At 73.7% G+C, this 56,877-nt stretch carries 56 protein-coding genes and 1 rRNA gene (1 of these 57 only partly in view); 30 read left to right on the plus strand and 27 right to left on the minus strand.

What is annotated here, in order from left to right; all coding sequences use genetic code 11:
• From BLP29_RS17750 to BLP29_RS17760, 3 genes are all read right to left on the minus strand, one after another.
• Window positions 1-244 (minus strand): 16S ribosomal RNA (locus BLP29_RS17750); the annotation flags it as partial.
• Window positions 245-630: 386 nt separating this feature from the next.
• Window positions 631-1,260 (minus strand): alpha-ketoglutarate-dependent dioxygenase AlkB, encoded by a 630-nt coding sequence (locus tag BLP29_RS17755; protein WP_092807055.1) that lies wholly within the window; start codon window positions 1,258-1,260, stop codon window positions 631-633.
• A gap of 97 nt (window positions 1,261-1,357) precedes the next feature.
• Window positions 1,358-3,637: a RecQ family ATP-dependent DNA helicase gene (locus BLP29_RS17760; protein ID WP_092807057.1), complete on the minus strand. Its 2,280-nt coding sequence runs from the start codon at window positions 3,635-3,637 to the stop codon at window positions 1,358-1,360.
• A 79-nt stretch (window positions 3,638-3,716) separates the two neighbouring features.
• Between BLP29_RS17760 and BLP29_RS17765 the strand changes: the two genes are divergently transcribed.
• The 3 genes from BLP29_RS17765 to bar are packed head-to-tail and all read left to right on the plus strand — an operon-like array spanning window position 3,717 to window position 6,654.
• Window positions 3,717-4,538, plus strand: coding sequence for a PHP domain-containing protein (locus BLP29_RS17765; RefSeq protein WP_092807059.1), 822 nt, complete (start codon window positions 3,717-3,719; stop codon window positions 4,536-4,538).
• Window positions 4,539-4,582: 44 nt separating this feature from the next.
• On the plus strand, window positions 4,583-5,551 hold the full coding sequence (locus tag BLP29_RS17770) for a carbamate kinase (protein WP_092807061.1): 969 nt from the start codon (window positions 4,583-4,585) through the stop codon (window positions 5,549-5,551).
• Window positions 5,551-6,654 carry a barbiturase gene (gene bar, locus BLP29_RS17775; RefSeq protein WP_092807063.1) on the plus strand — a complete coding sequence of 368 codons (1,104 nt, stop codon included), beginning with the start codon at window positions 5,551-5,553 and terminating at the stop codon, window positions 6,652-6,654. The genes BLP29_RS17770 and bar overlap by 1 nt, the downstream gene beginning before the upstream one ends.
• 64 nt (window positions 6,655-6,718) lie before the next feature.
• Here the strand turns inward: bar and BLP29_RS17780 are convergent, their stop codons facing one another.
• Together BLP29_RS17780 and BLP29_RS17785 are read right to left on the minus strand one after the other, a co-directional pair.
• Window positions 6,719-7,144: an organic hydroperoxide resistance protein gene (locus BLP29_RS17780; protein WP_092807065.1), complete on the minus strand. Its 426-nt coding sequence runs from the start codon at window positions 7,142-7,144 to the stop codon at window positions 6,719-6,721.
• Between the two features lie 73 nt (window positions 7,145-7,217).
• Window positions 7,218-7,784 carry a TetR/AcrR family transcriptional regulator gene (locus BLP29_RS17785; RefSeq protein WP_165839434.1) on the minus strand — a complete coding sequence of 189 codons (567 nt, stop codon included), beginning with the start codon at window positions 7,782-7,784 and terminating at the stop codon, window positions 7,218-7,220.
• Window positions 7,785-7,876: 92 nt separating this feature from the next.
• Here BLP29_RS17785 and BLP29_RS17790 point away from each other — a divergent pair, with 92 nt between their 5' ends.
• Window positions 7,877-8,674: a mycofactocin-coupled SDR family oxidoreductase gene (locus BLP29_RS17790; RefSeq protein ID WP_279385466.1), complete on the plus strand. Its 798-nt coding sequence runs from the start codon at window positions 7,877-7,879 to the stop codon at window positions 8,672-8,674.
• A 21-nt stretch (window positions 8,675-8,695) separates the two neighbouring features.
• Here BLP29_RS17790 and BLP29_RS17795 read toward each other — a convergent pair whose 3' ends face one another.
• Window positions 8,696-10,102, minus strand: coding sequence for a YlbE family protein (locus BLP29_RS17795; RefSeq protein ID WP_092807071.1), 1,407 nt, complete (start codon window positions 10,100-10,102; stop codon window positions 8,696-8,698).
• Window positions 10,099-11,559, minus strand: a complete 1,461-nt coding sequence (locus BLP29_RS17800; RefSeq protein ID WP_243470074.1) for an FdrA family protein — start codon at window positions 11,557-11,559, stop codon at window positions 10,099-10,101. The genes BLP29_RS17795 and BLP29_RS17800 overlap by 4 nt, the downstream gene beginning before the upstream one ends.
• A gap of 194 nt (window positions 11,560-11,753) precedes the next feature.
• Between BLP29_RS17800 and BLP29_RS17805 the strand changes: the two genes are divergently transcribed.
• The 10 genes from BLP29_RS17805 (at window position 11,754) to BLP29_RS17850 (ending at window position 22,276) form a co-directional block, all read left to right on the plus strand.
• Window positions 11,754-13,241 (plus strand): uracil-xanthine permease family protein, encoded by a 1,488-nt coding sequence (locus tag BLP29_RS17805; protein WP_092807073.1) that lies wholly within the window; start codon window positions 11,754-11,756, stop codon window positions 13,239-13,241.
• Window positions 13,238-14,107: an FAD binding domain-containing protein gene (locus BLP29_RS17810; RefSeq protein ID WP_092807075.1), complete on the plus strand. Its 870-nt coding sequence runs from the start codon at window positions 13,238-13,240 to the stop codon at window positions 14,105-14,107. Before BLP29_RS17805 ends, BLP29_RS17810 begins: the two co-directional genes overlap by 4 nt.
• Window positions 14,104-14,625 (plus strand): (2Fe-2S)-binding protein, encoded by a 522-nt coding sequence (locus tag BLP29_RS17815; RefSeq protein ID WP_092807077.1) that lies wholly within the window; start codon window positions 14,104-14,106, stop codon window positions 14,623-14,625. The genes BLP29_RS17810 and BLP29_RS17815 overlap by 4 nt, the downstream gene beginning before the upstream one ends.
• On the plus strand, window positions 14,622-17,033 hold the full coding sequence (cutA, locus tag BLP29_RS17820; RefSeq protein WP_092807079.1) for an aerobic carbon-monoxide dehydrogenase large subunit: 2,412 nt from the start codon (window positions 14,622-14,624) through the stop codon (window positions 17,031-17,033). The genes BLP29_RS17815 and cutA overlap by 4 nt, the downstream gene beginning before the upstream one ends.
• Window positions 17,030-17,719, plus strand: a complete 690-nt coding sequence (locus BLP29_RS17825; RefSeq protein ID WP_092807081.1) for an SRPBCC family protein — start codon at window positions 17,030-17,032, stop codon at window positions 17,717-17,719. The genes cutA and BLP29_RS17825 overlap by 4 nt, the downstream gene beginning before the upstream one ends.
• Window positions 17,720-17,817: 98 nt before the next feature.
• Entirely contained in the window at window positions 17,818-18,273 is a 456-nt protein-coding gene (locus BLP29_RS17830) for a DUF1707 SHOCT-like domain-containing protein (RefSeq protein ID WP_092807083.1), read from the plus strand.
• A gap of 84 nt (window positions 18,274-18,357) precedes the next feature.
• Window positions 18,358-19,677, plus strand: a complete 1,320-nt coding sequence (locus BLP29_RS20770) for a mechanosensitive ion channel family protein (RefSeq protein WP_133379265.1) — start codon at window positions 18,358-18,360, stop codon at window positions 19,675-19,677.
• 37 nt (window positions 19,678-19,714) lie between these two features.
• Entirely contained in the window at window positions 19,715-20,536 is an 822-nt protein-coding gene (locus tag BLP29_RS17840) for an SDR family oxidoreductase (RefSeq protein ID WP_092807085.1), read from the plus strand.
• A 379-nt stretch (window positions 20,537-20,915) separates the two neighbouring features.
• Window positions 20,916-21,854, plus strand: a complete 939-nt coding sequence (locus tag BLP29_RS17845; protein WP_092807087.1) for a PRC and DUF2382 domain-containing protein — start codon at window positions 20,916-20,918, stop codon at window positions 21,852-21,854.
• A gap of 62 nt (window positions 21,855-21,916) precedes the next feature.
• Window positions 21,917-22,276, plus strand: coding sequence for a DUF2382 domain-containing protein (locus BLP29_RS17850; RefSeq protein ID WP_165839435.1), 360 nt, complete (start codon window positions 21,917-21,919; stop codon window positions 22,274-22,276).
• A gap of 71 nt (window positions 22,277-22,347) precedes the next feature.
• Here the strand turns inward: BLP29_RS17850 and BLP29_RS17855 are convergent, their stop codons facing one another.
• Window positions 22,348-23,772 (minus strand): FAD-dependent oxidoreductase, encoded by a 1,425-nt coding sequence (locus BLP29_RS17855; protein WP_092807091.1) that lies wholly within the window; start codon window positions 23,770-23,772, stop codon window positions 22,348-22,350.
• Between the two features lie 9 nt (window positions 23,773-23,781).
• The gene (locus tag BLP29_RS17860; protein WP_092807093.1) at window positions 23,782-24,714 is read right to left on the minus strand and encodes an AurF N-oxygenase family protein; all 933 of its coding nucleotides are present in this window, start codon (window positions 24,712-24,714) and stop codon (window positions 23,782-23,784) included.
• Window positions 24,715-24,899: 185 nt separating this feature from the next.
• Here BLP29_RS17860 and BLP29_RS17865 point away from each other — a divergent pair, with 185 nt between their 5' ends.
• The 4 genes from BLP29_RS17865 to BLP29_RS21110 all read left to right on the plus strand — a co-directional run bounded on the left by BLP29_RS17865 (window position 24,900) and on the right by BLP29_RS21110 (window position 29,454).
• Window positions 24,900-26,975 carry a hydantoinase/oxoprolinase family protein gene (locus BLP29_RS17865; RefSeq protein WP_092807095.1) on the plus strand — a complete coding sequence of 692 codons (2,076 nt, stop codon included), beginning with the start codon at window positions 24,900-24,902 and terminating at the stop codon, window positions 26,973-26,975.
• Window positions 26,972-28,840, plus strand: coding sequence for a hydantoinase B/oxoprolinase family protein (locus BLP29_RS17870; RefSeq protein WP_092807097.1), 1,869 nt, complete (start codon window positions 26,972-26,974; stop codon window positions 28,838-28,840). Before BLP29_RS17865 ends, BLP29_RS17870 begins: the two co-directional genes overlap by 4 nt.
• Before the next feature lie 115 nt (window positions 28,841-28,955).
• Window positions 28,956-29,294 (plus strand): hypothetical protein, encoded by a 339-nt coding sequence (locus tag BLP29_RS17875; protein ID WP_092807099.1) that lies wholly within the window; start codon window positions 28,956-28,958, stop codon window positions 29,292-29,294.
• Window positions 29,295-29,304: 10 nt separating this feature from the next.
• Complete coding sequence (locus tag BLP29_RS21110) at window positions 29,305-29,454, plus strand: hypothetical protein (RefSeq protein ID WP_165839436.1); 150 nt, start codon at window positions 29,305-29,307, stop codon at window positions 29,452-29,454.
• Here BLP29_RS21110 and BLP29_RS17880 read toward each other — a convergent pair.
• Window positions 29,451-31,001 carry a Mur ligase family protein gene (locus tag BLP29_RS17880; protein ID WP_243470075.1) on the minus strand — a complete coding sequence of 517 codons (1,551 nt, stop codon included), beginning with the start codon at window positions 30,999-31,001 and terminating at the stop codon, window positions 29,451-29,453. The two genes, BLP29_RS21110 and BLP29_RS17880, sit on opposite strands and share 4 nt — an antisense overlap.
• A 42-nt stretch (window positions 31,002-31,043) precedes the next feature.
• The gene (locus BLP29_RS17885; protein WP_243470076.1) at window positions 31,044-31,643 is read right to left on the minus strand and encodes an SGNH/GDSL hydrolase family protein; all 600 of its coding nucleotides are present in this window, start codon (window positions 31,641-31,643) and stop codon (window positions 31,044-31,046) included.
• Window positions 31,644-31,772: 129 nt separating this feature from the next.
• On the opposite strand from BLP29_RS17885, the gene BLP29_RS17890 reads away from it, so the two are divergent.
• Window positions 31,773-33,110, plus strand: a complete 1,338-nt coding sequence (locus tag BLP29_RS17890) for an ATP-dependent 6-phosphofructokinase (RefSeq protein ID WP_092807103.1) — start codon at window positions 31,773-31,775, stop codon at window positions 33,108-33,110.
• Between the two features lies 1 nt (window position 33,111).
• On the opposite strand, the gene BLP29_RS17895 is transcribed toward BLP29_RS17890, so the two are convergent.
• The 8 genes from BLP29_RS17895 to BLP29_RS17930 all read right to left on the minus strand — a co-directional run bounded on the left by BLP29_RS17895 (window position 33,112) and on the right by BLP29_RS17930 (window position 40,852).
• A complete protein-coding gene (locus BLP29_RS17895) occupies window positions 33,112-33,669 on the minus strand; it encodes a dihydrofolate reductase family protein (RefSeq protein ID WP_092807105.1) in 558 nt (185 codons plus the stop codon).
• Window positions 33,670-33,689: 20 nt separating this feature from the next.
• A complete protein-coding gene (locus BLP29_RS17900) occupies window positions 33,690-34,475 on the minus strand; it encodes a DUF1295 domain-containing protein (protein WP_207798579.1) in 786 nt (261 codons plus the stop codon).
• Window positions 34,476-34,513: 38 nt separating this feature from the next.
• Window positions 34,514-35,284 (minus strand): cyclase family protein, encoded by a 771-nt coding sequence (locus tag BLP29_RS17905; RefSeq protein ID WP_092807107.1) that lies wholly within the window; start codon window positions 35,282-35,284, stop codon window positions 34,514-34,516.
• A gap of 326 nt (window positions 35,285-35,610) precedes the next feature.
• Window positions 35,611-36,585, minus strand: coding sequence for an acetylxylan esterase (locus tag BLP29_RS17910; RefSeq protein WP_092807109.1), 975 nt, complete (start codon window positions 36,583-36,585; stop codon window positions 35,611-35,613).
• 27 nt (window positions 36,586-36,612) lie between these two features.
• Complete coding sequence (locus tag BLP29_RS17915) at window positions 36,613-37,437, minus strand: carbohydrate ABC transporter permease (RefSeq protein WP_243470077.1); 825 nt, start codon at window positions 37,435-37,437, stop codon at window positions 36,613-36,615.
• Window positions 37,434-38,381, minus strand: coding sequence for a carbohydrate ABC transporter permease (locus BLP29_RS17920; RefSeq protein ID WP_207798580.1), 948 nt, complete (start codon window positions 38,379-38,381; stop codon window positions 37,434-37,436). The genes BLP29_RS17915 and BLP29_RS17920 overlap by 4 nt, the downstream gene beginning before the upstream one ends.
• Window positions 38,378-39,727 (minus strand): ABC transporter substrate-binding protein, encoded by a 1,350-nt coding sequence (locus BLP29_RS17925; RefSeq protein WP_207798581.1) that lies wholly within the window; start codon window positions 39,725-39,727, stop codon window positions 38,378-38,380. The genes BLP29_RS17920 and BLP29_RS17925 overlap by 4 nt, the downstream gene beginning before the upstream one ends.
• Window positions 39,728-39,838: 111 nt before the next feature.
• Window positions 39,839-40,852, minus strand: coding sequence for a LacI family DNA-binding transcriptional regulator (locus tag BLP29_RS17930; RefSeq protein ID WP_092807111.1), 1,014 nt, complete (start codon window positions 40,850-40,852; stop codon window positions 39,839-39,841).
• Window positions 40,853-40,906: 54 nt separating this feature from the next.
• On the opposite strand from BLP29_RS17930, the gene BLP29_RS17935 reads away from it, so the two are divergent.
• The 4 genes from BLP29_RS17935 to BLP29_RS17950 all read left to right on the plus strand — a co-directional run bounded on the left by BLP29_RS17935 (window position 40,907) and on the right by BLP29_RS17950 (window position 45,140).
• Window positions 40,907-41,986: a polysaccharide deacetylase family protein gene (locus tag BLP29_RS17935; RefSeq protein ID WP_092807113.1), complete on the plus strand. Its 1,080-nt coding sequence runs from the start codon at window positions 40,907-40,909 to the stop codon at window positions 41,984-41,986.
• 63 nt (window positions 41,987-42,049) lie between these two features.
• Complete coding sequence (locus BLP29_RS17940) at window positions 42,050-43,345, plus strand: extracellular solute-binding protein (RefSeq protein ID WP_165839437.1); 1,296 nt, start codon at window positions 42,050-42,052, stop codon at window positions 43,343-43,345.
• Complete coding sequence (locus BLP29_RS17945; RefSeq protein WP_092807117.1) at window positions 43,342-44,277, plus strand: carbohydrate ABC transporter permease; 936 nt, start codon at window positions 43,342-43,344, stop codon at window positions 44,275-44,277. The genes BLP29_RS17940 and BLP29_RS17945 overlap by 4 nt, the downstream gene beginning before the upstream one ends.
• Window positions 44,274-45,140, plus strand: a complete 867-nt coding sequence (locus BLP29_RS17950; RefSeq protein ID WP_207798582.1) for a carbohydrate ABC transporter permease — start codon at window positions 44,274-44,276, stop codon at window positions 45,138-45,140. Before BLP29_RS17945 ends, BLP29_RS17950 begins: the two co-directional genes overlap by 4 nt.
• Here BLP29_RS17950 and BLP29_RS17955 read toward each other — a convergent pair whose 3' ends face one another.
• From BLP29_RS17955 to BLP29_RS17965, 3 genes are all read right to left on the minus strand, one after another.
• Complete coding sequence (locus tag BLP29_RS17955) at window positions 45,141-46,556, minus strand: YcaO-like family protein (RefSeq protein ID WP_165839438.1); 1,416 nt, start codon at window positions 46,554-46,556, stop codon at window positions 45,141-45,143.
• Window positions 46,557-46,683: 127 nt separating this feature from the next.
• Window positions 46,684-47,460: an aquaporin gene (locus BLP29_RS17960; protein WP_092807121.1), complete on the minus strand. Its 777-nt coding sequence runs from the start codon at window positions 47,458-47,460 to the stop codon at window positions 46,684-46,686.
• Window positions 47,457-47,684 (minus strand): hypothetical protein, encoded by a 228-nt coding sequence (locus BLP29_RS17965; RefSeq protein WP_092807123.1) that lies wholly within the window; start codon window positions 47,682-47,684, stop codon window positions 47,457-47,459. The genes BLP29_RS17960 and BLP29_RS17965 overlap by 4 nt, the downstream gene beginning before the upstream one ends.
• Window positions 47,685-48,025: 341 nt before the next feature.
• Between BLP29_RS17965 and BLP29_RS17970 the strand changes: the two genes are divergently transcribed.
• The gene (locus BLP29_RS17970) at window positions 48,026-48,370 is read left to right on the plus strand and encodes a hypothetical protein (protein ID WP_133379267.1); all 345 of its coding nucleotides are present in this window, start codon (window positions 48,026-48,028) and stop codon (window positions 48,368-48,370) included.
• Window positions 48,371-48,385: 15 nt separating this feature from the next.
• Here the strand turns inward: BLP29_RS17970 and BLP29_RS17975 are convergent, their stop codons facing one another.
• Window positions 48,386-48,844: an Lrp/AsnC family transcriptional regulator gene (locus tag BLP29_RS17975; RefSeq protein ID WP_207798583.1), complete on the minus strand. Its 459-nt coding sequence runs from the start codon at window positions 48,842-48,844 to the stop codon at window positions 48,386-48,388.
• Between the two features lie 94 nt (window positions 48,845-48,938).
• Here BLP29_RS17975 and ald point away from each other — a divergent pair, with 94 nt between their 5' ends.
• Window positions 48,939-50,084 carry an alanine dehydrogenase gene (gene ald, locus BLP29_RS17980; RefSeq protein ID WP_243470078.1) on the plus strand — a complete coding sequence of 382 codons (1,146 nt, stop codon included), beginning with the start codon at window positions 48,939-48,941 and terminating at the stop codon, window positions 50,082-50,084.
• Here ald and BLP29_RS17985 read toward each other — a convergent pair.
• From BLP29_RS17985 to BLP29_RS18000, 4 genes are all read right to left on the minus strand, one after another.
• The gene (locus BLP29_RS17985) at window positions 50,061-50,594 is read right to left on the minus strand and encodes a MarR family winged helix-turn-helix transcriptional regulator (protein ID WP_092807127.1); all 534 of its coding nucleotides are present in this window, start codon (window positions 50,592-50,594) and stop codon (window positions 50,061-50,063) included. The genes ald and BLP29_RS17985 overlap by 24 nt on opposite strands.
• Window positions 50,591-51,409: an SDR family oxidoreductase gene (locus tag BLP29_RS17990; protein ID WP_092807129.1), complete on the minus strand. Its 819-nt coding sequence runs from the start codon at window positions 51,407-51,409 to the stop codon at window positions 50,591-50,593. Before BLP29_RS17990 ends, BLP29_RS17985 begins: the two co-directional genes overlap by 4 nt.
• Window positions 51,410-51,466: 57 nt before the next feature.
• Entirely contained in the window at window positions 51,467-52,408 is a 942-nt protein-coding gene (locus BLP29_RS17995; protein ID WP_092807131.1) for a sensor histidine kinase, read from the minus strand.
• A 109-nt stretch (window positions 52,409-52,517) separates the two neighbouring features.
• Window positions 52,518-53,720: a DUF6986 family protein gene (locus BLP29_RS18000; RefSeq protein WP_092807133.1), complete on the minus strand. Its 1,203-nt coding sequence runs from the start codon at window positions 53,718-53,720 to the stop codon at window positions 52,518-52,520.
• A 21-nt stretch (window positions 53,721-53,741) separates the two neighbouring features.
• Here BLP29_RS18000 and uraD point away from each other — a divergent pair, with 21 nt between their 5' ends.
• The 5 genes from uraD to BLP29_RS18025 all read left to right on the plus strand — a co-directional run.
• Window positions 53,742-54,236 (plus strand): 2-oxo-4-hydroxy-4-carboxy-5-ureidoimidazoline decarboxylase, encoded by a 495-nt coding sequence (gene uraD, locus BLP29_RS18005; RefSeq protein WP_092807135.1) that lies wholly within the window; start codon window positions 53,742-53,744, stop codon window positions 54,234-54,236.
• Window positions 54,233-54,550, plus strand: a complete 318-nt coding sequence (gene uraH, locus BLP29_RS18010) for a hydroxyisourate hydrolase (protein WP_092807137.1) — start codon at window positions 54,233-54,235, stop codon at window positions 54,548-54,550. The genes uraD and uraH overlap by 4 nt, the downstream gene beginning before the upstream one ends.
• Window positions 54,551-54,598: 48 nt before the next feature.
• The gene (pucL, locus tag BLP29_RS18015) at window positions 54,599-55,489 is read left to right on the plus strand and encodes a factor-independent urate hydroxylase (RefSeq protein ID WP_092807139.1); all 891 of its coding nucleotides are present in this window, start codon (window positions 54,599-54,601) and stop codon (window positions 55,487-55,489) included.
• A 299-nt stretch (window positions 55,490-55,788) separates the two neighbouring features.
• Window positions 55,789-56,799 carry a LacI family DNA-binding transcriptional regulator gene (locus BLP29_RS18020; RefSeq protein ID WP_092807141.1) on the plus strand — a complete coding sequence of 337 codons (1,011 nt, stop codon included), beginning with the start codon at window positions 55,789-55,791 and terminating at the stop codon, window positions 56,797-56,799.
• Between the two features lie 39 nt (window positions 56,800-56,838).
• On the plus strand, window positions 56,839-56,877 hold the 5' end (the start) of the coding sequence (locus tag BLP29_RS18025; protein ID WP_092807143.1) for a carbohydrate kinase family protein. The gene runs 816 nt beyond the window's last position; the window shows 39 of its 855 coding nt (coding positions 1-39); it begins with the start codon at window positions 56,839-56,841; its stop codon lies beyond the right edge, outside the window.

A 56,877-nucleotide genomic window follows, 5' to 3' on the forward strand; every position in this document is an offset into this window, starting at 1 on the left:
AAGCTGATAGGCCGCGGGCCCATCCCCAGCCGAAAAACTTTCCACACAACCCCATGCGAGGAAGCGTGAATATCCGGTATTAGCACCAATTTCTTGGAGTTATCCCAGAGCCGGGGGCAGGTTGCCCACGTGTTACTCACCCGTTCGCCACTAATCCACCAGCAAGCTGGCTTCATCGTTCGACTTGCATGTGTTAAGCACGCCGCCAGCGTTCGTCCTGAGCCAGGATCAAACTCTCCGTAGATGAATTTCGATCCAAGGCCGAGAACCAAGAGTTGGCACTCTCGATATCAATCAACCCAACACCCACCCCCCAAAAGGAGGCGGGGATCAAACATATGGCACTGACTTTCGGCACGCTGTTGAGTTCTCAAAGAGCGGACGCGCAGAACCTCCGGCCGTTTCCGGCCTTCGCTTTCTGGCGGCTACTACACGTTACTCCACGATCCGAGTTCGTCAACCCCGGGGGGTTTCGCTCGCGGTGTCGGCCTCGCGGCCTTGCCGGTGTTTCGCGGTGCAGGGAGAACCATACACGGCTCTCAGAGAGTCGTGCAGGGGGGTCCCCGCAGGGGGGTCCAGCTCCCCTGCGTCGAGCCCCGCACAGGCCGTCGAGCAGGCCGTACGCAACCGTCAGGCCACGCCGCGGGGTCGGAACTGCACGCTCACCCGCGGCCCGACGGGCTTGGCCGTCTTCGGGACGCAGTGCTCCCACGTGCGCTGACAACTGCCGCCCATCACGACCAGATCGCCGTGCCCCAGCGAGAACCGCACCGACGCACCGCCGCCGACCGGCCGAAGCATCAAGGCTCGGGGCGAGCCGAAGGAGACGATCGCGACCAAGGTGTCCTGGCTGCGCCCCCGGCCGACGCGGTCGCCGTGCCAGGCGACGGAGTCGCGCCCGTCGCGGTACAGGCACATGCCCGCCGAGACGAACGGCTCGCCCAGCTCGGGCAGGTAGTGGGCGTCGAGCGCCCGCCTGGCCTGGATCAGTGCGGGGTGCGGCAATGCTTCGCCGGCACCGAACCACCGGAGCAGGCGGGGCACGGCGACCTCGCGGTCGTACATCTGGCGCCGGTCGGCCCGCCACCCGATGTCACCGAGGAGCACCTCCAGCACCTCGTCGGACCTCTCGACCCAGCCGGGTAGGTGGTCCACCCAGGCGCCGTGGGCCAAGCGGTGCCGGACGACCCGCCCCGCGAGCGGCGTCGTCGCCGCCGTCGTGCCGATGTCCCACATCGAGGGCTGGTGCGCCACGGTCATCCCCGCAGCCTAGACCGGGTTTCGAACAGGTGTGCGAAAGTCTGTGGACAACTTTCCTGGGTTTCGAACAGGTGTGCGGAACCCTGTGGACGGTGGATCAGGCGGACAGGGCCAGCACGAACGGCAGCACGCCCGGGGCCCCCGCGCGGCGCAGTTCTCGACCGGCCACCGTCATCGTCCAGCGCGAGTCGGCCAGGTCGTCGACGAGCAGCACCGGACCGTCGGCACCGGCGAGCCGTTCGCGCAGCTGCTCCCCCACGGTGATGCGCTGCCACACGCCGGCCAGGCGGAACGCCGAGTTGCCTCCCGGCCCCCCGGTCGGGCCGCCGTGCTGCAGCTCGAGCTCCCCGAGGTAGGGCAACCGGCCCATGCGCGACAGCGCCTCGGCCACCCCGCGGACCAGGGCCGGCCGGCGACGCGACGGCACCGACACCACGGCGACCGGGCGGTCGGCCCAGTCCCAGGCCTTGAGCACCCGCGCGCAGGCCTGCACCAGCTCGTCCGACGGCGGTGCGTCGTGGCCCCGTTGCAGGGGCCCGCGGTGAGCCTGCGCGTCGTCGGGGGCAACGGGGTGCTCCTGCCGGCGAGCCACGTCGAACGCGGCATCGGGGTCCTCCTCGAGCGGCGGGGCCTCGAGCTCCTCGGCCAACGTGGCCACCCCACCCACTCCGTCGTCGCCCAGCAGGGTGCGCAGGCGCTGCCCCCAGCCCAGGTCGGTCAGCCGGGCCACGGCCCGGCCGGGCAGCACCTGCTCGTCGGGCGAGATCTTGCCCTTGACCTGCACCCCGAGGCGGTCGGCACCGGTGGGCCACTGCGCCCGCGGCGGCAGCTCGACCCCGGGCCGGTCCAGCCGGGCGGTGGCCGCCTCGGCGGCGTCGGCGGGCACGTCGGTGGCGTACCAGGGCCCGGCGCAGACGTCGCAGCGACCGCACGGCGCCGCTGTCGGGTCGTCGAGCGCCGTCTGCAGGAACGCCATGCGGCACTCGGCCTCCTCGACCGGCCGCGCGTAGGCGATCATCGAGCGCTGCTCGGCCTCGCGCGTGCGGGTGACCCGGGCGTAGCGGTCGGCGTCGTAGACCCACGGCACCCCGGTGGCGCGCCAACCGCCCTGCACCCGCTCGACCGCGCCGTCGACCGAGAGCACCTTCAGCAGGAGCTCGAGCCGGGAGCGGCGCACGTCGGCCACGGTCTCCAACCGGGCGACCGACCAGGCCTTGCCGTCGGACATGGCGCCGAGCACGGCGGCCGCGTGGTCCTCCCGGGGCATGGACGAGGTGGCGAACCACTGCCAGATCGCGAGGTCCTCGGGGCCGGGGAGGAGCAGGACGTCGGCGTGCTCGACGGCGCGGCCGGCGCGGCCGACCTGCTGGTAGTAGCTGACCGGCGAGGACGGCGCCCCCAGGTGGACGACGAACCCGAGGTCGGGCTTGTCGAACCCCATGCCCAGCGCCGAGGTGGCCACCAGCGCCTTCACCCGGTTCTCGCGCAGGGCCTCCTCGGCCTCCTTGCGGTCGGCGTCGTCGAGGCGGCCGGTGTAGGCGCGGACGTCGTAGCCGGCGTCGCGGAGCAGTGCCGCGGTCTCCTCCGCCGCGGCGACGGTGAGCGCGTAGACGATGCCGCTGCCCGGCAGGTCACCCAGGTGGGCGGCCAACCACCCCAGCCGGGCGCGGTCGGTGGGCAACCGGAGCACGCCCAGCCGCAGCGAGTCGCGGGCCAGCGGGCCGCGCACCGTGGTGACCTCGACACCCCCGGTGCCCAGCTGCTCGGCGACGTCGGCCACCACCCGCTCGTTGGCCGTGGCGGTGGTGGCCAGCACCGGGGTGCCGGCCGGCAGGCGCCCCAGCAGCTCGCGGATGCGCCGGTAGTCGGGGCGGAAGTCGTGTCCCCAGTCGGAGACGCAGTGCGCCTCGTCGACCACCAGCAGGCCGCAGCGCTCGACGAGGTCGGGCAGCTGCTCGTCGCGGAACCTGGGGTTGGTGAGCCGCTCGGGCGACACCAGCAGGACGTCGACGTCGTCGGCGGCGAGGCGGGCGGCGACGTCGTCCCACTCGGTGGCGTTCGCGCTCGAGATCTCGACGGCCTTGATGCCCGCCCGGGCCGCCGCGGCCACCTGGTCGCGCATCAGCGCGAGCAGGGGGCTGACCAGCAGGGTGGGACCGCGGCCCCGTCGGCGCAGCAACGCGGTGGACACGAAGTAGACCGCCGACTTGCCCCACCCGGTGCGCTGCACCACCAGGGCCCGTTGCTGGCGCTCGACCAGCGCGGACACCGCTGCGTCCTGCCCCTCGCGGAAGACCGCATCGGGGCGGCCGGTGAGCTCCCGCAGCACCGCCAGGGCCTCGTCGGCGAGTGCGGTCTCCACCACGGCGCTGCTCATGGGACCGACAGTAGGCACCGGGTCCGACACTCCGGGCCCGGGAGGCGGGACCTGTGGACGGCGGGGAAGATGCACGGTGATGCTGCCGCCGGACAACCACGTGCACAGCGAGTTCTCGTGGGACACCGGGCCCTGGGCCTCGATGGTGGAGGCGTGCGAGCGGGCCGTGCGCGTCGGGCTCCCCGCCGTCGCGTTCACCGAGCACCTGGACTTCACCGTCTGGGCCGCCGAGGACCGGGCCACCCGCGACGGGATCGTCGACCGGCACCCCGCCCACCAGCAGCCCATCGACGTCGAGGCCTACGCCGCGTCGATCGCCGAGTGCCGAGACCGCTTCCCCGAGCTGCGGGTGGTCTCCGGCGTCGAGGCCGGCGAGCCGCACCTGTTCGCCGGCAGCATCGCCGCGCACCTGGCCGCTGCCCCGGTCGACCGGGTGCTCGGCTCGCTGCACTCGCTGACCGACGGCGACCGGCTGGTGGGGGTCAGCCGCATGCTCACCGCCTCGGGCGCCGACGCCACGATGCGGCGCTACCTGGGCGAGATGGCGCAGATGGTCCGCGACAGCGACGTCTTCGAGGTGCTCGCCCACGTCGACTTCCCGCGCCGCTACTGGCCCGGGGGCTCGAACCGGTACGCCGAGCAACCGTTCGAGGCCGAGTACCGCGAGGTGTTCCGGGCCCTCGCCGAGACCGGACGCGCGCTGGAGGTCAACACCACGAGCCCGCTGGCCTCGGTCGAGCTGGTGCGGTGGTTCCGCGACGAGGGCGGCTCCGCGGTGAGCTTCGGCAGCGACGCGCACACCCCCACGGCCGTGGGTCAGCGCTTCGACCTGGCGGTGGACGTCGTCGAGGCAGCCGGGTTCCGGCCCGGGCGCGACCGGTTCGACTTCTGGCGTCGATGAACGAACTACTTCACCGCTAAGAGAAATCCCGCTAGGGTCTGCGCATGACCTCGCAACGACGCGTCGTGATCGCCCTGGGCGGCAACGCGATGACCGGCCCCGACGGCTCGGCCACGCCGGCCGCCCAGCGGGCCGCCATCGCCGTCGCCGCCGGGCACGTCGCCGGCGTCGTGGCCACCGGCGCCGAGGTCGTGGTCACCCACGGCAACGGCCCCCAGGTGGGCAACCTGCTGGTGAAGAACGAGCTCTCGGCGCACGAGGTGCCCCCGGTGCCGCTGGACTGGAACGTGGCCCAGACGCAGGGCACGATCGGGTTCACCGTCGTCGACGAGCTCGACGCCGCCCTCGCCGCACGCGGCCTCGCCCAGCGGGCCACCGCCCTGGTCACCCGCACGCTCGTCGACGCCGACGACCCCGGGTTCAGCGAGCCCACCAAGCCGGTCGGCCGCTTCCTGCCGCGCGAGCGCGCCCAGCAGTTCGTCGACCTCGGGCAGAACTGGGAGGACCGCGGCGAGAAGGGCTGGCGCCGCGTCGTCGCCTCGCCCGAGCCCCGCTCGGTGCTCGACTCCCCCGCGATCCGCGCCCTGGCCGGCGCCGGGTTCGTCGTGGTCTGCGCCGGCGGCGGGGGCATCCCCGTCGTCGACGACGGCCAGGACGGCGCCGCACTGCGGGGCGTCGAGGCCGTCATCGACAAGGACCTCACCGCCGCGCTCATGGCCGCCGAGCTCGGCGCCGACACGCTGGTGATCGCCACCGACGTCGACCACGTGATGGTCGACTTCGGCACCCCCGACTCCCGGCCCCTGGGCCGGGTCACCACCGCCGAGCTGCGTGCGCACGCCGCAGCCGGCCAGTTCGCGCGCGGCAGCATGGGACCCAAGGTCGACGCAGCTCTCCGCTTCGTCGAGGGCGGGCCCGGCCGTCGCGCCGTCGTCACCTCGCTCCAGAACATCGCAGCAGCCGTCGACGGCGACGCCGTCGGCACCGTCATCACCCACCACGAGGAGTCCTGATGCCCGCACCCATCGAGGTCCGCAAGGTCCCCCTGCACAACGTCAGCGACGCCTCCGAGCTGGCCAAGCTCATCGACGAAGGCGTCATGGAGGCCGACCGGGTCATCGCCGTCATCGGCAAGACCGAGGGCAACGGCGGCGTCAACGACTACACCCGCATCATCGCCGACCGCGCGTTCCGCGAGGTGCTGATGGAGAAGGGCACGCGCAGCGAGGCCGAGGTCAAGCAGATCCCGATCGTGTGGTCCGGCGGCACCGACGGCGTCATCAGCCCGCACGCCACCATCTTCGCCACGCTGCCCGAGGACGCCGTCGAGAAGACCGACGAGCCCCGGCTGACCGTCGGCTTCGCGATGAGCGACGTCCTGCTGCCCGAGGACATCGGCCGCATCTCGATGGTGGAGAAGGTCGCCGAGGGCGTGAAGCGTGCGATGGCCGAGGCCGGCATCACCGACCCCGCCGACGTGCACTACGTGCAGACCAAGACCCCGCTGCTCACCATCGAGACCATCCGCGACGCCAAGTCCCGTGGCAAGGACACCTACTACGACGAGCCGCACGGCTCGATGGACCTGTCGAACGGGACGACGGCCCTGGGCATCGCCCTGGCCCTCGGCGAGATCGAGCTCCCGAAGCAGGAGCAGGTCATGCGCGACTTCTCGCTGTTCTCCGCCGTCGCCTCCTGCTCCTCGGGCGTCGAGCTCGACCAGGCCCAGATCGTCGTCGTCGGCAACGCCCGCGGCCAGGGCGGCAACTACCGCATCGGCCACTCGGTCATGAAGGACGCCCTCGACCAGGACGGCATCTGGGACGCCATCCGCGAGGCCGGCCTCGAGCTGCCCGAGCGCCCGCACGTCTCCGACCTCGGCGACAAGCTGGTCAACGTGTTCCTCAAGTGCGAGGCCGACCCGACCGGCTACGTCCGCGGCCGCCGCAACGCGATGCTGGACGACTCCGACGTGTTCTGGCACCGCCAGATCAAGGCCACCGTCGGCGGCGTCGCCGCCTCGGTGACCGGCGACCCGGCGGTCTTCGTGTCCGTCGCCGCGGTGCACCAGGGCCCCTCGGGCGGCGGTCCCGTCGCCGCCATCGTCAAGGCCTGATCCCCCTACGCGAGCGGCCCGCACCCCGACCGGGGTGCGGGCCGCTCGTGCGTCCGCGGGGCGCTCAGGCGACGGTGGTCTCGAGGGCCACCGGGATGTTGCCGCGGGTGGCGTTGGAGTACGGGCAGACCTGGTGGGCGGCCTCGACCAGCTTCTCCGCGGCGGCCTGGTCGATCCCGCCGCCCAGCTCGACGTGCAGGGCCGCCTCGAGGCCGAACCCGCCCTCGCCGTTCGGCCCGATGCCGATCTCGGCGGTGACGGCCGCGTCGACCAGGTCGACCTTCTCCTGCCGGGCCACCACCTTGAGGGCGCTCAGGAAGCAGGCGGCGTAGCCGGCGGCGAACAGCTGCTCGGGGTTGGTCGCGCCGCCCGCGCCCCCCAGCTCGACCGGGGTGGCGAGGTCGTGGTCGACCAGGCCGTCGGAGGAGCGGGTGTGGCCGTTGCGGCCGTCCCCGGTGGCGGTGGCGATGGCGGTGTAGGCAGCGGGCACGGTGGTTCCTCCAGGGGTCGCGGATGATCTCCGCAGACAGGAAGGCGGGGGCGCCGGCGACTGTTCCCGCTGGTCAGCCGACCGTGCTCACCGTCACCCGGTCGACGCCGGCGGCGACCAGCTCGGCGAAGTGGGCGGGGTCGTCGTCGGGCTGCCACACGGCGAACGCCGCCGAGAGCACCGCACCCGCGGTCTCGGTGAGCAGCCGGGCCCCGAAGGGGTCGTCGGGCAGCCGCCGCCGCGACCAGGCCCCCACGGCGCCGCCGACGTAGGCGTGCGCGGAGCGGACGTAGGCGTCGAGCTCCGGGTGCTCGGCGACCAGCCGACGCCGGACGGCGAGCGGACCGACCTCACCGGCGGCGAAGGCCACCAGCACGCCGCGGAGGGCCGGCCACGCACCCGCCGTGGTGTCGGCGGCCTCCAGCAGGGCCGCCAACCGCTGCTCGGCGTCCGGCTCGGGGTCGAACAGGGCTGCGGCCTTGGTCGGGAAGTGGTTGAAGAAGGTGCGGCGGGACACCCCGGCGGCAGCGGCGACGTCGTCCACCGTGACGGCGGCGAAGCCGTGCCGGCCCACCAGGTCGACGGCCGCGGCCTGCAGGGCCAGCCAGGTGGCCCGTCGCTGGTCCTCGCGAGCAGGCACGGTGCGCACCCTAGCCCGGCACCGCTAGGGTGACCCCGCTCACGTTGCACTCAGTGCAACCAACACGCTCGGGAGGCGTCATGGCGGGTCGGATGGCAGGGAAGGTCGCGCTGATCACGGGGGCCGCGCGCGGGCAAGGTCGGGCGCACGCCGTCCGGCTGGCGTCGGAGGGGGCCGACGTCATCGCCGTCGACGTCTGCGCCCAGCCGGTGACCACGCACTACGCCGGCGCCACGGCCGACGACCTCGCCGAGACGGTGCGGCTGGTCGAGGCCCAGGACCGGCGGGTCGTCGCCCGCCAGGCCGACGTCGCCGACTTCGCGGGGCTGTCGGCCGCGGTGTCCGAGGGCGTCGCCGAGCTGGGGCGGCTGGACGTCGTCGTCGCCAACGCCGGCATCTGCTCGGCCGGCAACAGCTGGGAGATCACCCTCGAGCAGTGGAACGAGACCGTGGCGGTCAACCTGACCGGCGTCTTCCACACCTGCAAGGCGACCATCCCCACCCTGCTCGAGCAGGGCACCGGCGGCTCGATCGTGATCACCAGCTCGGTGGCCGGGCTGCGCGGGTTGCCGTTCCTGTCGGCCTACGCCGCCACCAAGCACGGCGTGGTCGGCTACGCGAAGTCGTTGGCCAACGAGCTGGCGCAGCACCGCATCCGGGTCAACACGGTGCACCCGCACGGTGTCGCCACCGGCATGACCGTCGACGACCTGGGCCCGCTGATCGCCGCGCACGCGCAGACGCTGGCGCCGATCTTCATGCAGGCGCTGCCCGACCAGGTGTCCGAGCCCGAGGACATCGCGAACGCCGTCGCGTTCCTCGCCAGCGACGAGGCCCGGCACGTCACCGGGATCCAGCTGCCCGTCGACCTGGGCACGCTCATCCGCTGACGGGCCGGGCCCGCGCCGTCCTCAGGCGAGGGCGGCGCGGGACTCCTCGGCGAGGGCGGCCACGGCCTGCTCGAAGCAGGCCGCCGGGGGCTGCACCAGGCCGGCACCGACCTGGCCGGTGCCGGCGACCCGACCGGCCATGCCGGTGTTGATCTGCGGCAGCCAGCCCGTGCGGGCCACGCTCAGCACGTCGATGCCGGTCGGGGCGCCGCGGAAGCCCAGGATCGGCACCTGCATGGCCGGGTTCTCCTGCAGGGTGATCTGGTACATCCGCTCGGTGGTGGCCAGCGCGTCGGGCACGGTGCCGCCGACGAAGCGCACGATCGCCGGGGCAGCAGCCATGCAGAACCCGCCGATGCCGTACGTCTCCATGATCGCGGAGTCGCCAATGTCGGGGTTGGCGTCCTCGGGGCCGTAGTCGCCCAGGAACAGGCCGACCGGGGTGTTCGCGGGGGCGGTGAACCAGCGGTCGCCGGTGCCCGCCGTGCGGATGCCGAACTCGGTGCCGTTGCGGGCCAGCGTGGTGACCATCGTCGAGCCCGGGATCGAGCCCACGGCGTCCATCGCGAGCTTGGCGCTGGGCATGCCCAGGTTCAAGAAGAAGTGCTCGTTGCCGCCGATGAAGCGCAGCACCTCGGCGATGTCGTCCTTCGGGGCGTCGACGGCGACGATCGCCGGCGACAGCTCGCGCAGGGTCATGAGCGAACCGGCGCGGTTGCGGTTGTGCGCCTCGTCGCCCATCTGCAGCATCTGCGCCAGCACGCCGGTGACGTCGAGCGGCTCGGGCCGCGACCGGACGGCGGCCTGCAGGATCGGGCCCATCACGTCGGTCATCCAGTGCAGCCGGGTGATCACCTCGGGGCCGTAGGCGCCCATGCGCAGCACCTTGCCCAGGCCCTCGTTGAGGTTGCTGAACGCCTGCCGGCCGTCGGTCGGGTCGGTGAGGCACCACATCCACATGGACGGGCTGGTCACCCCGGCCATCGGGCCGACGGCGCGGTGGTGGTGGCAGCTGTCGAGCTCGACGCCGCCGGAGGCGAGCAGCTGCTCGGCGGCCTCGGGGGTGTCGGCCCAGCCCTCGAAGAGGCAGGCACCCATGAGCGCTCCGCGCATCGGGCCCGAGGCGGTCTCCCAGGTCAGCGGCGGGCCCGAGTGCAGCAGGATGCGGCCGGACAGCCCGAGGACGTCGGACGCCGGCCGGACGTCGGTCAGGGTGGACCGGCTGGCCAGCACCCGCTCGACGGCGACCCGGTTGGCCGCGGCGCGGCGCGGGTCCAGCGCCAGCTGGGTGAGGTCGTCGGCGGACCCGATCGTCGGCGGGCGCCACTCGACGTCGGTGACGGCCACGCCCTGGGCGCGCAGGGCGTCGGAGAACACGTCGACGCCGGCGGCCACCACGGCCGGGCGTCCGCTCAGCAGGTTGCTCACTTGGAGGCCCCGATCAGGTCGAGCGCGAACCGGGTGGCCGCGGAGTTGGAGGCGAACACGTGCGCGCCGGCGGCGGCCAGCGCATCGGCCTGGCGGGACCACCCCTGGGGGTCGCCCTCGGTGCCGACCAGCGCGACGACCACCGGGAAGGCCAGGTCGCGGATGGCCGGCACGAGCGCGCCGGCCGGGTCGGGGTCGGCGCCGTACCCGAGGACGACGTCCATGAGCAGGACGGCGGGCTCGCCGCTCGCGGCCAGGCCAGCGACGGCCTCCAGCCGCAGCGTGGGGTCGATCATCGGGTGCGCCCGGCCCACGGTGAGCGCGTCGTCGCCGAAGTCGACGACGACGTGCCCGGTGGCGCCGAACTCGGCGCCCAGGTCGAGCTCGGGCTTCAGCGGGGTGTTGCTGCGGACGTCGCCCAGCGCGGGGGCGGCGACCAGCATCGCCTCGTCGGCCAGGGTGCCGCCGGAGTAGAAGCCCTTGAGGACGGCGCCCGCGGGGGTCGGGCGGTCGGCGCCGGCGCGGGTCGGCCAGGCGGGGACCTCGGTGCCCATGTCGCGCAGCAGGGCCTCCACCGCGGCGGTGAGGTCGGGGCTGTCGGCGCTCAGGGCTGCGCTGGAGAAGACGGTGCCGAGCTCGGCCGCCGTCCGGGTGACCTCGGCGGCCACCTCGGGGGCCGGCGGCTTGCTGACCAGCAGCACCCGCTCGGTGGCGTCGTCGGCGTCGAGCATGCGCAGCGCGTCGAGGGTGGCCAGGCCGCCGACGGCGGCGGACAGGTCGCGCCCGCCGGTGCCGAGCACGTGGCTGACGCCGACGCCGGCCATGTCGAGCAGGCAGCTGACCTGCTGGGCGCCGGTGCCCGACGCGGCGACCAGGCCGACCGGCCCGGGGCGGACGACGTTGGCGAAGCCCAGGGCGACGCCGGAGACGATCGCGGTGCCGCAGTCGGGGCCCATGACCAGCACGCCGGCCTCGTGGGCGGCCTGCTTGAGCGCGACCTCGTGCTCGACCGGGACGCCGTCGGAGAAGACCAGCACGCTGCGGCCGGCGGCGACGGCGTCCATCGCCTCGGCGACCGCGTACGGGCCGGGGACGCTGATGACGGCCAGCGGGACGTCCTGGTCCTCGCCCATGGCGAAGCCGAGCGTGCGCGGGGGGATGGCGTCGGCCGAGCCGCGCTCCTCGCGGGCGGTCAGCGCGGCCTCGACGGCGGTGACCGCGGCGGCCAGCTCGGCGTCGTCGGTGGCCCGCAGCGCGATCAGCAGCTGGTCGGGCTTGGGGTCGCCCTCGGGCGAGAGGCCCATGCCGGCGGCGAGTTCGAGGTTCAGCGGCGTGGCCATGGCGACCAGGACGGCGACCACGCCGTCGCGGGCACCCACGGTCTTGCTGACCTGCATCAGCTTGACCGAGTCGGCGTAGACGCCGCTGCGGAGGGAGACGTGCACGGAGTCGCTCACGGCTGCGACGCTACCCGGAAAGTATTTCAGCGGTAAGGGAAATCTCGTGGCAACATCACGGGTACGAAGATTTAGCGCTGAGGTACTTCCGTTGTGTCGGTGGTGGGTGTCACAGTGGCCGCGCCCGGTGGGATCGAGCCCACCGGAGAGCGTCTGCGGCCACGAACCCGGCCGCACCGAGCAGGAGGAACGTCATGGCGTTCGGGTGGAAGTTGTACGGCGACGGGAAGACCCCGCCGCTGGGTGAGGCCGTGGCCCCGGACGAGCGCCTGTCCTGGCCCCGGACCATCGGCATCGGTGCGCAGCACGTGGTGGCCATGTTCGGCGCCACCTTCGTCTTCCCGCTGATCATGGGCCTGGACGCCAACCTCGCGATCATGATGAGCGGCATCGCGACGATCGTGTTCCTGCTGATCGTGAAGGGCCAGGTACCCAGCTACCTGGGCACCAGCGCGGCCTTCGTCGGCGGCGTGGTCGCCGTCCGCGCCAACGGCGGCGACTCCGGCGACGTCGTCGGCGCCATCCTCGTCTCGGGCGTCGTGCTGGCCCTGGTCGGGCTGGCGGTGCACTACGCGGGCCCGATCTGGGTGAACCGCATCCTGCCCCCGGCCGTCACCGGCGCGGTCATCATCATCATCGGCTTCAACCTGGCGCCGGTCGTGGCCAACACCTACTGGCCCCAGGACCAGTGGGTCGGCCTGTCGGTCATGGTGTTCGTGATCGTGGCCTCGCTGCTGCTGCGCGGCTTCTGGTCCCGCATCTCGATCCTGCTCGGCCTGGTCTTCGGCTACGTGCTGTCGATCGTGCTCGACGTCGCGGCCGGCCCCATCACGGGCCCCGACGGCGCCGGCGTGGTCAGCACGCACGACCGCATCAGCTTCGACTCCGTCGGCGCCGCCGACTGGATCGGCCTGCCGTCGTTCACCGCCCCGAGCTTCTCGCTGAACTTCAGCCTGCTCGTGCTGCCGGCCGTCATCGCCCTCATCGCCGAGAACGCCGGGCACGTCAAGGCCGTCGCCGCGATGACCAAGCGCGACCTCGACCCGGTGATGGGCCGCGCGATCTTCGCCGACGGCGTGGGCACCGTGCTGGCCACCTCGGTCGGCGGCTCGCCCACCACCACCTACGCCGAGAACATCGGCGTCATGGCCGCCACCCGCGTCTACTCGACGGCGGCCTACTACGTCGCCGCGATCGTGGCCATCCTGCTCGGCCTGTGCCCGAAGTTCGGCGCCCTGGTCAACATCATCCCGGGCGGGGTGCTCGGCGGGATCACCGTCGTCCTCTACGGGATGATCGGTCTGCTGGGCGCCAAGATCTGGAAGGAGAACCGGGTCGACTTCGCCAACCCGATCAACCTCGTGCCGCTCGCGGCCGGGATCATCATCGGCGTCGGCAACGTCAACCTCCAGGTCACCGACGAGTTCGCGCTGGGCGGCATCTCCCTCGGCTCGATCGTGGCCGTCGTGGGCTGGCACCTCGCCCGCGCGCTGGCCCCGGCCGACATGAAGCAGTCCCTGCTGGCCGAGGACGGCTTCGCCCACGGCACCGGCCCGGCCCTCGGGGTCACCGGTGCCCACACCGCCGCCGCCGGTACCGGCAACGGCACCGCCGACCCGTCCTCGGTGGACGAGACGGCGGGCACCACCCAGACGATCGAGAGGGAGACCCGCAACCCGTGAAGCCCGCGCCCTTCGGCTACGCCGACCCCACCTCGCTCGACGAGGCGCTCACCCTCCTGACCGAGGACGGCGCCAAGGTGTTGGCCGGAGGGCAGTCGTTGCTCCCCCTGCTGTCCATGCGCCTGGCCTCCCCGGCCACGCTGGTGGACATCAACAAGGTGCCCGGCCTGGACACCGTCGCCGTCAGCGGCGACGGGGTCCGGGTCGGGGCCCTGGTGCGGCACGCGCAGCTGCTGCACCACCCCGAGGCCGCACGCGTCCAACCGCTGCTGGCCCGGGCCACCGCGAACGTGGCCCACCCCGCGATCCGCAACCGCGGCACGACCGTCGGTTCCATCGCGCACGCCGACCCCTCCGGCGAGATGACCTCCGTGCTGGCGCTGACCGGTGGCTCCGTCACCGTCGCGACGCCCGAGGGCTCCTCCGCCGTCGACTGGGCCGACTTCTTCGTCGGCCCCCTCGAGACCTCGGTGCACGGCCCCGCCGTGGTCACCGACGCCTTCTTCCCCGCCCTGCCGCCGCGCTCGGGCACCGCCTTCGAGGAGGTGTCCCGCCGCAAGGGCGACTACGCCGTCTGCGGCGCCGGCGTGACCGTGACCCTCGACGACGACTCGAGGGTCGTCTCGGCTCGGGCGGCCTACATCTCCGTCGGGCTCGTGCCCGAGGTGCACGACCTCACCGAGGCCGTGCACGGTCGTACCGTCGACCAGGCCGACTGGGCCGCTGCCGGCGACCTCGCCCGCACCCTGGTCGACCCGGACGGCGACCTGCACGCCAGCGCGGACTACCGCCGGCTGCTGGTCGGCGTCCTCACCGAACGCACCCTCGCCCGCGCGGGTGCCGAAGCCGCTGGGAGGACCGCATGAGCACCCCCGTCCAGACCGAGCGGGCCATCACCGTGACCGTGAACGGTGTGCCACGTGAAACCACCGTGCCGGTCCGCCGGCTGCTGTCGGACGCCCTGCGCCACGACCTGCAGCTCACCGGCACCCACGTCGGGTGCGAACACGGCGTGTGCGGTGCCTGCACCGTGCTCGTCGACGGCACCCCCGTGCGGTCGTGCCTCGTGCTCGCCGTGCAGGTGGACGGCAAGGAGGTCACCACCGTCGAGGGCCTGGCCCGCGACGACGGCCGGGGCGGGGAGATCCTGCACCCGGTGCAGGAGGCCTTCCGCGAGTGCCACGCCCTGCAGTGCGGGTTCTGCACCCCCGGGTTCCTCATGACCATGGCCGCCGGCCTCGAGGCCCGCGACACCTCGGCCGACATCACCGAGGAGGAGGTCGACGAGATCGTCGGCGGCAACCTGTGCCGGTGCACCGGCTACGCCAACATCAAGAAGGCCTGCCGGCACGCCGCCGGGCTCATGAAGGAGGCCGGCCAGTGACCACGAAGCTGTTCGGCGAGCCGGTCCGCCGGCGCGAGGACCTCCGGCTGATCACCGGCCGCGGCCGCTACACCGACGACATCGGCCACGGCGCGCTCGCCGCCGCCTTCGTGCGCAGCCCCTACGCGCACGCCCGCATCCTCGACATCGACGTCGACGCGGCGCTGGACGTCGAGGGCGTCGTCGCCGTCTACACCTACGAGGACCTGTACGGCCCGATGGCCGAGCCGCTGCCGGTGCTCATCCCGCACCCGCAGCTCACCGCGCCGCGCACCGGCTACCCGTTGGCCCGTGACGTCGTCCAGCACGTGGGCGAGGCCGTGGTCATGGTCGTGGCCACCGACCGGTACGTCGCCGAGGACGTCTGCGACCGCATCGCCGTCTCCTACGAGGAGCTGCCGGTCGTCGTCGGCGTCGACGCGGCCAGGGAAGCCGTCCACAGCGTCCACAGCGACGTCCCCGACAACGTCGCCGCCCGGCACCACCAGGAGACCGGCGACGTCGAGGCCGCGCTGGCCGCCTCGGCGCACACGCTCAGCTTCACCCAGTACATCGAGCGCAGCGCCTGCATGCCCATGGAGGGCAAGGGCGTGCACGCCGTCTGGAACCACGACGACTCCTCGCTGCGGGTGCACACCTCCACCCAGGCGTCCACCTCGGTGCGCGCGGCCATCGCGGCCAAGCTGCAGCTGTCGCTGGAGAAGGTCGAGGTCGTCGCCCCCGACGTCGGCGGCGGGTTCGGCGTCAAGATCGTGCACCCGTGGCCCGAGGAGCTGCTGGTGCCGATGGCCGCCATGGCCCTGGGCCAGCCGGTGCACTGGGCCGAGGACCGCCGGGAGCACTTCATCTCCTCCGCGCACGAGCGCGAGCAGCGCCAGGAGATCACCGTCGGCTACGACGACGAGGGCCGGGTCACCGCGCTCGACGTGCGCGGCTGGCACGACAACGGCGCCTACACCCCCTACGGGATCATCGTGCCGATCGTGACGGCCACCCAGCTGGTCGGCCCGTACGCGATCCCCGTCTACCGGGTGCGCATCGACAGCGTCTACACCAACACGGTCATCGTCACGCCGTACCGCGGCGCCGGGCGGCCCCAGGGCTGCTACGCCATGGAGCGGACGATGGACCGCATCGCGCAGGACCTCGGGCTCGACCGGGCCGAGGTGCGCCGGCGCAACCTCATCCAGCCCGACCAGTTCCCCTACGACCACCACCTGACCTTCCAGGACGGCCGGCCGGTCATCTACGACTCGGGCAACTACGAGGGCCTGCTCGACAAGCTCGTCGCGCTCGTCGGCTGGGACCGGGCCGAGGAGCGCCGGGCCGAGGCGGCCGCGCGCGGCAAGCAGCTGGGCATCGGCATGGCCATGTACGTCGAGGGCACCGGTCCCGGCCCCTACGAGGGCGGCCACGTGCAGGTGCTCGGCAGCGGGAAGGTGCTGGTCTCCACCGGCCTCACCTCGCAGGGGCAGGGCCACGAGACCGCGTTCGCCCAGATCGTCGCCTCCGAGCTCGGCGTCCCCATCGAGGACATCGAGGTGGTCACCGGCGACACCCGGCGCTTCGGCTACGCGGTGGGCACCTTCGCCTCCCGGGCGGCGGTGATGAGCGGCAACGCCATCGCGCTCGCCGCCCGCGGGGTGCGCGCCAAGGCGCTGCGCATCGCCGCCGACGTCCTGGAGGCCGACGTCGACGACCTCGAGATCGACGAGGGCGTCGTCCAGGTCAAGGGGACGCCGGGCGCCTCGATCCCGTTGCGCACCGTCGCCGTCCTGTCCAACCCGCTGCGCTACGCCTTCGACGAGGCCGCGCGTCAGGCCACCCAGTTCGCCGGGCCCGGCGACGACTCCAAGCCCCCCGTGGCCGTCGGCGACGCCCCCGGCCTGGAGCACGTCGACTACTACTCCCCCATCCGGTCGACCTTCGCCTCCGGCGCGCACGCCGCGGTGGTGGAGATCGACCCGACCACCTGGGAGATCGACGTCGTCGACTACGCCGTGGTGCACGACTGCGGCAACATCGTGAACCCGATGATCGTCGAGGGCCAGGTCCACGGCGGGGTCGCCCAGGGCGTGGGCGGCGCGCTCTACGAGCGCATGGCCTACGACGCCGACGGCCAGCTGCAGAACGCCTCGTTCATGGACTTCCTCATGCCCTACGCCAGCGAGGTCCCCGACGTGGTCATCGACCACCAGGAGACCCCGTCGCCGCTGAACCCCCTGGGGCTCAAGGGCGCCGGCGAGGCCGGCGTCATCCCGGGCACCGCGTGCATCGCCTCGGCCATCGAGGACGCCGTGGGCCGCCGCATCGCGGCCATGCCCATCTCCCCCACCGAGCTCTACGACCTGGTCCGCAACCCCGACGCCGAGCGCGTCCCCGCCGCTACCACTGGAGTCCCCGCGTGAAGCTCGACGGCACCGCCACCCTGTCCGCTCCCCCGGAGAAGGTCTGGGCGGCGATCACCGACCCGGCCGTGCTGGCCCGCACCATCCCCGGGTGCCAGGGCCTCGAGCGCACCGGCGAGGACGAGTACGCCATGACCGTCTCGGTCGGCGTCGGCGCCATCCGCGGCGTCTACGCCGGCGAGGTGAAGCTCACCGACAAGACCGAGCCCACCCGGTACGTCATGCACGCCTCGGGTTCGGGCGGGCCCGGCTCGGTGCGCGCCACCGTGCCGATCACCCTCGAGGCCGTCGACGGCGGCACCAAGCTCACCTACGACGCCGACGCCGTCGTCGGCGGTGCGGTGGCCGGCGTGGGTCAGCGGATGATCACCGGCGTCGCGAAGCGGCTGGCCGGCCAGTTCTTCTCCGCCATCGACGCCGAGCTGACCGGGAAGGCCCCCGCCGTGCAGGCCCCGGCGAACACGAATGTCACCCCGTCGGCCGCCGCGGTCAGCGACACCGCGGTGCACGGTGGGTCGGCCCCGGAGAGCACCTCCTCGGCGTCCCCGGTGCGCTTCTCGGCACCGGCGGCGGCGGGCTCCGCGGGCGGGTCCGCCCCGGCCGAGCTGGCCCTGGCCGCCGTCGGCGGTGGCGTGCTCACGCTGCTCGGCGTCCTGGTCGGCTACCTGCTGGGTCGCCGCAGCTGATCCCCCTCGTCGAGCGCTGAGCCAGGCCGGTCATCCCCGCGGATGACCGGCCTGGCTGCGCACTGGGCGGGCGTCGGCCCGGCTGACAGGATGCGGACGTGAGCGACTCGGTGCCCCCCTCGCAGCTGCGGGTCTCCGACGCCGAGCGCGCACTGGTCGAGACCCGGTTGCGGCGGTCCGTCGAGATCGGCCAGCTCGAGCTGCGCGAGTTCGACCAGCGTGCCGCCCTGACCTGGGCGGCGAAGACGCGCGGGGACCTCGACGCCGTCACGGCGGACCTCGGGCCACTGCCCGCCCCGGCCGTGACGGCGGCCTCGCGGCACCCCGCCCGACGCGGACGGCGACAGGTCTTCAGCGACACCGGCGGCGGCACCGCCATGCGGGTGCTGACCATCATCTGGGCCTGCGTGCTCGTGGTGAACATCGTGACCTGGGCATCGGTCAGCCTCGGCACCGCCGACCTGGTGTTCCCCTGGCCGCTGTTCGTGCTGGCGCCGGGTGCGGTGCTGGCGACCCTCTACGCCGCAGGCATCGGCCGCCCCGACACCGACTGAGCTGCCTCCGCGGCTCGACAGGTGGGGTGGGCCGACTTCGGGCATCGTGGCCCGGGCACGCCGTCGATCTCGGAGGTTCCAACCATGGGCGACTCGGTCCGCAACGCACTGGGCGACGTCGTGTCGTTCGTGCCCAAGCTCCTGCTCGCCGCGGTCATCCTCGTGGTCGGGTGGTTCATCGCCAAGGCGCTGGAGAAGCTCCTGGTGAAGGTGCTCGAGAAGGTCGGCTTCGACCGGGCCGTCGAGCGCGGCGGGATCCGCAAGCTGCTCGCCGGCTCCCAGTACGACGCCTCGCAGATCCTCGCGAAGATCGTCCTCTACGCGGTGATGCTCTTCGTGCTCTCCACCGCGTTCGGGGTGTTCGGGCAGAACCCCATCAGCGACTACCTGGCCGCGATCATCGGCTACCTGCCGAAGGTCTTCGTGGCGATCCTCATCCTGGTCATCGCCGCGGCCATCGCCGCCGCGGTCAGGCTGGTCGTGCAGAACGCCCTGGGGTCCCTCTCCTACGCCCGCACGCTGGCCACCGTCGCCTCCACCGTGGTGCTGGCGCTGGGCGTCGTCGCCGCGCTGAACCAGCTCGAGATCGCGCCGGACGTCGTCAACGCCGTCCTGTACGCGGTGCTCGTGGCGCTGGTCGGCGTCGTCGTGGTCGCCGTCGGCGGTGGCGGCATCGTCCCGATGCGGCAGCGCTGGGAGAACGCGCTGACCAAGGTCGAGGCCGAGGCACCCCAGATGCGGCGCGAGGCCCAGCAGGCCCGGCCGGCGTCCGAGGTGCTCAAGGCCGAGGGCGACCGCATCGCCGCCGAGGCCCGGCGCGCCCGCGAGGAGCAGGAGGCCGCCGAGCGCGCCCGCCAGGAGGCCGAGCGGGCCGAGGCCGAGCGCCAGCGCGCCCTGCAGGCCGAGGAGGAGCGTCGGCGGGCCGAGCGGGCAGCAGCGGAGCGCGCCGCCGCCGACCGGGCAGCTCAGCAGGCCCAGGCCCAGGCCCAGGCCCAGGCCGCGGCCCAGGCCGGAGCCCCGACTGCTCCGCCCGGGTACGGCCAGACCGACGGGGGTGCCCACCCCACCCAGGTCTTCTCCGCCACCGCCGACCCCTACCAGCAGCCGACCCCCGAGCAGCCCGGGGCCACCCGCTACGAGCCCGGCGACCAGCAGTACGGGGACCAGCAGCAGTACGGCGACCAGCAGTACGGGGACCAGCAGTACGGGGACCAGGAGTACGGCTCGCCGCAGCCGTGGTCCGGCGGCGCGCCGGCCCCGGACCCGCAGCAGGCCTACGACCGACCGCCCGTCCCGACCGACGAGCCGCCGATCTGGGAGCAGGACCGCACCGACGACCCGGGCACGGCCCAGCTGCCCCGGATCACCGACGACACGCCGCCGCCGGACGACCAGCGCCGCTGACGGGAACATGCCACGGCCGGCAGGCGCTGGCCGTGGCATGTCGAAGACCTGGTTCATCACCGGCGCCTCCCGCGGTTTCGGCCGCGCCTGGACCATCGCCGCCCTCGAGCGCGGTGACTCCGTCGCCGCCACCGTCCGCGACACCGCGTCGCTGGAGGACGTCGTCGCCCGCTTCGGTGACCGGGTGCTCCCCGTGCAGCTCGACGTCGACGACCGGACGGCGGTGTTCGCCGCCGTCGAGCGGGCGCACGCCCACTTCGGTCGGCTCGACGTCGTGGTCAACAACGCCGGCTACGGCCAGTTCGGCATGGTCGAGGAGATCTCCGAGGCCGAGGCCCGCGCGCAGTTCGAGACCAACGTGTTCGGCGCCCTCTGGGTCACCCAGGCAGCGCTGCCCTTCCTGCGCGAGCAGGGCTCGGGGCACGTGCTGCAGGTCTCGAGCATCGGCGGCATCTCGGCGTTCCCGAACATCGGGATCTACAACGCGTCGAAGTGGGCGCTCGAGGGCTTCTCGCAGGCACTGGCCGCGGAGGTCGCCGACTTCGGCATCCACGTCACGCTCATCGAGCCCGGTGGGTTCGACACCGACTGGCCGGGCGCCTCGGCCAAGCACGCCACCCCCAACCCGGTCTACGACGGATTCCGCGTGAAGGCCGCCGAGCAGCGCGCGGCCCGGGTCTCCAGCCCCGGCGACCCGGAGGCCTCCGCAGCCGCCGTCCTGCAGCTGGTGGACATGGACACCCCGCCGCTGCGGGTGTTCTTCGGCACCGCCCCGCTGGGCATCGCCGAGAAGGACTACGAGTCGCGGCTGCAGGGCTGGCGCGACACCCAGCACATCGCCGAGCTGGCCCAGGGCTGACCCGGCGCTCGCCGGGCCCGGTAGGCGGCCGGCCCGGCAGCTGGCGGTCCGGCCCGGCAGCTGGCGGTCCGGCGTGGACCAGCTGGGTCCACGGGTGTCCGTCCTGGCTCACCGGCGTCGGCGAGCCAGGACGGACGCGGCCGAACCCAGCTGATCACCGCCGCACGGATCGGTGGCGGAACGGGTTCGGGGGAAAACACCGGCGTGTCGTTTCAACCCCTTCGGCGGCCGGGAAGTGGCTGCGTGTCCGTTCCTGGCCCTCCCGCTCCAGACCACGAGGTGGGCCCGCCAGGTCACCCCCCGCCCCACAGCCGGTGACCACCCGTGCGCCGGCTTACGCGGGGATCCGTCAGCACCGCCCACAGGCAGGAGCCCGCACGTGATCACCGAGCGCGACATCGACACCCTCATCGGCACCACCGCCGTCGACTCCGACGGCGACAAGATCGGATCGGTCAGCGAGGTGTACCTCGACGACCAGAGCGGCCGCCCCGAGTGGGCCACCGTCAAGACCGGCCTGTTCGGCACCCGCGAGACCTTCATCCCGCTGCGCGAGGCCCAGCTGGACGACGGCTCGGTGCGCTTCCCGTACGACAAGGCCATGGTCAAGGACGCCCCCACCATCGAGGCCGAGGGTCACCTCTCCCCCGCCGAGGAGAGCGAGCTGTACCGCTACTACGGCGTGGGTGACGGCACCGGCATGGTCGGCGACCAGGGCCGCACCGAGGCCGGCACGGCGCGTCTCGGCGACGACCTCGACGACCGCGGCAACCGCACCGCCGGCGGCACCGCGCGCCTCGGCGACGACCTCGACGACCGTGGTCAGCACGTCGCCCGGGCCGGCGACCACGACGACAGCACCCTGACCGGCACCCGCAACGACGCCGGGACCGTCGGCCGGGACACCTCGGGCCCGATCACCGACGACGCGATGACCCGCTCGGAGGAGCGGCTGTCCGTGGGCACCGAAGCGGTGGAGACCGGCCGGGCCCGGCTGCGCAAGCACGTCGTGACGGAGAACGTGACCCGCACGGTGCCGGTCACCCACGAAGAGGTGCGCATCGAGCGCGAGCCGATCACCGACGCCAACCGCGGCGACGCCCTCGACGGCCCCGCGCTGTCGGAGGAGGAGCACGAGGTGACGCTCCACGCCGAGCGCCCGGTGGTGGACAAGGAGACCGTGCCGGTCGAGCGGGTGCGCCTGGCCACCGACACCGTCACCGAGGAGCAGCAGGTGAACGCGGAGGTCGCGCACGAGGAGATCGAGCAGGTCGAGGGCGGCGCCCGCGGCGACGTCCCGGGCGACACCCGTCGCTGACCCGACCGGCCGGGGTGGGCACCCGCCCACCCCGGCACCTCCCTGCCGAGCGGAGCACTACCGTGTCCGGTGAGCACGCCGTCACCCGCGCCGAGGAACGTCTGGACGTCGGCGTCGAGGTGATCCCGGTCGGCCGGGCACGCCTGGTGGTGGAGACGACCACCGAGGAGGTGCTCGTCCCCGTCCGGGTCACCCGTCAGCGGGTGCGCGTGGAGATGGGTCCCCCGCCGGACACCTCCCCCGTGGAACGTGCCCCGGCCACGGCGTCCGGGTGGTTGACGCTGCACGCCGACGAGCCGGTGGTGACGGTCCGGTCCGTCCCGGTCGAGCGCGTCCGCCTGGTGACCGCGTGGGTGCCCGGCGAGACCCAGGTGACGGCGACGGTCGCCCACGAGGTGGTCGAGGTCGAGACTCCGGGTTGATCGTCGGCAGGGGGCTGCCCGGCACGCCGTCGCGTCAGCCCCCTGCCGATGCTCGACCGCGGAAGGAGCGGTCAGCGGCGGCCGATCCTCCCGGCGGCGGCGTCGGCGAGCAGGGAGTCCACCGTCTCCTCGGCGTCCGTGCGGTTGGCGCCGATGCCACCGGCCGGCCCGCGCTTGGCCCAGCCGACCACGTAGGTCCCGGCCGGTGCGCCGGCCACCCGGCCGGCCTCGTGCGGCACCCGGCCCGCCTCGGCGTCGAAGGGCAACCCCGGGAGCTCGGTGCCCCGGTGCCCGATCGCCCGGACGACGAGCTCGGCCGGCACCGTGACGTCGCCGTCGGTCGAGCCCAGCACGATGCCGGTGACCCGCCCGTCGGACCCGACCACCTCGCGGGTCGCCTGGCCGAACGCGAACACGATGCGCCGGCCGGGCTCGGGGGCGACCGAGAGGTCGTCGTCGAACCGGTCGAGGCCGGCGAACAGCTCGGCCTTGGACCCCGGCTCGACGACGTCTGGCGCCTTGCCGCTGAGCACCGTGCGAACACCCGGGAGATGGGTGAGCGCACGCAGCTCGGAGCTGCTGCAGGCGGCGTCCGCGGCACCCCGACGCCCGAGGACGACGACCTCGCGCAGCGCACTGGTGCGCAGCGCGGCGAGCGCCGCCGGGGACGTCTCGGTGCTGGCGAGCCGGTCGGCTCGGCCGGCGAGCATGCGCGCGACGTCGAGCGCCACGTTGCCGGTGCCGACGACGACCGCCCGCTGGACGCGGGAGAGGTCGACCGGTGCGGCCTCGGGGTGGCCGGTGTACCAGTTGACGACCTCGCGGGCCGACACGCTGCCGGCCAGTTCCTCGCCGGGGACGCCGAGGGCGCGGTCACCGGCGGCCCCGGTGGCGTACAGGACGGCGTCGTACCGCTCGGCGAGCTGCGCGGGGGTGACGTCACGGCCCACCTCGACGCCCAGCTGCAGCGTCACCCGGGGGTGCCGCAGCACGGCGGTGGTGTGCTCGAGCACGCGACGGGTGCCGGGGTGGTCGGGGGCGACGCCGTAGCGGGCCAGCCCGCCCGGGGTCGGGAGCCGCTCGAGGAAGGTGACCCGCGCGTCGGTGGCCCGCAGGATCGACTGGGCGGCGTAGACGGCCGCGGGGCCGGTGCCCACGACTGCGACGTCGAGCCGGCCGATGGCCGACAGGTCGACGCTGGGGAACCGCGGCGCACCCCAGGCCGGGGCGGGGACGGCGTCCGGGCGGGCGTACCAGTCGGCGTTGATCTGGGTGAAGACCTGCTGGTCGGGGCGCAGCACCCAGGTGGGCGCGATCGCGTCGACGGGGCAGGCGTCGGCGCAGGCGCCGCAGTCGATGCAGGTGTCGGGGTCGACGTAGAGGGTCTCGGTGTGCCCGAACTCGGGCTCGTCCGGGGTGGGGTGGATGCAGTTGACCGGGCACACCGAGACGCAGGAGGCGTCCGAGCAGCAGTTCTGGGTGATCGCGAACGCCATGACCGTGCCTCAGATCATGTGCAGGCGGCGGTAGATCGCCACCGCGGGCCCGGTGAGGAAGCCGCACTCGCCGAGGAAGGCCATGAGGTGCCGGCTGCTGGTGCGCATCATCGCGTGGTGGTGCTTGTTCGCCCTGGCCTCGCGCACGGCGCGGTCGGCGTCGAGACCGGCGGCGGTGTAGACGTCGCGGTGCACCAGGTTGGTCACCACGACCTGGGTGACGATCGCGATGAGCAGCGCCGAGGAGCGGACGCGGGCCCTGCTGGCACCGACCAGGCTCTCGCGCACCTCCTGGCGGGCGTAGGTCATGTGCCGGGACTCCTCGACCACGTGGATGCGGCTCGTGGTTCGGATCATCGGCAGGACGTCCTCGCCGCGCATCCAGTCGCGCTGCATGACGTCGAGCACCTCCTCGGCGACCAGCGCGGCGGCGAAGGCCCGCTCGGCGCTGGCGAACGACTTGAAGAACCGGCCCAGCTCGATGCCGCTGCGCTTGGGTGCGTAGCCGGTCGCGCCGAGCTTCTCGCAGGCGCGGGCGAACATGATCGAGTGGCGGCACTCGTCGGCGATCTCGGTGAGCGCGAACTGGAAGTCCTTGCGCGTGGTGTCGCCGGCGTAGTGCTCGCGCAGCAGCATCTGCTGCAGGATCATCTCGAACCAGATGCCCGTGCTCATGATCGACGCGACCTCGTGCCGGGTCAGCGTGACCCGCTGCTCGTCGGTCATCTCGTCCCACAGCTCGGTGCCGTAGAGCGTGCTCCACTCGGGGTTGAGGCCGTGCAGGGCCGGGTCGAGCGGCTCGTCCCAGTCGACCTCGGTGGTCGGGTCGTAGGACAGCTGCGCCGCGGAGTCCAGCAGGCGAGCCGACACCGCCTCGCCGTCGCGCTGGCCGGCGCCGAAGACGGCGGACAGCTGGTCGGTGCTCGGGAGCGTGCTGGTCATGGAACGGCCCTCCGTGATCGTTGCGTGTAACACCCGGTTACATGTACAAGGATGGCCCATGCCACACCTACCTGCAACCCCGCGACACATCTTCCCGGACGAAGTGTGACCCAACCCTCATCGGCCGCCGATCTTCTCCCCTCGACACCTTCCCCGCCAGGTATCTCAGCGCTAAGGTTTCTGCCATGACGAGCAGGCGGGTACGCATCGGCATCGACACCGGTGGCACGTTCACCGACGTGGTGGCGGTCGACGAGGAGTCCGGCGCCACGACCACCACGAAGACCCCCTCGACGCCGGGCAACCCGGCCGACGGGTTCCTCGCCGGGGTGCAGAAGGTCCTCGACCTCATGGGCCTCACCGGCGAGGCCGTGACCGCGGTCAGCCACGGCACCACCGTCGCCACGAACCAGCTGCTCGAGGGCAAGCTCGACCGCATCGGCTTCATCACCACCGAGGGCTACGCCTCGGTGCTCGAGATCGCACGGCAGTCGGTGCCCGACGGCTACGGCAACAGCTACTTCTGGGTCAAGCCGCCCCGCATCGTCCCGGCCGACCTGGTGAAGACCGTCGGTGGCCGGCTGGACCACACCGGCGCCGAGGTGCGGCCCTTCGACCGCGAGCAGGCCGTCGCCGCGGCCACCTTCTTCAAGGACGCCGGGATCACCACCGTCGGCGTCTGCTTCCTGCACGCGTACTCGAACGACGCCCACGAGCAGGCCATGCTCGAGGTGCTGCGCGAGGTGCACCCCGAGTGCGTCGTGTCGATCAGCTCCGGCGTGCTGCGCGAGTACCGCGAGTACGAGCGCTCGGTCACCACGCTGGTCGACGCCGCCGTCAAGCCCAAGGTCGGCGCCTACGTCACCAACATCCGGGCCCGGCTCGACGAGCTCGCCCCCGAGGTGCCCTTCTACGTCATGAAGAGCAACGGCGGCGTGCTGAGCGCCGAGGAGGTCGTGCACCAGCCGATCACCACGATGCTCTCCGGCCCGGCCGCCGGCGCCCTGGGCGCCGCGCTCATCGCCGGCACCGCCGGGTTCGACCGCATCCTCACCTGCGACGGCGGCGGCACCTCCACCGACGTCACCGTGGTCATCGACGGCGAGCCCGCGCTCACCACCGAGGGCACGGTGGGCGCCTACCCGTCGAAGATCCCGATGATCGACGTCGTCACCGTGGGCGCCGGCGGTGGCTCCATCGCGTGGCTGGCCCCCGAGGGCACGCTCAAGGTGGGCCCCAAGAGCGCCGGCGCCGACCCGGGCCCGATGTGCTACCCCAGCCGCGGCCCCGAGCCCACCGTCACCGACGCCCACGTCGTGCTCGGCCGGATCCCCCCGCACCTGCTGGGCGGGGAGATCCCGCTGTCGGTCGAGGCGGCCACCGGTGGCCTGGAGACCCTGGGCGGCAAGCTCGGCCTGGCCATGGAGAAGACCGCCACCGGCATCCTCGAGATCTCGGCGTGGAACCAGGCCAACGCCCTGCGCCAGGTCACCGTCGCCCGCGGCCTCGACGTCCGCGACTTCACCCTCACCACGTTCGGCGGCTCGGGCTCCCTGCTGGCCTGCCGGCTGATGGACATCCTCGGCCTGCCGCGCACGCTGGTGCCGCCGAACCCGGGCAACGTCAGCGCGTTCGGGCTGCTCACGGTCGACGTCCGCAACGACTACGTGCAGACCATGATCACCAAGCACGCCGCCCTCGACGCGGGTGTCGTGGCGGCCGCCTACGGCGACCTGGAGGCCCAGGCCGCCACCGCCCTGGACGGCGAGGGCTTCGCCCGCGACGAGCAGCGCATGCAGCGCACGGCCGACCTGCGCTACGTCGGGCAGGCCTTCGAGGTGCGGGTCCCCGTGCCCGACGGCGACCTCGACGACGCCGCGCTGGCCACCGTGGCCGAGGCGTTCCACGCCGCGCACCGTCAGCTCTACGGCTACGACTTCGCCGCCGACCCCCGCCAGGCGGTCGAGTGGGTCAACCTGCGCGTCAGCGGCATCGGCCCGATCCGCCGTCCCGACCTGGTGGCCCGGCCCGACCGCACCGAGGGGTCGGTCGCCGACGCCGTCAGCGGCTCGCGGCGGGTGTTCTTCGACGAGTGGGTCGACACCCCCACCTACACCCGCACCGACCTGCAGCCCGGCGACGTCGTCGTCGGCCCGGCGATCGTCGAGGAGTTCGGCTCCACGGTGCCGGTGCACCCCGGCTTCGTCGCCACCGTCGACAGCTACTCCAACCTGCTGCTCACCAAGGAGACCGCGCGATGACCGCCTCGCAGACCCCCGAGCAGACCACCGCCGCGGACCCGGTCCTCGTCGAGATCGTCGCCGGCACGCTGGCCGCGATCGAGATGGAGGTCGAGACCGCCATCGGACGCACCTCGCGCTCCCCGATGATCCGCGACGCGCACGACTTCCGGGCCGGCATCCACGACCGCCAGCTGCGCAAGCTGACCGGCCGCTCGTACTCCGCGCTGGTGCAGCCGGTGGTGCGCGACTACCCGATCGACCAGATGAACGTGGGCGACGTCTTCTTCCACAACGACGTCTACCTCTCCGAGGGGGGCATCGGCCACCTGCCCGACCTCTGCGTCACCGTCCCGGTGTTCGCCGAGGGCGAGGTGGTCGCCTTCATCCAGGCGTTCGGCCACCACGACGACATCGGCGGCGCCGTCCCCGGCTCCATGCCCTCGGCGGCGACCAGCATGTTCGAGGAGGGCCTGATGGTCCCCCCGATCAAGCTGTGGGACCGCGGCGTGCCCAACGAGTCGGCGCTGAAGATCATGACCCGCAACTCGCGGATGCCCGACTCGCTGGCCGCCGACCTCGACGCCGAGTGCTCGGCCTGCCTGGCCGGCGCCCGCCGCCTGGGCGAGCTGTTCGAGCGCTACGGGGTCGCGGCGGTCGAGGCGTGCTTCGACGCGATCCTGGCCAACTCGACCGAGGTCTACCGCACCGAGATCCTCAGCCAGATCCCCGACGGCACCTACGTCTGGGAGGACTACGCCGAGCACGACGGCGTCGACGAGCCGATGCTGCACCGCCAGCGGATCACGCTGATCATGGACTCGACCGCCGACGTCCCGCTGGTCATCGACTTCACCGGCACCGGGCCGCAGGCCAAGGGCCCGATCAACCACTGCGGCGACTACTCCGACGGCAACTTCCTCAAGAAGTGGCTCGCGCCGATCCTGCGCAACCTGGCGGCGACGCCCGAGCGCATGGCCGAGCTCGACGTCAACGAGGGCGTCGTCCCGCTCATCGAGATGCGCTTCCCGGAGAAGGGCACGCTGCTCACCCCGGTGTTCCCCGCACCCACCAACGCCCGCACGTTCGTGATCCTGCGGCTGCTGGGCGTGCTGGCCGGGGTGCTGGCCAAGGCCACCGGCGGCCGCATGCCCGCCGACCAGGAGACGATCCGGTACACCGGTGTGTACGGGACCGACTTCGACGGCGAGCCCTACCTCATGCGCGAGGTGCTCGGCGGCGGCTCGGGCGGGCGGTACTACGCCGACGGCGAGGACACCATCCACGTCGTCCCCGACTCCCGGAACCTGCCCACGGAGTTCACCGAGGGCCGCTTCCCGCTGCGCATCGAGGCCCTGGGCCTGGCCCTGGACTCCGGCGGCCCCGGCCGATACCGCGGTGGCTGCGGCTACGAGAAGCACATCCGGGTGCTGCGCGACGCGCACTTCATGTCCATCGCCGACCGCTCGATCCTGGCCTGCTGGGGCGTCAAGGGCGGCAAGGCCGGCCGACCGTTCCAGATCACGGTCGACCCGGGTGGCCCCGACGAGCACGAGGTCGACGCCCTCGCCGACGCCGAGCCGCTGAAGGCCGGCACCGTCGTGCGGGTGCGGACGACGGGCGGCGGTGGCTGGGGCGACCCGCTCGACCGGCCGGTCGAGGAGGTCCTCCAGGACATCGCGTGGCTCAAGGTGAGCGTCGAGGGCGCCCGTCGCGACTACGGCGTGGTGGTGGACGCCGACGGCGACGCCGACCTCACCGCCACCGAGGCGCTGCGCGAGGAGATGCGGGCCGCCCGCACCGGCGAGGAGCCGTTCTTCGACCGCGGTCCCGGCTACGCCACCCTGTCCGGCGGCGCGGCGTTCAACGAGTTCGACGTCCTCTGACGGAGGACCCCGTACGGCGCCGGTCCCCCACTGGGGGCCGGCGCCGTCGTCGTCCCGGGGGGTGATGGTGATCATCTCGGCTTGACCACGTGGCGGCGCTGCCGACGGTGCGGGCATGGACATCAACGCGTTGACCGTGGACCGCGGCACCCCGCAGGCCACCTTCATGGCGTCGGTGCGCGCCTCCGCCACCACGACCCAGGCCGCCCAGGACGCCCCGGGCGCGAAGCAGGGCGCCGTCAGCCCCCAGGCCGCCGCGCTCCAGGCGCTGCGCGCGGACCTCGACGCCGCCCAGGCGGCGCTGCGGCAGGCCGAGCAGAGCCAGGCCGGCCAGGACGCCGTCGCCGCAGCCCGGCAGCGGGTCGCCCTCGCCGCGCAGGCCCTTGCCGACGCCCAGCTCCGCCAGGCCCAGCAGGCCGGCGTCTCGGGTGGCTCGATCGACACCTACGCCTGACGCTGGGGGCATGACCGACCCCGAGAAGGACCCGTCCGGCACCTCGTCCGACGGCGAGGCCCAGCTGCACCCCGGCCCCCGCGACGAGGGCGGCGAGGGCGGCATGGCCACCCGCGAGCTGAAGGCCCACGAGGCCGAGGACCACGAGCAGGGCGACTAACCCGCCAGCCGGCGACGGCCCTCCCCCAGCGCGGCCCGCGCCACGTCGGCGTCGGCGAACCGCTGCGCCGTCGCCGGGTCCAGTGCCCCGGGCGCGTCCTGCAGCAGGGTCTCGTGCCCACGCCCGACCACCAGGACGACGTCCTCCGGCCCGGCCGCGTCGACGGCCGCCGTGATCGCCGCCCGCCGGTCGAGCACGGTGCGCACCCGGGCGTTGGACCCGAGCAGGCCCACCGCGAGCTCGGCGACGATGGCCGCCGGGTCCTCGCCGTGGCTGCCCTCGTTGGTGAGCCAGACGTGGTCGGCGGCCCGGGCCGCGGTGCCCAGCCCCTGCCGCTTCCACCGGTCCCGGGCCCCGCGGGCCCCGAGCACGAGGTGCACCTCGCCGTACGGGCGCAGCTCCGACGCGGTGGCCACCGCGTCGGCCAACGCCCCGGGAGTGTGCGCGTAGTCGACGACCACCAGTGGTGACCCCGGGGCGGTGAGCAGGGTGTTCCGCCCGTCCGGGGGCGCCACGGACGCCAAGCGGCGCGCTGCGGTGGCCGGGGCGACCCCCATCGCCACGGCGGCGGCCCAGGCGGCGGCCAGGTTGGTGACGTGCACCCGGCCGACGACGGGGCTGCGCACGAGGTGGCGTCCTCCGTCGTGCTCGAGCAGCACCTCGGTGCCCGCAGCGCCACTGGTGCCGCGCAGCACCCGGACGTCGCAGTCGGCGTCGTGGCCGACGCGGGTCACCGGGACCACCGCCTGGTCGGCCAGCCGCCGCCCCCACGGGTCGTCGGTGACGACGACGGCGGCTCGAGCCCGGTCGGGGGTGAACAGCCGGGCCTTGCTGGCCCAGTACTGCTCGAGGGTGCCGTGGTGGTCCAGGTGGTCGGGCTCGAACCCGGTGAACACCGCGACCTCGGCGCACAGGCCGTCGACCCGTCCGACGTCGACCGCGATCGAGGACGCCTCGACGACCGCCGTGGTGGCGCCGCGCTGCACCATCCAGCGCAGCAGCCGGTGCAGGTCGGGCGCCTCCGGGGTGGTCAGCGCCGTGCTGCGGGTGTGTCGGCCGACGGTCGCGCCCACCGTCGTGAGCAGCCCGCACCGGCCGCCCAGCGCCCCGGCGAGCAGGGTGCTCGTCGTCGTCTTGCCGTTGCTGCCGGTGACCGCGACGACGCGCAACCGGTCGGCCGGGTCCCCGGCCAGCAGCGCGCCGACCGGGCCGAGCACCGCCCGCACGGCGGGCACGACGAGCACCGGCACACCCAGGTCGTGCGGCAGCCGGTCGGGCCGGTCGGCGAGCACCGCGACGGCACCGGCGGCCACGGCGGCCGCCGCGTGCTCGTGGCCGTCGGACCGGGCGCCGCGCACGCAGGCGAACAGGTCGCCCGGTGCGACCCGGCGGGAATCCATCACGAGGGCGTCCACGACCGGGCCGGCAGGCGGCAGCGCCGCCCCGGCGCGGGCGGCGACGGCGGCCAGGGGTGTCCAGCGGGACGGCGGATCAGCGAGCACCAGCGCCTCTTCAGTGGGGACGACGAGGGCGCGGACTCGACCCACCGGTCATCATGGGGACCTCGCGCCCGGCCCGGCCACCGGAGCTCAGGCTGCGGTGCGCCCCCGGGCCACGGCCCGCACCACCGGGGCCAGCGCCTCGGCGATGAGCGCGTAGCCGGCCGACGACGGGTGGAACCGGTCGGCCGAGAACAGCGCCGGCTGCGCCCGGAACCGCTCGCCGAGCTCGGTGCCGATCGGCACGGCCACCCCTCCGGCGGCCCGCACGGCCCCGGTCTGCCGGCGCTGCAGCTCGGCGCTCGCCGTCGCCACCAGGGCCTGGAAGGCCGGTGGCACCCACGGCACGGTCGAGAGGTCCGGCGCCGGGACGACCAGGACGTCGGCGCCCAGGAGCCGGAGGTCCTGCACCGCCGCGCCCAGCTGCTCGGCGGCGGTGGCCGGCGGCACCAACCGGGTCAGGTCGTTGGCGCCCACCACGACCAGCGCGAGGTCGCACCGGGTCACCGACCGCACCTGCCCGGCCAGGGCGGCCGACACCGCACCCGGCACCGCCACGACCTGCAGCGTCGCGTCGACGCCGTCCTCGGCCAGCGCGGCGACCAGCCGGGGCCCGATCGCGTCGGCCGGTCGGGCGGCCCCCGTGCCGAAGGCGATGGAGTCGCCGAGCACGGCGAGGGAGAAGCTCACGGTGGTCGAACGGGCCCGGTCACCGCCCTGTTCCGCGCCGGCAACACGTCTGGGACGTCTACCCCGTTCGTGCAGGTCAGCGGCGAGCCGGGGTCCCCGCCGGGGCGCGGGACAGGGCACCATGGAGGCATGGACACCGACGAGCAGCTCCAGCTGACCCCGGAGAACCTCGCCGTCCGCACCCTCGGGGAGCTGACCGTCCCCTCCCCCCTCGACGGCGGCCTGCTCGAGCGCGGCGAGTCGGTGCACTACGTCGGCGAGCACGACCGCGTGCTGGTCGACGGCACGCTGGGCGTGGCCGCCCGGCGGGGCGTGCCGGTGGACGAGCTGCCCACCTTCGAGCCCGGCGGCCCGCGGCGCTCGCTGTACTTCGACCCCAAGAAGACCAAGGTCGGCATCGTGACCTGCGGCGGCCTCTGCCCGGGTCTGAACAACGTCATCCGCGGCCTGGTCGGCGAGCTCGCCGAGCACTACGGCGTGCACTCGGTGCTCGGGTTCCGCGACGGCTACCTGGGGCTGACCCCCGACGGCGACGAGCCGCTGGACCTCACCCCGGAGTCGGTGCGCTGGATCAACCAGCAGGGCGGCACCGTGCTGGGCACCTCGCGCGGCGGCCAGGACCCCAAGGTGATGGTCGAGACGCTGCGGCTGCGGCAGATCGACATCCTGTTCGTGATCGGCGGCGACGGGTCGCTGCGCGGCGCCCAGGCCATCGCCGACGAGGCCACCCGGCAGGGTCTGGCGATCGCGGTGGTCGGCGTCCCCAAGACCATCGACAACGACATCCCCTGGATCGACCGCAGCTTCGGCTTCCAGACCGCCTTCGGCCGGGCCGCGGAGTCGATCCGTGCGGCGGCCACCGAGGCGCGCTCGCACCGCGGCGGCGTCGGGCTGGTCAAGCTCATGGGCCGGCACTCCGGGTTCATCGCCGCCTACGCCACCCTGGCCAGCGACGACGTCGACCTCGTGCTCATCCCCGAGGTCCCCATGCCCCTGGACGGCGACCGCGGCGTGCTGGCGCACGTGCAGCGGGTGCTCGACGAGCAGGGCCACGCGGTGATCGTGGTGGCCGAGGGCTACGGGCAGGACATGTTCGCCGGGGTCGAGGGCGGCGCCGACGCCTCGGGCAACGCCAAGCTCTTCGACATCGGCAAGAAGCTGCGCGACGAGCTGAGCAGCCACCTGAACGCCAGCGGCGTGCCGTTCCAGCTGCGCTACGTGGACCCCGGCTACGCCATCCGCAGCGTGCCGGCCAACAGCCACGACTCGGTCTACTGCACCCGGCTGGCGCAGGCCGCCGTCCACGCGGCCATGGCCGGGCGCACGGCGACGGTGGCCGGGCGCTGGCACGGCCGGTTCGTGAACCTGCCGATCCCGCTGGTCACCCGCACCCGCAACCAGGTCGACCCGCGCGGTGACCTGTGGCTCTCGGTCCTGGAGGCCACCGGCCAGCCGGTGCACGTCTGAGTCAGCGGCGGACGGCGTGGCGGACGGCGACGAAGCCGCCGACCCGCCGGGTGCTGAGCAGCTCCAGGGCCAGCGGGACGTCGTCGGGCAGCGCCCTCAGGCCGCGGCCGACGACGGCGGGGGCCAGCAGCAGGTGCACCTCGTCGACCAGGCCGGCGCGGAAGGCGTGCGCGGCCAGCGTCGGCCCGTCCACGGTGACGTCGAGCTCGGCGTCGCGCACCAGCGCGGCCACCTCGGCGGGGTCGAACGAGCGCACCAGCCGGGTGCGGGCGGTGACGACGTCCTGGAGCGTGGTGGAGACGACGACCTTCTCGGCCCGCTGCCAGTGCCGGGCGAACTCGGCCTCGCCGGCGTCGCCCTCGGCCCACGAGGGGTCGGTCTCCCAGCCCTGCATGAGCTCGTACATGCGGCGGCCGTGCAGGAACGTGCCGATGCGTGCGGTGTCGGCGTTGACCGCGGCCAGCACCTCGGGCTCGGGGAAGGCGAAGCCGAAGTCACCCCCGGCGTCGGCCACGAAGCCGTCGAGCGAGCAGATCGCGGAGTACAGCAGCTTCGCCACCGCGCCAGCATGGACCTCGATCAGGTCCCGGGGAAGAAGAACGACACGCGGCGCTGGTAGTCCCGGTAGCCCGGGCGGTCGGCCATGCGGCGCTCGGTGCGCTTCGCGCCCGTGGCGAACACCAGGAACCAGGTCATCGCGGCCGGGGCCGGGAACAGCAGGGCCCCCGGTGCGGACGCCGCCCCGGCCAGCCAGATGCCGTCCCACGTGATCGAGTCGCCCAGGTAGTTGGGGTGCCGCGAGACACCCCAGAGGCCGGTGTCCAGGACGTCGGGCCGCTCGTCGCGGTCCCGCGCGGAGTAGGCGGCCTTCTGCCGGTCGGCCACCGCCTCGACGACGGCCCCGGCCACCGCCACCGCGGCACCGACGGGGAACAGCCAGCGGCGGGCCGAGCGGGGCAGCGTGCTGGCCGCGGCGAGCTGGAGCGGCGCCGAGACCAGCAGCTGGGCCACCGCCTGGGTGCCGAACACCTTGGCCAGCACCGTCGGGGTGGACGCGCCCTCGAGGAACTCGGTGTAGCGCTCGTCCTCGGTGTCGCTGCCGCGCAGCCGCCGCAGCATCAGCGTCTCCAGGCGCACGGCCCAACCGGTCGTGATCGCGGCCGTCGTCCAGCGGCGCCACGGGTCACCGGTTCCCAGGGCCGCGCCGGTGATGGCCACCGCGGCGAGGCCCGGGCCCCACACGCCGTCGGCGTAGTCGCGCCGTCCCTTCCGCAGCGCCAGGGCGGCGGTGCCCGCCTGGAGCGCGGTCACCACCGCCGCCGACGCACCGACCACCCGCTTGAGGTTCGCCCTGTCCACGCTCACCGGGACGTCCTCCCCCACCGCGGCCCGGCTCAACCCGCTCAGGCGGGAACGATCGCCAAGGCGCGCGCGGGTGAGCCCGTGCCGCCGACGACCGGCAGCGGCGAGACCACGAGCACCGCGCCGGTGCGCGGCAGCTTGTCCAGGTTCTGCAGCTGGGTCAGGCCGTACTTGTCGGCGCCGAGCAGGAAGTGGTGCACCGGGAACGGCGGCTCGAGACCACCGGCCTGGCCGGCGTCGATGCCCACCGTCTCCACGCCGAAGCCCGAGATGCGCGAGGCGGCCAACCACTGCGCACCGGCGGCGGAGACCCCGGGGGTGTGCGGGCCGTTGTCGTCGGCGTTGGCGAAGGCTGCGGCGTCACCGCCGAAGCGGCTCCATCCGCTGCGGAACAGCAGCCAGGCGCCCTCGGGGAGCGGGCCGTGCTCGGCCACGTAGGCCTCGAAGTGCGCGGGCTCGAGCAGGAGGTCGGGGTCGGCCTGCGCCTCGTCGGTGAAGTCGAGGACGACGGCCGGGCCGATCAGGCGGCGCGGAGGGATCAGGTCGACCGTGTGGCCGTCGCGGCCGGTGGCCCAGTGCGCGGGGGCGTCGACGTGGGTGCCGGTGTGCTCCCCGGTGTGGATGTTGTTCCAGCCCCAGAACGGGCCGTCGTCGTCGAAGTCGCTGACCTTCTCCAGCGACAGCGGGATCGTGTTGGCGAACGGCGGAGGCAGCTGGAGCACAGGGGTCCGGGGGGACAAGGGGGCGGTCAGGTCGATGATCTCGACCTCCCCCGCCTCGAGGGCTGCCAGGAGGGCGTCGATGACGGTCACGGGGAGAGCATCCCCCGGACGTCGATCGTCGGGGCTCTCCCCCTGCACCCAGATGTGGGCGTGACCGTCAGGAAGCACCTGAGCACCGTCAGGGACGCGTCAAGGGCCTGGCGTGCGGGCCGGGGCCGGCGCCCACTGGGGGCATGGACTCGCTGATCGTCATCGCCTGGGGCGCCGTGGCCACCCTCGTGAACGTGGGGATCGGCCGCTGGTGCCGCGCCCGCGACCACCACTCCGCCAGGGTGGCCCGACAACCCTGACGGTCGTCCGGCCGACGGTGGGGGCCGGTCGTCGCCGGGCGGCGGGCACCGGCGACGACCGGGGTCTCAGGGGTGCAGGAGCTCGCGCAGCCAGGCCAGCTGCTCGGCCTCCTGGTGGAACTGGCCGCCCTCGTGGTCGTTGTAGGGGTAGCTGCGGATCTGCTTCTCCCCCGCGTAGGCGTTGTGCGCCGCGTAGACCGTCGAGGGCGGGCAGACGTTGTCCATCAGCGCCACGGAGAACAGCGCCGGTGCGGTCGAGCGGGTGACCAGCACCGCCGCGTCGACGTAGGCCAGCGTCGCGAAGGCGGCGGCGGCGTGGTCGCGGTGGCTGGCCAGGTAGGCCGCGATCTCCGGGTACGGCCCGGCCGAGGCGGTGACCACCGCCCGCGGGAAGTCCGAGAGGAACGGGACGTCGGCCATGACGCCGGCGAGGTCGTCGCGCAGTGCGGACACCGCCAGCGCGATGCCGCCGCCCTGGCTGATCCCGGCCACGACGACCTTCGACGGGTCGACCCCGGGCAGCTGCTGGGCGGCGTCCACGGCGAGGACGGCGTCGGTGATCAGCCGGCGGTAGTAGTAGTCCTCCGGGTCGAGGATCCCGCGGGTCATGAACCCGCCCAGGTACGAGGGCCCGTGGCCGTGCGGGTCGGGGGTGTCACCGACCCAGCCGTAGCCGGTGCCCTGGCCGCGGCTGTCGACCTCGAGCACGGCGTACCCGGCCAGCGGGTAGGGGCCGGTCTGGTGCGGCAGGCCGCGGCCGCCGGTGTAGCCCTGGTAGCGGACGACGACCGGCAGGTCGCCGTCCACCCCGGCCGGCCGGCGGTACCAGGCCTTGATCGGATCACCGTCGAAACCGCTGAACGTGACGTCGGAGACCTCGACGAGGGTCAGGCCGCTGTCGACGGGCTGCACCTTCGGCGGCGACGCGACCTCGCGGGCCGAGCGCAGCGTGCGGGTCCAGAACTCCTCGAGGTCGGCGGGAGGGGTGACCGCGCTGCGGTACCGCAGCAGCTCGGGCAGGGGCAGGTCGTACTGGGGCACGGGGAGGTCCTGTCGGGTGGAGGGCGGTCAGCCCTTGACGGCGCCTTGGAGCAGGGCCTGGGAGAACTGGCGCTGGAAGAGCAGGAACACCGCGATCGTGGGCGCCATGATCAGCAGCGCGCCGGCCGACAGCAGCACGATGTCGGTGCCGTAGCGGCCCTGGAAGGCGCCCAGCGCGCCGGCCATCGTCCGCTTGAGCGGGTCGTCGACCATGACGATGGCGAGGATGAACTGGTTCCAGGTCCACAGGAACAGCAGGATCGCCAGCGACGAGAGCGCCGGCACCGCCAGCGGCAGGTGGATGCGGCGGAACGCGCCCCACGGGCCGGCGCCGTCGAGGGCTGCGGCCTCGCTCAGCTCGACCGGCACGGTCTGGAAGTGCGCCCGCATCCAGAAGACGCCGAAGGGCATGAACAAGGCGATCAGCGGCAGGATGATCGCCCACCGCGTGTTCAGCAGCCCGAGCTCCTGCATCTGGTAGTAGAGCGGCGTGATCAGCGACTCGAACGGGATGGTCAGCCCGGCGACGAACACCAGGAACAGCGCGCCGGCGAAGGGCACCTTGAGCTGCGCGAGGCCGTAGCCGGCGAACGCGGCGAACAGCAGCGAGATCGGGACGACGCCGAGCACGATGAGCAGGCTGCTGCCCAGCAGCGGGCCGAGGTTGGCGACCTGGAACGCGTCGACGAAGTTGTGCCACTGCGGATCGCTGGGCCAGCTGACCCCGGTGGGGATGCTGCCCTGCGGCTGCAGCGCGGTGGAGAAGATCGTGACGAACGGGATGAGCGTCGCGACCATGAAGACCACGAGGAGGCCGCGCCCGGCCAGCGTGCTGCGGGTGTTCGGGTTCACTGGTCGCTCCGCTGGGTGAGGCGCTGCACGGGCAGGATCGCGACCAGCACGAGCACCATGAGGACGACGGCCATGGCCGAGGCCTGGCCCACCTCGCGCTCGGAGAACGCCAGCCGGTAGATCTCGACGCCGGGGACCATCGTCTGGTTGCCCGGTCCGCCCTGCGTGGTGATGTAGACGATGTCGAAGCTGGCCAGCGCCGCGATCATCGTGACCGTCACGCAGACGCCGATCTCGCGGCGCAGACCGGGCACCGTCACGTGCCGGAAGACCTGCAGCCCGCTGGCGCCGTCGAGCCGGGCGGCCTCGTAGAGCGAGGGGTCGATCTTGGCGATGCCGGTGAGCAGCAGCAGCGTGCACAGACCCAGCTGCACCCACGAGCCGATGAGGCCGACGGCGGGCAGCGCGGTGTCGAAGTCGGCCAGCCACGGGCGGGCGATGCCGTCGAGGCCGACGGCCGACAGCATCTGGTTGGCGATGCCGTTGGTCGAGTAGACCCAGTCCCACACGATGCCGGCGGCGACCAGCGGGATGACCTGGGGGATGAAGAGCACCGACCGCGAGACGGTGGTGAACGACCCGCGCGGCAGGCCGTGCATCAGGGCGGCGGCCAGCAGGCCCAGGGCCACCGGGATGACGGTGAAGAAGAGGACCAGCACGATGGCGTTGCCGATGATGCCGAGCTGGTCGGGGTCGGTGAGGACCTTCGCGTAGTTGTCCCCGCCGACGAAGGTGGCGACGCCGATGCCGTTCCACTCGTACAGCGAGTACTGCACCGACGTGATGAGCGGGCGCAGCACGAAGAACGCGTAGACGGCCAGGGCCGGGGCGACCCAGACCAGCTGGCCCCAGCGACGACGCCCGCCCGGTCGGCGCCGGGGGGCGGCCGCCCCGGCCCCGTCCACGAGGGACGGGACCGAGGCGACCACGGCGGACGACGTCACGGGCCGACTTCGTCCTCGTACGCGGCCTGGATGGCGGCCACCGCGTCCTCGGGGGTGGTGCGGTCGTCGATCAGCGACTGCAGCTCGGGGCGGATCGACCCGGCGTAGATGCCGGCGGTGGCGTTGGCGACGAAGTCGACCAGCGTGCCGTCGGCGCCGACGGTCTGGCCGGCGGCCAGCGTCTGCTGCGTCAGCGGGTTGGCGGCCTCGGGGATCTCGAGGTCCGAGGGCCCGCCGGGGTTGGCGCCCGAGGAGTTGACGATGATCTCGCGCGCGGTCTCGTCGGTGTGCAGCCAGTTGAGGAAGTAGGCCGCCTCGTCGGGGTGCTCGGCCTTGGCCGGGATCGTGTAGGTGTTCGGCGCACCCATGGCGACCGGCGCGGCGCCCTCCTCGGTGCCCGGCATGAGGAAGAAGCCGACGTCGTCGCCCATCGACTCGCTGAGGTTGGCCGACTCCCAGTCGCCGTTGAACATGAACAGGCCCTCGCCGCCGGAGAAGCGGCCCATCATGGTCGTGTAGTCCAGGCTGTTGGCGTCGGACGGGAAGTAGCCGGCGTCGGCCCACTCCTGGATGGTGGCCATGGCCTCGGTGGCCTCGGGGTTGTCGATCGTGGCCCCGGGCTGCTGGAAGGTCCAGTCGGCGATGTCGGTGGGGTCGGCGAGCTGGTTGTACAGCGCCTGGAACGGGAAGGCGATGCCACCGATGTCGTTGAACTGCATGATCGGCTGCTGCCCGGCCGCCTTCGCGGTGGCCATGTCGGCCTCGAGCTCCTCGATCGTGGCGGGGGCCTCGGTGATGCCCAGCTGCGCGGCGATCGCCTTGTTCCAGTAGACGCCGGTCACCGAGTAGCCGATGCCCATGCCGTAGAGCGAGCCGGTGCCGCGGGCGTCGTCGCTGATGCGCATCTGCTGCAGCTGCGACTCGGGGAAGGCGTCCCAGCCGTAGGCGTCGAAGTAGGGGTCGAAGTCCAGCAGCAGGCCGTCGCGGGCCGGGTCGACCAGCTGCGGCAGGCGGATGAGGTCCGGGGCGTCGTCGGAGGCCATGACGCGCGAGGCGTTCTCGGTGAGCACGGCGAACTGGTCGCTGCGGATGTTGAACGTGATGTTCGGGTGCTGCTCCGTGAACTCGTCGGCCAGCTCCTGCGCGATCGGGAAGCCGGTCTCGATGTAGAAGTCGAGCTCGACGTCCTCGCTGGTCAGCTCGGTGCTGATCTCGCGGTCCTCGTCCTGCCCGGCGGAGGTGTTGTCGGCCCCGGGTGCACTGCACGCGGTGAGGACGGCCAGGGAGAGCACCGAGGCGCCCACGGCGGCCCGGGTGATCAGGCTGCGCCCGGTTCGGGTGTTCACACGCCACTCCTTCGTGTCGAGCTGGCCGCGGCGCGCGGGCAGCACGGTGACCGTAAGTGGGGCGCCTCACACCGTCAAGAACTTCGAGTAAAGCTCTTTACAACGGTCCGGTCACAGCGGCGGCGGGGCCGTCGTCCGGCGGTCCACGACCGTGCAGTCGAGCAGGGTCATGCGCCGCTGGGTGGCCCCGGCGATGGCCTCCAGCAGCAGCCCCACGGCCACTGCGCCCGACTCCTCGAAGGGCTGCCGGATGGTGGACAACCCGGCCGCCTCGGCCGCCGGCCCGTCGTCGAACCCGAGCACCGAGAGGTCCCCGGGGACGTCGAGACCCAGCTCGGCGGCGGCGTGCACCACCCCGAGGGCCAGGTCGTCGAAGTGCGCCATCACCGCCGTCGGACGGTCCGGGCCGGAGAGCAGGGTGAGCGCGGCCTCCCGCGCGGCGGCCATCGTGCCCTCGGCCTGCGCGACGGTGAGGACGACGTCCGGGTGCGCCGCGAGCTCGCTGCGGAAGCCACCCAGCCGACGCCGGGCCTGCGACTCGTAGTCCGAGGCCTGCTGCTCGGAGAGGTAGCCGATGCGCCGGTGGCCCAGGGCCAGCAGGTGCTGCGCGGCCCGCCGTCCGGCGCCGTGGTCGTCGATGTTGACCACGCTGAACCGGTCGCTGTCGGCGTCCACCAGCACCACCGGCAGGCCGCGGGTGGCCAGCCGCTCCTCGGTGGACTCCTCGATCGGGGCGCCCATGACGATGAGCCCGTCGACCACCCCGCGGATGGGCATGCTGGCCAGCAGCGGCGAGCTGGCGGTGGCCGCGGACTCCTGGTCGATGAGCGAGATGTCCACCGCCTGCGCCTTGGTGGCCCGCATGACGCCGACCAGCCGGCGCAGGTAGCTGGGGTAGGTGGAGAACGGCGCGACGACGCCGATGCGTCCGGCCTGCTTGCGGGCCAGGTCGATGGCGGTGGCCTTGGGCAGGTAGCCGAGCTCGTCGGCGACCTGCAGCACCTTGCGCCGGGTGCCGACGGCGACCCGGTCGGGCTTGTTCAGCACGTTGGAGACCGTCGAGATGCTGACCCCGGCGTGCTCGGCGACGTCGTAGATGGTCGCCGGCTTGGCGGGGTCGGTCATGAAAAGCACTTTAGGTCCCGCCCGGTTCCCCCTCGGGCACGGGAGCATCGGCGTGTGACGATCGGGCACGAGGAACTGCTGGCCGCCGCCCACGCCGTGGCGGCCGAGGACGAGGACCGCGCCGGCGTGGCGATGCTGGTCGCGCTGCACGACCGCACCCGGCCGGACCCGGACGTCGTCCGGCGCACCGCGGACGCCGAGCTGGCCGCCGACGTCGGGCGGGCGTGGGAGGTGCTGCGCGACGCCGACCCGGACACCACGGTCCAGGACGCGCTGGCCGCCCTGGCCCACCTCCGCCTCCGCCCCCCGGGCCCGGACGCCCCGGGTACCGGAAGCTCTGCGCCCCCTGTCGGGCCCCATGAGGGGGGTGGAGCTCCCGGTACCCCGGGTGGGTCGGCGCCGGGGTTGGCGGCGTGGCGGCCGGCCGACAGCGACCGGCCCGACGCCGCCGCCCGCGACGCCGAGGCAGCCCGGGTGGTCGACGCCGTGCTGCACGGGCGGCACCTGCGGGTCGTCAACTGGCACAACACGCCCGCCTCGCACTCGGCCGAGCTGCGCCGGGAGCTGGCCTGGTACGCCGACCGCTTCTCCCCCGTCACCGAGGCCGACCTGCACGCCGCGCTGGACACCGGCCGCTGGGCCGACGCGCGTCCCGGCGTCGTCCCGGCGTTCTTCGACGGGTTCGCCAGCGCCGCGCAGGTGGCCGCCCCGCTGTGCGAGGAGCTCGGTCTGGTCGGCTGGTTCTACCCGCCGACGGAGTTCCTGGACTGCCCACCCGGGGAGCAGCGCGCCTTCGCCGCCGAGCACGACCTGGGGGTGCTGGACGAGGACCTCGCGGGGGACGCACCGCTGGCCATGACCTGGGACGCGCTGGCCGACCTCGCCACCCGGCACGTCGTCTGCGGCCACTCGGCCACCCACGCCAGCTCGGCATCGGTGCGCACCCCGGCCGACGTCGAGCGACAGGTCACCCGGCCGTTGGCCCGGCTGACCGAGGCGATCGGACGACGTCCGGCCGGCTGGGCCTGGCTGGGCGGCACCCCGTTCGACCCGACCGCCCCGGGGGACGGCGCGGTCGCCGCCGCCGGCATCCGGTTGTGGACGTCGAACGCCGCGCTGGAACGGCTGGCCTGACAGCGCAAAGGCCGTTCACAAGATCGACTGGTGCCGGGGCCCCCCAAGCCGCAAGGTCGTGCGGTGATCAGCTCACGGCTGTCCCGGCGGGGGTTCCTCGGCGCCACCGCGGCAGGGGCCTTGGCTCTCTCGGGGTGCGGCACCGGCTTCGCCCTGCAGCGCGGCGACGGCACCGGCAGCAGCGAGGGGCGGCTCAGCTTCACGCTGTGGGCCGGGGAGTCCGAGCTGGCCGCGTTCCGCACCGTCGCCGAGCGGTGGACCGCCTCCAGCGGCATCCCGGTCGTGTTCAACGTCGTCCCGTTCTCCGAGGCCCTGACCGGGGTCGACGCGAACCTGGCCAGCGACCGCGGGCCCGACCTGTTCCGGGTCACCTACCAGGACATCGGCATCTACGCCGCCGGCGGCGCGCTGCTCGACCTCACCGACCTGCTGCCGGCCGGGTACGTCGACGGCTTCGGCGAGGCGTTCGTGTCGGCGGTGCAGAGCGGGGGCCGGGTGTACGGCGTCCCGCACCACACCGACACCTCGCTGGTGCTCTACGACACCGAGGCGCTGGCCGGCGCGCGCATCCCGACCAGCCTCGACGAGGCGTGGACGTGGGACGAGTTCCGGTCGATCGCGGCGGGCCTGCCCACCGGGGACGCCCAGTTCGCCTTCGGGGTCAACTGGCAGCTGGCCGGGGCCTACCGGTGGCTGAACTGGGTGGACCAGCGCGGCGGGCGGTTGCTCACCGACGGGCTGGACGAACCGGCGATCGACAGCCGCGCGGGCCGCGACGCCCTGGCCTTCACGCAGGGCTTCTTCACCGACGGACTGGTGCCGCCGACGACGTCGACCAAGGGCTCCTACGTCGACGAGCTGTTCACCACCGGCACCATCGCGATGGTCTTCGCCGGCGACTTCCTGCTGCCCACCATCGACCCGGCGTTCGTCTCGGCCGGCCGCGAGTACGGGGCGACGTTCCTGCCCGCCGACGAGCGGGCCTCGGCCGACCTGGGCGGCAACGCCGTCGTCGCCACCGCGCAGTCGGTCAACCCCGAGGCGGCCGCGGACTTCCTGGCGTTCCTGGCCGACGACGAGCAGCAGGCGCTGTTCTGCGAGCAGGCCACCGTGCTGCCCACCCGCACCGCCCTGCTCGGCGAACGGCTCGACTACGCCGTGCGCCCCGACCTCATGGAGCTGTTCGTGGAGCAGGCGACCACCATCACCCCGCAGCTGTCGGCGCAGGTGACCGTGCCGCAGTTCAACGCGGTGAACGCCTCGATCGTCGACCGGCTCGAGCAGGCGTTCCTGGCCGGTGACGACCCCGGCGAGGTGCTGGCCGCGCTCGCCGAGGACGTCGCCGGGCGGCTCTCGTGACGACGGCGGCGCCGGCCGCGGTCACCGCCCCCGTGCCCGGGGACCCCCCGCCCCGCCGGCGACGGGTCTCCCGCGACACGGTCGCCGCCTGGGGCCTGCTCTCCCCCAACCTCGTCGTCTTCACCGTCTTCCTCTTCGTCCCCCTGCTGGCCACCGTGTGGCTGTCGCTCTACTCGTCCTCGGGCTTCGGGCCGCGCGAGTTCGTCGGAGCCGACAACTACACCGAGCTGTTCGGGGACTCCACGTTCTGGCGCGCCACCGCCAACACCGGCCTGTACGCCCTGCTCACCGTGCCGGTCTCGCTGGTGATCGGGCTGGGCATCGCGCTGGCGATGAACCGGCCGCTGCGCGGCCGCGGGGTGCTGCGGGCGATCTACTACGTGCCCTACGTGATCAGCGGCGTCGTCGTCGCGGTCGCCGGCCGGTGGATCTTCAACGAGAACGTCGGCGTGGTGAACCGGTTGCTGCGCTCGGCCGGCCTCGACGGCGTCCCGTGGCAGAGCGACGCCGTGGGCGCGATGGGCTCGCTGGTGCTGATCAGCATCTGGACCAAGATCGGCTTCGTCATGGTGGTCTACCTGGCCGGCCTGCAGTCCATCCCCGCCGAGTACCTGGAGGCCGCGCAGACCGACGGTGCCGGGAAGTGGCAGCGGCTGCGCTACATCGTGGTGCCGCTGCTCAAGCCGACGACGATCTTCCTGGTGGTGCTCGGGGTGATCGAGAGCTTCCAGGTGTTCGACATCGTCTACGTGCTCACCGGCGGTGGGCCCGGCAACGCCACCGAGATGCTGGTGACCTACGCCTACGCCGAGGGCTTCGACGCCCGCCGGCAGGGCTACGCGGCGACCATCGGCGTCGTCACCTACCTGTTCATCGCCGTGCTCACCGCGCTCTGGTACCGCCGGCAGCGCGCCCAGGAGGCCGACCTGTGAGCACCGCCGTCCGCACCTCGTCGAAGGCACGCCGCGGGTCGGCCCGGGGCGGGGCCGGCTGGGCCTCGTGGCAGGCCGTGGCGCTGGTCGTCGGCGCGCTGGTGATGCTCTTCCCGCTGTACTGGATGGTCATCACGGCGTTCAGCGGGCAGGGCGCGCTGACCAGCGGGCCGCTGCGGTTCTTCCCGGAGGACCCGACGCTCGACGGCTTCCGCCGGGCCTTCGAGCTGCTGCCGTTCGGGCAGTTCTTCCTCAACTCGACCGCCATCGCGCTGGTGGCGATGGCGCTGTCGGTGACCCTCAACCTGCTGGCCGGGTACGTGCTGGCCAAGTACCGGTTCCGCGGGCAGCAGGTCGTCTTCGTGATGATCGTGTCGACGCTGATGATCCCGGTGCAGGTCGTGATGGTGCCGCAGTTCCAGCTGGTCGCCGGGCTGGGCTGGATCAACTCGTACTGGGCGGTGATCGTCCCGCGGGCGGCCGAGGCGTTCGGCATCTTCCTGTGCCGGCAGTTCATGCTCGGCATCCCCGACGAGGTGCTCGAGGCCGCCCGCCTCGACGGCGCCGGGCACCTGCGCATCTTCTGGTCGATCGTGCTGCCGATGAGCCGCCCGCTCATCGCGGTGCTGGTGATCCTCACGTTCATGTACCGCTGGAACGAGTTCGCCTGGCCGCTCATCGTGCTCAACGACCAGCAGCTGTTCACCGTGCCGATCGGCCTGTCGTTCCTGCAGGGCGAGTACGGCACCGACTACCCGGCCCTCATGGGCATGGCCCTGCTGTCCACCCTGCCGGTGCTCGTGGTCTTCGCGGTCTTCCAGCGGCAGTTCGTGGAGGGCGTCGCCCGCAGCGGCCTGCGCTGATCAGCCCAGCCGCTCGGGGGCGTGCCGGGTGGGCTCGCGGTACAGCGGGTAGAGCCGGCCGACCGTGCGGTCGACGGCGGCGACGTCGAGCCAGACCGGCCCGCCCAGCCGCTCGGTCGCCTCGGGGGTGAGCCGCACCTGCCGCCGGTCGGCGCCGTCGGCCGTGCCCCGGCCGACGAGCTCGGACCCGCGGTCGAGCAGCCGGCGGGCAACGCGCTCACCGATGCGCCCGTAGGACAGCGTCTCCACCTCCAGCCCGGGCACCACCACCTTGGCCACGTGCACGTCGCCGACCCGGGCCGGGGCGACGAGGAGGTCGAACCCCGCGAGCCGCTCCCGGTGGAGGGCGAGGGTGGCCGTGGGCCCGACGACGTCGGAGGTCGGGAGGTCGGCGTACGCGACCTCCGTCGTCCGCCGCCAGAGCGGGGCCAGCAGGTCGTCGAGCTGGTCCGTGGTCAGGTCGGCCCAGTCCTGCATCGCGGCCAGTGCGCGCGGCTCCTGCGGTCCGAGCGGGACGGCGAGCTCGGCGGCCAGGTAGTCGGGGTGCAGCTCGCGCACCCGGTCCAGCGGGCCGAACGCGAAGGCCCGCCGGGCCCGGGACGACGCCAGCTCGAGCACCGCCTTGCGCACCGCCTCGGCGCGGTCGGGGGCGGCGGCCTCGCCGATCGCGCTGAGCACCACCGGCGGGTCGGCCCGGGGGTCGCGGGCCACGGCGTGCACCACCACCGCGAACTCCGTGCTGTCGAGCTTCACGGTGACCTCGAGACCGGCCGCCGCCAACTCGTCGAGCAGCGCGGTGGTCCGCGGGTCGTCGATCCCCGTGATCACCCGGCCGGTGTCCAGCGCCCGGAAGTCCACCGTGTCGCCGTCGCGCTGGAGCAGCTCACCGATGCCGTGCGCGACGGCCCGCTCGGCGGTGTCGCCGGCGCCCATGCCGTTGGTGATCGGGGTGACCAGCCAGCCGCCGTCCGGCGGGGGTGCGGCGATGCCGCCGGCGTGCGGCGCGACGAACTCGGCCGGCACCAGCACCTCCTCACCGGTGGCCCAGCGGACGGTGGGCAGCCAGCGCAGGGGCCGGTCGACGTCGGCGCCGGCGGGCAGCACCAGCGTCAGCGGATCAGCCACCCGGTCGGGACCCCGTTCGCGCACCAGCTCGGCGTAGGTGGCCGTGCGCGGTTCCACGTGCAACAACCGGTCGTCGAGCAGCACCTGCTCGGCCAGCTCGCCCCAGGCGCCGATCGCGGCGGCCTCGGCGGTGGTGCCGTACCCGACCCCGTGGCCCGATCGCGTGCCGTCCGCCGAGCGCCACACGGTCGCGGTGACCGGCACCCCGGTGCGGTCGTACCCGCGCAGGTCGAGCTCGGTGGTCCGCCCCGGAGGGAGGGCGGACCGGTAGGCGGCGGCGGGGTCGGTCACGAGGCCACTGTCCCCGCTCCAGCGGCCACCCGCAGGGGACGCCGGACGCCGATCAGCCGGGTGCACCGGGGTACGTCCTGGCTCACGGGGTCGGTGAGCCAGGACGGACGATGGTGATCGCAGCTGGTCAGTGCCGGGCGGTGCGCTCCGTCGCGGCCGGGGTGGTCGGGTCGGGCGTCGCGGTGGTGACGGCGTGGCCGCCGTCGGCGCTCCACAGCACCCGGTGCAGCACAGCGCCGACCACCGCGCCGACCAGCGGGACGACGACGAACAGCCAGACCTGCGACAGTGCGGTGCCGCCGGAGAGCAGCGCCGGGCCCAGGCTGCGGGCCGGGTTGACCGACGTGCCGTCGACCGGGACGGCGACCAGGTGCGCCACGACCAGCGCGAGGCCGATCGGGATGCCGGCCACCGCGGCGTTCGACGTCCGGGCGGTGGCGGCCAGCACGACCATCACCAGCAGGGCGGTGAGCACCAGCTCGACGACGATCGCTGCGCCGATGCCGTAGCCGCCGGTCGAGGCCTCACCCCAGCCGTTGGTGCCCAGTCCGTCGGCGGCCAGGTCGAAGGTGGGGTCGGCGGAGCGGAAGCCGAGCACGACCCCGGCGCCGGCCAGACCGCCGAGCACCTGCGCGACGACGTAGGCGCCGGCCGCGACCGGCTCGATGCGCTTGGCGACGAGGGCGCCGAGGGTGACGGCGGGGTTGATGTGGCAGCCCGACACCGGGCCGATCGTGTAGGCGAGCACCAGCAGGCTCAGGCCGAAGGCGAGCGCGATGCCCACCGTGCCGGTGTCCGGGGCGGCGACGGCCGTGCCGACACCGCCGACGACCAGCAGGGCGGTGCCCAGGAACTCGGCGAGGGCGCGGATCGGCAGCGCGGGCTGCGCGGGGGCGGCGCTCATGCCGCACGCCGGGTACCGGTGGCGGCGTCGGCCGCGGTGGCGGCGCCCTTGCGGGCCACCCGGCCGGTCAGGTCACCGGCCTTGCGCAGACCGCGGGAGAGGTTGCTGGGGCCGCGGCGGGCCTCCAGGCGCTGACCCGCGGTGCGCAGCAGCCGCGAGACCAGCGGCACGGCGACGGTCAGCAGCAGCCAGGTGCGCAATCGACTGGACAGCAGAGCCCACACGGTTTCCTCCACAGGACGACGCGTCCCGCCGCGGTCCCCCGCCGGCGGGGCGGCGGTCGGGCCGCTCGTGCGACCCGCTCCGCCATCGGTCGCGCCCCACCTTTCCTACAACGTAAGGCGCGTCGGGGTCTTGATGGCCCCGGCAGGCTCGCCTCAAACGTGGAACGACCCCACATGTGGTGCGACCACCTCACTCGTACCGATGATGTCTCAGCGCTGAGGTATGTCCACGGCGGCGGTGGGCATGGTGCGCTCACGATGTCGGGTCGAACGGACGGCCACACCACGGGCGGCGGCCCCCGGACATCGCCCCCGGCCGAGTCGAGATGTGGAGCAGCCTGGTGCCGACCTACCTGACCTGCGCGGTGGTGCAGACCCCCGAGGCGTACTCCTTCGGCATGGACCTCGCCCTGCGCATGGACGCACCCGAGGGCACGACGACCCGCGAGGACCCCCACGTGCCGGGGACCCACTACGTCGAGTCGACCGTCCAGGCCCCCGACCTCGCGACCGCCCTGACCTCCAGCGGGCTGGCGGTGGCCGGCCTGGTCGCCGGCGCCGGCCTGCCGGGCGAGGTCGTGGAGATCACCGTCCTCGGGGACGACGGCGCGGTGACCTGGGTGCCGGGCGTCGAGCTCCCGGCCGCGGACCTGCTCGTCCCCGAGGCGGAGCACCCCGGCCGCTGATCACGGCACCGGGGCTCAGCGGCCGCCCCGGTCGTGCTCGAAGATCAAGCTGGTGTTGGTGGCCGCGACCATCGGCTGGGTGGAGATGCGGTCGGTGACGAAGTCGCGCAGGTGCGCGGTGTCGCTGGCCCGCACGTGCACCACGAAGTCCTCCGCGCCGGCCAGGTAGAAGAACTGCGCCACCTCCGGCAGCGAGCGCAGCCCGTCGGCGAAGGCGGTGAGCTGGTGGCGCGCGCCCGGGCGCAGCCGCACCGACACCAGCGCCTGCAGCGGCTCCCCGAAGGCGTCGGGGTCGACGTCGACGGTGAACCGGGTGATCACGCCGTCGGCCACCAGGGCGCGCACCCGCGCCAGGCAGGTGGACGGCGAGATGCCCACCGCTGCTGCCAGCTGGTTGTTCGGACGTCGTCCGTCGGCGCGCAGCAGCTCCAGCAGCCGGCGGTCGACGTCGTCCAGCGTTCGGCCGGTCAGCACTGCGACCCGCCCAGACCGAACATCCTGCGGTCGTGGGACCGAAGTCTGCGCACTTGTTCGTCTCCTCTGGTCCGCCACCGCAGTCGGTGGGTGGATGGTGTCACCCGTCACCGAGGAGGACCCCGTGCGCATCGGCATCCCCAGCGAGATCAAGGACAACGAGCAGCGGGTGTCGCTGCAGCCCGACGGCGCCGCCGAGCTGGTGCACCACGGGCACGAGGTGCTGGTGCAGCGCGGCGCGGGCGTCGGCTCGCGGTTCGCCGACGCCGAGTACGAGGCCGCCGGGGCGCGGGTGGTCGCCGACGCCGACGCCGTGTTCGCCGGGGCCGACCTCGTCGTCAAGGTCAAGGAGCCGGTGCCCGAGGAGTACCACCGCTTCCGCGCCGGGCAGCAGCTGTTCACCTACCTGCACGCCGCCGCCGACCGCTCCCTCACCGACTTCCTCGTCGAGCGGCGCATCGACTCGATCGCCTACGAGACCGTGCAGACCCCCGACGGCCGGCTGCCGCTGCTGACGCCGATGAGCGAGGTGGCCGGCCGCATGGCCGTGCAGGCCGCCGCGCACCACCTCGAGAGCCCGGCCGGCGGCGCGGGGATCCTGCTGGGCGGCGTCCCGGGCACGCCGGCGGCGAAGGTGACCATCATCGGCGGCGGCGTCTCCGGCACCGAGGCGGCCAAGATCGCCGTCGGCATGCGCGCGATCGTGCGGGTCTTCGACACCAACCCCTCGCGGCTGGCCTACCTCTCCGACGTCTTCGACGGGCGGCTGGACCTCGTGCAGCCGAACCGGGCCCGGCTGGCGGCCTACGTCGCCGACTCCGACGTGCTGATCGGCGCCGTCCTGGTGCCCGGCACCAAGGCCCCGAAGCTCGTCAGCCGCGAGATGGTCGCCTCGATGCGCCCGGGCAGCGTCGCGGTCGACATCGCCATCGACCAGGGCGGCTGCTTCGAGACCAGCCGGCCCACCACGCACTCGCACCCGACGTACGTCGAGGAGGGGGTCGTGCACTACTGCGTCGCGAACATCCCCGGCGCGGTCGCCCGCACCTCGACCCTCGCGCTGACCTCGGCGACCCTGCCGTACCTGGTCACCGTCGCCGACCACGGCGTCCGCGGTGCGGCCGCGACCTCCCCGGTTCTGGCGAAGGGCCTGACCAGCCTGGACGGCGTGCTCACCAGCGAGCCGGTGGCCGCCGCCCACGACCTCCCCTGGACCTCAGCCGCCGACCTGCTCGGCTGAGGGCACCCGGCCCAGCGCCACCAGGAACCGGCGCAGCAGCTCGGCCAGCTGCTCGCGGTCGGTGTCGCTGAGGCCGGCCAGCAGGGCGTGCTCGGTGTCGAGGTGGTCGGGCAGCGCGGCGTCCAGGGCCGACCGCCCTGCCTCGGTCAGCGTGACGACGACGGCCCGGCCGTCGGCCTCGCTGCGGCCGCGGGTGATCAGGCCCTTCTCCTCGAGCCGGTCCAGCCGCTGGGTGATGGCGCCGCTGGTGACCAGCGCGGTGCGCATGAGGGCGGTCGGGGTGAGCTGGTAGGGCTCGCCGGCCCGGCGCAACGCCGCCAGGACGTCGAAGGACGGCGCGTCGAGCCCGTGCTTGGCGAACGTCGACCGCTGGGCCAGGAACACCTCGCGCTGCAGCTGGGAGATGCGGCCGATGACGCCCATCGGGGAGCAGTCGAGGTCGGGCCGCTCGCGGGCCCACTGGGCCAGGATGACGTCCATCGCATCGCCGGAGGACGCCCCGGTGCTCATCGGGGCAGCTCGGCGAGGTGCTGGGCGAAGGTGCGCGGGGCCCGGCCGATGAGGTCGGTCAGCACCCGGGGGCTGCCGGTGAACCCGTGCGCCCGGTAGTGCTCGAACATCGTGCGCAGGCACCGCCCGGCGTAGCTGTCCTGCTCCGGCGCCCGGCTGTCGACGGCGCGCACCGGCCGGCCCAGGTGCTCGGCCATCGCCGCGGCGACGTCGACCGCGGTCAGCGGCTGCGGTCCGACCGCCTCGAAGGTGCCGCCGTCCAGGCCGTCCTCGGTGAGCAGCACGGCCGCCGCAGCGGCGACGTCGCGCAGGTCCACCAGCGACTGCGCCTGCGTCGTGCCCCACGCGCTGCGCAGCTCACCGGTCTCGGCGGCGCTGGTCAGCGCCGCGTCGAGGTTGTCGGCGTAGGCGCAGGGCTGGAGCACCCGCCAGGGCACCCCGGCGGCGTCGAGGGCCTCCTCGGCGCGGTCCTTGGCGGCGTGGTGCGGCATCGAGCGCAGCTGGGGGCGCAGCACCGAGTGGTAGACCACCCGGCCGACCCGGGCGTCGCGGGCGGCCCGGAACGCGGTCGGGGCGCCGGCGGCCTCGGAGGGCTCGAAGTTCGGCCAGATCAGGTAGAGGGCGTCGGCGCCGTCGAGCGGCAGGCCGGCCGGGTCGCCCACGAGGTCGCCGACCACGACCTCGGCACCCAGCGCGTCGAGCTCGGGCCGGGGCCGCGCACTGCCCACCACGGCGCGCACCTGCTCGCCCCGGGCCCGCAGCTCGCGCACCACCGCCGTCCCCGTGCCGCCCCCGGCGGCCGTCACCACGATCACGTCACTACCTCAGCGGTGAGGGACCGCGCCGTCAAGCCCGGCCCGGCGAGCCCTGGCTCAGGCCGGTCGGCGGACGGCGGTGGTGAGCCGGACGGTCAGGCCCCGCTCGGTCTGCTCGAGGTCGACGTGGTCGCACAGCTTGCGGGCCAGCCACAGGCCCATGCCGCCGCGGGACAGGTCGTCGCCGTGTGCGGGCCGGTAGCCGGCCAGGGGCCCGACGAAGGCCTGTCCGCCGTCGGAGATCGAGACCACGACCCGCTGGGCGGAGGCCCACACGCGTGCGGACACCGGGCGCACCCCGTGCCGGAAGGCGTTGGCGGCGATCTCGCTGGCCGCCAGGTGGACGTCGTCGTCGGCGTCGCGGTGGCCCAGCCGGCCGCGCAGCGCCGTGGCCAGGGCGTGCCGCAGGTCGGCGAGGGAGGGTGCGTCGTCGATCGCCAGCACGGGCTCGCCCTGCTGCACCGGCTCGGCGGGGACGCCGAGGGAGGAGACGAACGTGGCCGGCTCGACGTGCCCGGCGTTGTCGACGACGCGGCCACCCACCATCCGGTGGGGATGGACGCGCAGCGCCTCGTCGAGGACGTCGGACGGGGTGCGCCGGTCGTAGAGGCACAGCGTGGCCGTGTGCGCCCGACCGAGGATGTGCTCGTAGGCGGCCTCGCTGCGGACGCACTCGTCCCAGCCCCGCCGGTCGTCGCCCAGGACCTGTCCGACGACGCGCAGCCGGCGCCCCTCGGCCTGTGCCCGGGCGTGCACGGCCAGCTGCCACGCGATGCCCTCGGGTCCGCGGGGGGTGGGGGCGCAGAGCTCGGCGACCTCGACGCCGGGCAGGGCGGCCCGCAGGTGCTCGGCCAACCAGGGCAGCACGGCGGCCACGACCAGGTCGCCCTCGGCCTCGCCGCGTCGGGCCCAGTCGAGCGCGACCGCGACGAGCTCGTCGTCGTCGGCGGGTGCGGCGAGCGCGTGCACCCGCTCCCGAGCCACCGCCTCCGCGCCCACCCGACTCCCTCCGCCGACCGTTCAACCCATTGTGCCGCTTCCGGTCGTGCACGACGGGTCCGGCTCGCAGGAGCACCGGACGAGATGCTAGCCCGGCCGTCCTCGTTCGTCAGCCCGACGTCCGCCCGGCCAGCCGGTCCAGCGCGGCCCGGTCCAGCCCGGCGGCGACCTCGACCTCGGCGACGTCGAGCGCCCCGCAGTCCAGGCCCCGCAGCACCACGGTTGCCAGCGCCTTCGCCGTCGCCGGCTCGTCGAGCACCCCGCCGTCCACGCGCGCGACGTAGGCGGCCAGCCGCGCGCCGGCCGCCGGCAGTGCGGCCCGGAAGAACGCGTAGGTCGCCGTGTAGCGGGTGACCAGCTGGGCCGGGTGCAGGTCCCAGCCCTGGTAGAAGCCGCGCTCCAGCGCCCGCCGCACCAGCCCCGCGTGCAGCTGCCACGCCGCGTGCACCTGCTCGCGCGAGCCCACCGGCAGCACGTTGGTCGACCCGTCGACCGCCCGCGCCCCGGTGCCGGCCACGGCCACCTGCATCGTCGCCTTGGCGTGGTCGGCGGCGGGGTGGTCGCTGGCCTGGTGCGCGGCGGCGATGCCGAGGGACGCCGAGTAGTCGTAGGTGCCGTAGTGCAGCCCGGTCACCCGGCCACCCCCGGCGTGCAGCATCGCGGCGAGGGTGGCGGCGCCGCCGGCACCCAGCACCGCCTGCGGCGTCTCGACCTGCAGCTCGAGGTCCAGGCCGAGCCCGTGCGCCTGCTCGAGGGCGTCGAGCACCGGCAGGAACGCGGTGACCTGCTCGACCGCGGTGACCTTGGGCAGCGTGACGACGGCACTCCCCCGGCCCGCGAGGCCGGCCAGGAAGAGGTCGAGGGAGCGGACGCCGCGCCGGCGGGTGGGGCCCTCCAGGGACTTGGCGCGGGTGCCCCAGAACGGCGGCAGGGTGGGCTCGGCGGCGAGGACGGCGGCCGCCGTCCGCACGTCGTCGTCCTCGCGGTCGGGCGGGCCGCGGTAGCCGTCCTCGCTGTCGACCCGGAGGTCCTCCACCGGCTCGCGCTCGAGCTTGGCGCGCACCCGGGGCAGCACCTGCTCGATGAGGCCGGGGTCGAGCCCGAGGTCGGGCAGGCCGTGCTCGTCGAGGGCGGCCAGCGCCCCCTCGCCCCACGAGGCGACCAGCCCGGGGACGACGGCGTCGGCCGGCACGTAGCAGGTGTGCACGGGCTGACGGGTGGACCGCTCACCCGGGTACGCGGCGGTGCGGGCGGCGTCGACCGGGGCCAGGCGGCGGTCGAGCTCGGCGTAGACGTCGTCGGTGAGGCTCATCGGCTGGCATCCTCTCGTCCCGTGGACCTCGCCGAGTTCAACACAGCCGACGACGAGCGGCTGACCAGCGCACTGGTGGCCTGCAACGCAGCCGCCTCGTTCGCCCCCGCCGTCGTCGCCGGTCGCCCGTACGGGTCGGTCGACGCGCTGGTCGCCCGGGCCGGTGAGGTGTCCCGGGCGCTGGCCTGGGCCGAGGTCGAGGACGCGCTGGCCGCGCACCCGCGCATCGGCGACCGGGTGTCCGGGGGATCGGCGGAGGCCGCGTCGTCGCGCCGCGAGCAGGCGTCCATGTCGACCGCGGAGACCTCCGTGAGGGACGCGATCCTGGCTGGCAACCGGGACTACGAGGAGCGGTTCGACCACGTGTTCCTGGTCCGGGCCGCCGGGCGGTCGCCGGAGGAGATGCTCGCGGAGCTCCGGCGCCGCCTGTCGCACACGCCCGACCAGGAACGGCCCGAGGTGGTCGAGCAGCTGGCCCAGATCACCGAGCTGCGCGTGCGGGGGCTGGTCTCGTGAGCGTGTCGACGCACGTGCTGGACGCGGTGCTGGGGCGGCCCGCGGCGGGGGTGGTCGTGCAGCTGTTCGCCGGGGACGCGCTGATCGGTGAGGGGGTCACCGACGCCGACGGCCGGTTCCGGTTGGCCGACCGCGACACCGGCACCGGGCCGCACCGGGTGGTGTTCGGGACCGGGGCCTGGTTCGCCGAGCAGGGGCGCGAGACCTTCTACCCGTCGGTGACGCTGGACTTCACCGTCGTCGACGGCAGCGCGCACCACCACGTGCCGCTGCTCCTGTCGCCCTTCGCGTTCTCGACCTACCGCGGCTCCTGACGTTCCACGTGCAACACCGCTGACATCCCGACCGGAGAAGGTGCACCCATGGCGATCGTGCTCGGACCCAACCAGTACGGGAAGGCCGAGGTGCGCGTGGTCGCGGTCGACCGCTCCACCCCCCGGCACACCCTCGTGGACCTCAACGTCAGCTCCGCGCTGCGGGGCGACTTCTCCGCCGCGCACCTGACCGGCGACAACGCGCACGTGCTGACCACCGACGCGCAGAAGAACACGGTGTTCGCCTTCGCCCGCGACGGCGTGGCCTCGCCCGAGGCCTTCGCGCTGCGGCTGGCGACGCACTTCGCCGGCTCCTACCCCTGGATCAGCGGGGCGCGGGTGGCCGTCGAGTCCTACGGGTGGGACCGCATCGCCGTCGACGGCGCCCCCCACGACCACGCGTTCCGCCGGGCCGGGGGTGAGGTGCGCACCGCGGTGGTCACCGCCGACGACGGCGACCTGCACGTGGTCGCCGGGCTGACCGACCTCGTGGTGCTCAAGACCACCGGGTCGGAGTTCTGGGGCTTCCCGCGCGATGCGTACACGACACTGAAGGAGACCCGGGACCGCATCCTGGCCACCGCCGTGACCGCCCGGTGGCGGTACACGGGCACCGGGCTCGACTGGCACACCACGTACGACACCGTGCGGACGACGATGCTCGAGGCCTTCGCGTCCACCCACTCGCTGGCCCTGCAGCAGACCCTGCACGCCATGGGCGCAGCCGTGCTGGAGACCGTGCCCGAGGTGGCCGAGGTGCGGCTGTCGATGCCGAACAAGCACCACTTCCTGCAGGACCTCTCGGCGTTCGGCCTGGACAACCCCGACGTGGTCTACCACGCCGACGACCGCCCCTACGGCCTCATCGAGGGCACCGTGCTGCGCGACGACGTGCCGGCCGCCGAGGTCGCCTGGCAGGGCACGCCGGGCTTCGTCTGAGCGCCCTCGGCTGCCGCTCCTGACACCCAGCGCGCTCGGCTTCGATCAGCTGGGTTCACGGGACGCCGTCCTGGCTCACCGGCGTCGGTGAGCCAGGACGGCCGATGGTGAACCGAGCTGATCCACGCCGAGCCGGGCGCGTCCCCCTCCACCGGAGTCCATCCCCCTCGACGAACTCCGGTGGAGGGGGACGGACGTCCGTGCACCCCCCTGATCGACGCTGAGCGGGTGGGTGCGGGGCGCGCTACGTTGCGGTACGCACCGAGCACGTGGTGCGACGAGCTCGGAGGACCCGCACGATGACCAGACCGCCCCGCCGGGCCCGGGCGGTCGACGTCGCCGCCCACGCCGGCGTCTCGGTGGCCACCGTCTCGTTCGTCGTCAACGGCAAGGCCGAGGGCCGGGTCTCCCCCGCCACCCGACTGCGGGTGCTCGACGCCATCGCCGCCCTGGGCTACGTCACCGACGCCTCCGCCCGCGCCCTGGCCACCGGCCGCCGGCGCCAGGTCGCGCTGCTGGCCCACGACATGACCAACCCGTTCACCGCGCAGGTGGCGGCCGGCGCAGCGGCGGGCATCGCCGAGGCGACCGAGGGCACCGGGCACCTGCTGCTCCTGCTCGGGTCCGACGAGACCGGCCCGGACGTCGAACCGGTGGGCGCGGCCACGGTCGACGGCGTGCTCATCAACTACCCCGGCACGCTGCCGGCCGGCCGGCCCGACCTGCCGGTGGTGCACCTCGACGACCCGGCCGCCGGCGGGCACCAGGTCTCGATGGACGTCGAGGTCGGCGCCCGCGAGCTGGCCCGCCACCTCGCCGGCCTGGGCCATCGCCGCGTGCTCTACCTGGGCACCCCCCGACCCTGGTCCACCTTCGCCCAGCGCCGCGACGCCTTCGCCGCCGAGCTCGCCGCGGTGGCCCCCGGCGCCGTCGTGCTCGACGACCGGTGCGACATCGACCTGGCGGCCGGCGTGCAGCTGGCCGGCGAGCACGCGCAGCGGTGGCTCGCCGACGGCGTCACCGCCGTGGTGGCCGCGACCGACCTGCAGGCCATCGGCGTCCTGGCCGGGCTCGCCGCCGCGGGTGTGCAGGTGCCCGGGCGGTTGTCGGTGGCCGCGTTCGACGACATCCCCTTCGCCGCCGTGTCCGCCCCGCCGCTCACCACCGTGGCCCTGCCGGCCCGCGAGCTCGGCCGGCGCGGCGCGGTGCTGCTGGCCGGGGTGATCGCCGGCGACCGCACCGAGCCCGGCGACCCGGTGGTGCTGCCGGCCCGGCTCGTGGTCCGTGACAGCACGGGACCGGCCTGCTAGCGTCGGCGTTAAGCGCTTAACGTCAACGAGGGGAACGCTGTGCTGGTCTGCATCGGCGACGTCGTCGAGGACGTCGTC

This window comes from Klenkia marina (assembly GCF_900101025.1).
Taxonomy (GTDB): domain Bacteria; phylum Actinomycetota; class Actinomycetes; order Mycobacteriales; family Geodermatophilaceae; genus Klenkia; species Klenkia marina.

Coding starts and splice junctions, on each gene's coding strand:
- BLP29_RS17805 (WP_092807073.1), top strand. CDS start 11,754: ATGGCGTTCGGGTGGAAGTTGTACGGCGACGGGAAGACCCCGCCGCTG.
- BLP29_RS17860 (WP_092807093.1), bottom strand. CDS start 24,714: ATGACCAGCACGCTCCCGAGCACCGACCAGCTGTCCGCCGTCTTCGGC.
- BLP29_RS17930 (WP_092807111.1), bottom strand. CDS start 40,852: ATGACCGACCCCGCCAAGCCGGCGACCATCTACGACGTCGCCGAGCAC.
- BLP29_RS17890 (WP_092807103.1), top strand. CDS start 31,773: ATGGACACCGACGAGCAGCTCCAGCTGACCCCGGAGAACCTCGCCGTC.
- BLP29_RS17790 (WP_279385466.1), top strand. CDS start 7,877: ATGGCAGGGAAGGTCGCGCTGATCACGGGGGCCGCGCGCGGGCAAGGT.
- bar (WP_092807063.1), top strand. CDS start 5,551: ATGCCCGCACCCATCGAGGTCCGCAAGGTCCCCCTGCACAACGTCAGC.
- BLP29_RS21110 (WP_165839436.1), top strand. CDS start 29,305: ATGACCGACCCCGAGAAGGACCCGTCCGGCACCTCGTCCGACGGCGAG.
- BLP29_RS17855 (WP_092807091.1), bottom strand. CDS start 23,772: ATGGCGTTCGCGATCACCCAGAACTGCTGCTCGGACGCCTCCTGCGTC.
- BLP29_RS17985 (WP_092807127.1), bottom strand. CDS start 50,594: ATGAGCACCGGGGCGTCCTCCGGCGATGCGATGGACGTCATCCTGGCC.
- BLP29_RS17815 (WP_092807077.1), top strand. CDS start 14,104: ATGAGCACCCCCGTCCAGACCGAGCGGGCCATCACCGTGACCGTGAAC.
- BLP29_RS17760 (WP_092807057.1), bottom strand. CDS start 3,637: ATGAGCAGCGCCGTGGTGGAGACCGCACTCGCCGACGAGGCCCTGGCG.
- BLP29_RS20770 (WP_133379265.1), top strand. CDS start 18,358: ATGGGCGACTCGGTCCGCAACGCACTGGGCGACGTCGTGTCGTTCGTG.
- BLP29_RS17870 (WP_092807097.1), top strand. CDS start 26,972: ATGACCGCCTCGCAGACCCCCGAGCAGACCACCGCCGCGGACCCGGTC.
- BLP29_RS17840 (WP_092807085.1), top strand. CDS start 19,715: ATGTCGAAGACCTGGTTCATCACCGGCGCCTCCCGCGGTTTCGGCCGC.
- BLP29_RS17865 (WP_092807095.1), top strand. CDS start 24,900: ATGACGAGCAGGCGGGTACGCATCGGCATCGACACCGGTGGCACGTTC.
- pucL (WP_092807139.1), top strand. CDS start 54,599: ATGGCGATCGTGCTCGGACCCAACCAGTACGGGAAGGCCGAGGTGCGC.
- BLP29_RS17770 (WP_092807061.1), top strand. CDS start 4,583: ATGACCTCGCAACGACGCGTCGTGATCGCCCTGGGCGGCAACGCGATG.
- BLP29_RS18000 (WP_092807133.1), bottom strand. CDS start 53,720: ATGAGCCTCACCGACGACGTCTACGCCGAGCTCGACCGCCGCCTGGCC.
- BLP29_RS17960 (WP_092807121.1), bottom strand. CDS start 47,460: ATGAGCGCCGCCCCCGCGCAGCCCGCGCTGCCGATCCGCGCCCTCGCC.
- BLP29_RS18020 (WP_092807141.1), top strand. CDS start 55,789: ATGACCAGACCGCCCCGCCGGGCCCGGGCGGTCGACGTCGCCGCCCAC.
- ald (WP_243470078.1), top strand. CDS start 48,939: ATGGTGTCACCCGTCACCGAGGAGGACCCCGTGCGCATCGGCATCCCC.
- BLP29_RS17875 (WP_092807099.1), top strand. CDS start 28,956: ATGGACATCAACGCGTTGACCGTGGACCGCGGCACCCCGCAGGCCACC.
- BLP29_RS17765 (WP_092807059.1), top strand. CDS start 3,717: ATGCTGCCGCCGGACAACCACGTGCACAGCGAGTTCTCGTGGGACACC.
- BLP29_RS17755 (WP_092807055.1), bottom strand. CDS start 1,260: ATGACCGTGGCGCACCAGCCCTCGATGTGGGACATCGGCACGACGGCG.